This window comes from Mycobacterium sp. H4Y (assembly GCF_000364405.1).
Taxonomy (GTDB): Bacteria; Actinomycetota; Actinomycetes; order Mycobacteriales; family Mycobacteriaceae; genus Mycobacterium; species Mycobacterium intracellulare.
Map to the genome: position 1 here is coordinate 171985 of NZ_AKIG01000003.1, position 56403 is coordinate 228387.

Annotated in this window: 58 protein-coding genes and 1 pseudogene (2 of these 59 cut by a window edge); 32 read left to right on the forward strand and 27 right to left on the reverse strand. The window is 66.3% G+C overall.

The features are described from left to right. The 5 genes from W7U_RS21680 to W7U_RS21700 all read right to left on the reverse strand — a co-directional run. Positions 1-388: the 5' portion of an amino acid ABC transporter ATP-binding protein gene (locus W7U_RS21680; RefSeq protein ID WP_008262634.1), read on the reverse strand. It extends 362 nt beyond the left edge of the window; only the first 388 of its 750 coding nucleotides appear in the window; the start codon lies at positions 386-388; the stop codon falls past the left edge of the window. Then, positions 385-2202, reverse strand: coding sequence for an ABC transporter substrate-binding protein/permease (locus tag W7U_RS21685; protein WP_008262636.1), 1818 nt, complete (start codon positions 2200-2202; stop codon positions 385-387). Before W7U_RS21685 ends, W7U_RS21680 begins: the two co-directional genes overlap by 4 nt. 50 nt (positions 2203-2252) lie before the next feature. Continuing rightward, positions 2253-2993 carry a GntR family transcriptional regulator gene (locus tag W7U_RS21690; RefSeq protein WP_008262639.1) on the reverse strand — a complete coding sequence of 247 codons (741 nt, stop codon included), beginning with the start codon at positions 2991-2993 and terminating at the stop codon, positions 2253-2255. A 120-nt stretch (positions 2994-3113) separates the two neighbouring features. After that, a complete protein-coding gene (locus tag W7U_RS21695) occupies positions 3114-3899 on the reverse strand; it encodes an LLM class F420-dependent oxidoreductase (protein WP_014378767.1) in 786 nt (261 codons plus the stop codon). A gap of 19 nt (positions 3900-3918) precedes the next feature. Then, positions 3919-5109 carry an NADH:flavin oxidoreductase gene (locus W7U_RS21700; RefSeq protein WP_008262643.1) on the reverse strand — a complete coding sequence of 397 codons (1191 nt, stop codon included), beginning with the start codon at positions 5107-5109 and terminating at the stop codon, positions 3919-3921. A gap of 50 nt (positions 5110-5159) precedes the next feature. Between W7U_RS21700 and W7U_RS21705 the strand changes: the two genes are divergently transcribed. Further along, positions 5160-6173, forward strand: coding sequence for an NAD-dependent epimerase/dehydratase family protein (locus W7U_RS21705; RefSeq protein ID WP_008262645.1), 1014 nt, complete (start codon positions 5160-5162; stop codon positions 6171-6173). Here W7U_RS21705 and W7U_RS21710 read toward each other — a convergent pair. The 9 genes from W7U_RS21710 to W7U_RS21750 all read right to left on the reverse strand — a co-directional run bounded on the left by W7U_RS21710 (position 6114) and on the right by W7U_RS21750 (position 14915). Beyond that, a complete protein-coding gene (locus W7U_RS21710) occupies positions 6114-6719 on the reverse strand; it encodes a helix-turn-helix domain-containing protein (RefSeq protein WP_008262648.1) in 606 nt (201 codons plus the stop codon). The genes W7U_RS21705 and W7U_RS21710 overlap by 60 nt on opposite strands. A 6-nt stretch (positions 6720-6725) precedes the next feature. Further along, positions 6726-7646, reverse strand: coding sequence for an alpha/beta hydrolase (locus W7U_RS21715; protein WP_081614510.1), 921 nt, complete (start codon positions 7644-7646; stop codon positions 6726-6728). 15 nt (positions 7647-7661) lie between these two features. Beyond that, the gene (locus W7U_RS21720) at positions 7662-8870 is read right to left on the reverse strand and encodes a DUF1214 domain-containing protein (RefSeq protein WP_008262652.1); all 1209 of its coding nucleotides are present in this window, start codon (positions 8868-8870) and stop codon (positions 7662-7664) included. Positions 8871-8872: 2 nt separating this feature from the next. Beyond that, positions 8873-9676, reverse strand: a complete 804-nt coding sequence (locus tag W7U_RS21725) for a TIM barrel protein (RefSeq protein ID WP_008262655.1) — start codon at positions 9674-9676, stop codon at positions 8873-8875. Position 9677: 1 nt separating this feature from the next. Further along, on the reverse strand, positions 9678-10847 hold the full coding sequence (locus tag W7U_RS21730) for a sulfotransferase (protein WP_008262657.1): 1170 nt from the start codon (positions 10845-10847) through the stop codon (positions 9678-9680). After that, positions 10844-11971, reverse strand: a complete 1128-nt coding sequence (locus tag W7U_RS21735) for an LLM class flavin-dependent oxidoreductase (RefSeq protein ID WP_008262659.1) — start codon at positions 11969-11971, stop codon at positions 10844-10846. The genes W7U_RS21730 and W7U_RS21735 overlap by 4 nt, the downstream gene beginning before the upstream one ends. A 213-nt stretch (positions 11972-12184) precedes the next feature. After that, positions 12185-13279, reverse strand: coding sequence for an inositol-3-phosphate synthase (locus W7U_RS21740; RefSeq protein WP_008262662.1), 1095 nt, complete (start codon positions 13277-13279; stop codon positions 12185-12187). Positions 13280-13335: 56 nt separating this feature from the next. Beyond that, positions 13336-13878, reverse strand: coding sequence for a PadR family transcriptional regulator (locus tag W7U_RS21745; RefSeq protein WP_008262664.1), 543 nt, complete (start codon positions 13876-13878; stop codon positions 13336-13338). 158 nt (positions 13879-14036) lie between these two features. Next, complete coding sequence (locus W7U_RS21750) at positions 14037-14915, reverse strand: DUF1707 domain-containing protein (RefSeq protein WP_008262667.1); 879 nt, start codon at positions 14913-14915, stop codon at positions 14037-14039. Positions 14916-15035: 120 nt separating this feature from the next. On the opposite strand from W7U_RS21750, the gene W7U_RS21755 reads away from it, so the two are divergent. The 9 genes from W7U_RS21755 (at position 15036) to W7U_RS21795 (ending at position 25806) form a co-directional block, all read left to right on the forward strand. After that, complete coding sequence (locus W7U_RS21755; RefSeq protein ID WP_036389608.1) at positions 15036-15470, forward strand: DUF5318 family protein; 435 nt, start codon at positions 15036-15038, stop codon at positions 15468-15470. Continuing rightward, positions 15467-18064, forward strand: a complete 2598-nt coding sequence (locus W7U_RS21760; protein WP_136244689.1) for a transglycosylase domain-containing protein — start codon at positions 15467-15469, stop codon at positions 18062-18064. The genes W7U_RS21755 and W7U_RS21760 overlap by 4 nt, the downstream gene beginning before the upstream one ends. Then, the gene (locus tag W7U_RS21765) at positions 18061-19707 is read left to right on the forward strand and encodes a glycosyltransferase family 87 protein (protein WP_008262687.1); all 1647 of its coding nucleotides are present in this window, start codon (positions 18061-18063) and stop codon (positions 19705-19707) included. Before W7U_RS21760 ends, W7U_RS21765 begins: the two co-directional genes overlap by 4 nt. Before the next feature lies 1 nt (position 19708). Then, entirely contained in the window at positions 19709-20350 is a 642-nt protein-coding gene (locus W7U_RS21770) for a DJ-1/PfpI family protein (protein ID WP_008262689.1), read from the forward strand. Between the two features lie 133 nt (positions 20351-20483). Further along, positions 20484-20774: a 30S ribosomal protein S6 gene (gene rpsF / locus W7U_RS21775; protein ID WP_007771721.1), complete on the forward strand. Its 291-nt coding sequence runs from the start codon at positions 20484-20486 to the stop codon at positions 20772-20774. Between the two features lie 117 nt (positions 20775-20891). After that, positions 20892-21410 carry a single-stranded DNA-binding protein gene (locus tag W7U_RS21780; RefSeq protein ID WP_008262692.1) on the forward strand — a complete coding sequence of 173 codons (519 nt, stop codon included), beginning with the start codon at positions 20892-20894 and terminating at the stop codon, positions 21408-21410. Between the two features lie 36 nt (positions 21411-21446). Next, a complete protein-coding gene (gene rpsR, locus W7U_RS21785; RefSeq protein ID WP_003874730.1) occupies positions 21447-21701 on the forward strand; it encodes a 30S ribosomal protein S18 in 255 nt (84 codons plus the stop codon). Positions 21702-21731: 30 nt separating this feature from the next. Beyond that, positions 21732-22190 carry a 50S ribosomal protein L9 gene (gene rplI / locus W7U_RS21790; RefSeq protein ID WP_008262694.1) on the forward strand — a complete coding sequence of 153 codons (459 nt, stop codon included), beginning with the start codon at positions 21732-21734 and terminating at the stop codon, positions 22188-22190. 529 nt (positions 22191-22719) lie between these two features. Continuing rightward, positions 22720-25806 (forward strand): replicative DNA helicase, encoded by a 3087-nt coding sequence (locus W7U_RS21795; RefSeq protein ID WP_008262695.1) that lies wholly within the window; start codon positions 22720-22722, stop codon positions 25804-25806. Positions 25807-25833: 27 nt separating this feature from the next. Here W7U_RS21795 and W7U_RS21800 read toward each other — a convergent pair whose 3' ends face one another. The 3 genes from W7U_RS21800 to W7U_RS21810 are packed head-to-tail and all read right to left on the reverse strand — an operon-like array spanning position 25834 to position 29842. Then, the gene (locus tag W7U_RS21800; RefSeq protein ID WP_170320647.1) at positions 25834-26472 is read right to left on the reverse strand and encodes a TetR/AcrR family transcriptional regulator; all 639 of its coding nucleotides are present in this window, start codon (positions 26470-26472) and stop codon (positions 25834-25836) included. Positions 26473-26528: 56 nt separating this feature from the next. Next, a complete protein-coding gene (locus W7U_RS21805; protein WP_008262699.1) occupies positions 26529-29414 on the reverse strand; it encodes an RND family transporter in 2886 nt (961 codons plus the stop codon). After that, positions 29411-29842 carry an MmpS family transport accessory protein gene (locus tag W7U_RS21810; protein WP_008262705.1) on the reverse strand — a complete coding sequence of 144 codons (432 nt, stop codon included), beginning with the start codon at positions 29840-29842 and terminating at the stop codon, positions 29411-29413. The genes W7U_RS21805 and W7U_RS21810 overlap by 4 nt, the downstream gene beginning before the upstream one ends. A 441-nt stretch (positions 29843-30283) precedes the next feature. Here W7U_RS21810 and W7U_RS21815 point away from each other — a divergent pair, with 441 nt between their 5' ends. After that, positions 30284-30487 (forward strand): cold-shock protein, encoded by a 204-nt coding sequence (locus tag W7U_RS21815; RefSeq protein WP_008262707.1) that lies wholly within the window; start codon positions 30284-30286, stop codon positions 30485-30487. A gap of 411 nt (positions 30488-30898) precedes the next feature. Here W7U_RS21815 and W7U_RS21820 read toward each other — a convergent pair whose 3' ends face one another. Both W7U_RS21820 and W7U_RS21825 read right to left on the reverse strand, forming a co-directional pair. Further along, the gene (locus W7U_RS21820) at positions 30899-31528 is read right to left on the reverse strand and encodes a hypothetical protein (RefSeq protein ID WP_008262709.1); all 630 of its coding nucleotides are present in this window, start codon (positions 31526-31528) and stop codon (positions 30899-30901) included. 84 nt (positions 31529-31612) lie between these two features. After that, the gene (locus W7U_RS21825; protein WP_008262710.1) at positions 31613-32527 is read right to left on the reverse strand and encodes an MBL fold metallo-hydrolase; all 915 of its coding nucleotides are present in this window, start codon (positions 32525-32527) and stop codon (positions 31613-31615) included. Positions 32528-32818: 291 nt separating this feature from the next. Between W7U_RS21825 and W7U_RS21830 the strand changes: the two genes are divergently transcribed. Together W7U_RS21830 and W7U_RS21835 are read left to right on the forward strand one after the other, a co-directional pair. Then, positions 32819-33376: a nuclear transport factor 2 family protein gene (locus W7U_RS21830; protein ID WP_008262711.1), complete on the forward strand. Its 558-nt coding sequence runs from the start codon at positions 32819-32821 to the stop codon at positions 33374-33376. Beyond that, positions 33370-34155 carry an SDR family NAD(P)-dependent oxidoreductase gene (locus W7U_RS21835; protein WP_008262712.1) on the forward strand — a complete coding sequence of 262 codons (786 nt, stop codon included), beginning with the start codon at positions 33370-33372 and terminating at the stop codon, positions 34153-34155. Before W7U_RS21830 ends, W7U_RS21835 begins: the two co-directional genes overlap by 7 nt. A gap of 11 nt (positions 34156-34166) precedes the next feature. Here the strand turns inward: W7U_RS21835 and W7U_RS21840 are convergent, their stop codons facing one another. After that, positions 34167-35363: a cytochrome P450 gene (locus tag W7U_RS21840; RefSeq protein ID WP_008262713.1), complete on the reverse strand. Its 1197-nt coding sequence runs from the start codon at positions 35361-35363 to the stop codon at positions 34167-34169. 98 nt (positions 35364-35461) lie between these two features. Here W7U_RS21840 and W7U_RS21845 point away from each other — a divergent pair, with 98 nt between their 5' ends. Further along, positions 35462-36319 carry a TIGR03619 family F420-dependent LLM class oxidoreductase gene (locus tag W7U_RS21845; protein WP_008262716.1) on the forward strand — a complete coding sequence of 286 codons (858 nt, stop codon included), beginning with the start codon at positions 35462-35464 and terminating at the stop codon, positions 36317-36319. 7 nt (positions 36320-36326) lie between these two features. Here W7U_RS21845 and W7U_RS21850 read toward each other — a convergent pair whose 3' ends face one another. Next, positions 36327-36755 carry a VOC family protein gene (locus W7U_RS21850; protein ID WP_008262718.1) on the reverse strand — a complete coding sequence of 143 codons (429 nt, stop codon included), beginning with the start codon at positions 36753-36755 and terminating at the stop codon, positions 36327-36329. An 18-nt stretch (positions 36756-36773) separates the two neighbouring features. Then, positions 36774-37544: an SDR family NAD(P)-dependent oxidoreductase gene (locus W7U_RS21855; RefSeq protein WP_008262720.1), complete on the reverse strand. Its 771-nt coding sequence runs from the start codon at positions 37542-37544 to the stop codon at positions 36774-36776. 128 nt (positions 37545-37672) lie between these two features. Between W7U_RS21855 and W7U_RS21860 the strand changes: the two genes are divergently transcribed. The 7 genes from W7U_RS21860 to W7U_RS21890 all read left to right on the forward strand — a co-directional run bounded on the left by W7U_RS21860 (position 37673) and on the right by W7U_RS21890 (position 44411). After that, a complete protein-coding gene (locus W7U_RS21860) occupies positions 37673-38359 on the forward strand; it encodes a nitroreductase family protein (RefSeq protein ID WP_008262722.1) in 687 nt (228 codons plus the stop codon). Between the two features lie 106 nt (positions 38360-38465). Further along, positions 38466-39209, forward strand: coding sequence for an SDR family NAD(P)-dependent oxidoreductase (locus W7U_RS21865; RefSeq protein ID WP_008262724.1), 744 nt, complete (start codon positions 38466-38468; stop codon positions 39207-39209). 36 nt (positions 39210-39245) lie between these two features. Next, positions 39246-39479, forward strand: coding sequence for a ferredoxin (locus W7U_RS21870; RefSeq protein ID WP_008262726.1), 234 nt, complete (start codon positions 39246-39248; stop codon positions 39477-39479). Continuing rightward, positions 39476-40834, forward strand: a complete 1359-nt coding sequence (locus tag W7U_RS21875) for a cytochrome P450 (protein ID WP_008262728.1) — start codon at positions 39476-39478, stop codon at positions 40832-40834. Before W7U_RS21870 ends, W7U_RS21875 begins: the two co-directional genes overlap by 4 nt. A gap of 39 nt (positions 40835-40873) precedes the next feature. Beyond that, positions 40874-42061 carry a cytochrome P450 gene (locus tag W7U_RS21880; protein WP_008262729.1) on the forward strand — a complete coding sequence of 396 codons (1188 nt, stop codon included), beginning with the start codon at positions 40874-40876 and terminating at the stop codon, positions 42059-42061. Between the two features lie 22 nt (positions 42062-42083). Continuing rightward, positions 42084-42947, forward strand: coding sequence for an SDR family NAD(P)-dependent oxidoreductase (locus W7U_RS21885; protein ID WP_008262731.1), 864 nt, complete (start codon positions 42084-42086; stop codon positions 42945-42947). 87 nt (positions 42948-43034) lie between these two features. Then, the gene (locus W7U_RS21890) at positions 43035-44411 is read left to right on the forward strand and encodes an LLM class flavin-dependent oxidoreductase (protein ID WP_008262739.1); all 1377 of its coding nucleotides are present in this window, start codon (positions 43035-43037) and stop codon (positions 44409-44411) included. A 94-nt stretch (positions 44412-44505) separates the two neighbouring features. Here the strand turns inward: W7U_RS21890 and W7U_RS21895 are convergent, their stop codons facing one another. The 4 genes from W7U_RS21895 to W7U_RS25835 all read right to left on the reverse strand — a co-directional run bounded on the left by W7U_RS21895 (position 44506) and on the right by W7U_RS25835 (position 47000). Beyond that, positions 44506-45348, reverse strand: coding sequence for a TauD/TfdA family dioxygenase (locus tag W7U_RS21895; RefSeq protein ID WP_008262740.1), 843 nt, complete (start codon positions 45346-45348; stop codon positions 44506-44508). 112 nt (positions 45349-45460) lie between these two features. Continuing rightward, a complete protein-coding gene (locus W7U_RS21900; RefSeq protein WP_008262742.1) occupies positions 45461-46042 on the reverse strand; it encodes a TetR/AcrR family transcriptional regulator in 582 nt (193 codons plus the stop codon). Positions 46043-46061: 19 nt separating this feature from the next. After that, entirely contained in the window at positions 46062-46691 is a 630-nt protein-coding gene (locus tag W7U_RS21905; protein ID WP_008262744.1) for a TetR/AcrR family transcriptional regulator, read from the reverse strand. A gap of 126 nt (positions 46692-46817) precedes the next feature. Beyond that, positions 46818-47000 (reverse strand): hypothetical protein, encoded by a 183-nt coding sequence (locus tag W7U_RS25835; protein ID WP_008262746.1) that lies wholly within the window; start codon positions 46998-47000, stop codon positions 46818-46820. On the opposite strand from W7U_RS25835, the gene W7U_RS21910 reads away from it, so the two are divergent. The 7 genes from W7U_RS21910 to W7U_RS21935 all read left to right on the forward strand — a co-directional run bounded on the left by W7U_RS21910 (position 46999) and on the right by W7U_RS21935 (position 51992). Then, positions 46999-47421 carry an Hsp20 family protein gene (locus W7U_RS21910; protein ID WP_008262748.1) on the forward strand — a complete coding sequence of 141 codons (423 nt, stop codon included), beginning with the start codon at positions 46999-47001 and terminating at the stop codon, positions 47419-47421. The genes W7U_RS25835 and W7U_RS21910 overlap by 2 nt on opposite strands. A 572-nt stretch (positions 47422-47993) precedes the next feature. Next, complete coding sequence (locus W7U_RS21915; RefSeq protein WP_008262749.1) at positions 47994-48191, forward strand: hypothetical protein; 198 nt, start codon at positions 47994-47996, stop codon at positions 48189-48191. A 132-nt stretch (positions 48192-48323) separates the two neighbouring features. Next, on the forward strand, positions 48324-48599 hold the full coding sequence (locus W7U_RS21920) for a hypothetical protein (protein ID WP_008262750.1): 276 nt from the start codon (positions 48324-48326) through the stop codon (positions 48597-48599). 57 nt (positions 48600-48656) lie between these two features. Next, positions 48657-49397 carry an SDR family oxidoreductase gene (locus W7U_RS21925; protein WP_008262751.1) on the forward strand — a complete coding sequence of 247 codons (741 nt, stop codon included), beginning with the start codon at positions 48657-48659 and terminating at the stop codon, positions 49395-49397. A 99-nt stretch (positions 49398-49496) separates the two neighbouring features. After that, complete coding sequence (locus W7U_RS21930) at positions 49497-50930, forward strand: FAD-binding oxidoreductase (RefSeq protein WP_008262753.1); 1434 nt, start codon at positions 49497-49499, stop codon at positions 50928-50930. Between the two features lie 127 nt (positions 50931-51057). After that, positions 51058-51186, forward strand: a complete 129-nt coding sequence (locus W7U_RS26945) for a hypothetical protein (RefSeq protein ID WP_008262754.1) — start codon at positions 51058-51060, stop codon at positions 51184-51186. A 128-nt stretch (positions 51187-51314) separates the two neighbouring features. Next, entirely contained in the window at positions 51315-51992 is a 678-nt protein-coding gene (locus W7U_RS21935) for a Crp/Fnr family transcriptional regulator (protein WP_008262755.1), read from the forward strand. Here the strand turns inward: W7U_RS21935 and W7U_RS21940 are convergent. Further along, entirely contained in the window at positions 51989-52744 is a 756-nt protein-coding gene (locus W7U_RS21940) for an alpha/beta hydrolase (RefSeq protein ID WP_008262756.1), read from the reverse strand. The genes W7U_RS21935 and W7U_RS21940 overlap by 4 nt on opposite strands. 509 nt (positions 52745-53253) lie before the next feature. On the opposite strand from W7U_RS21940, the gene W7U_RS21945 reads away from it, so the two are divergent. The 4 genes and pseudogenes from W7U_RS21945 to W7U_RS21960 form a co-directional block, all read left to right on the forward strand. Next, the gene (locus W7U_RS21945; protein WP_020821300.1) at positions 53254-54642 is read left to right on the forward strand and encodes a hypothetical protein; all 1389 of its coding nucleotides are present in this window, start codon (positions 53254-53256) and stop codon (positions 54640-54642) included. Further along, complete coding sequence (locus W7U_RS21950) at positions 54639-55070, forward strand: SgcJ/EcaC family oxidoreductase (RefSeq protein WP_008262765.1); 432 nt, start codon at positions 54639-54641, stop codon at positions 55068-55070. The genes W7U_RS21945 and W7U_RS21950 overlap by 4 nt, the downstream gene beginning before the upstream one ends. A 55-nt stretch (positions 55071-55125) precedes the next feature. Then, positions 55126-55710, forward strand: coding sequence for an arsinothricin resistance N-acetyltransferase ArsN1 family B (locus tag W7U_RS21955; RefSeq protein WP_036429872.1), 585 nt, complete (start codon positions 55126-55128; stop codon positions 55708-55710). Continuing rightward, positions 55707-56403: pseudogene (locus W7U_RS21960) on the forward strand (membrane dipeptidase) (it continues 258 nt past the right edge of the window). The gene W7U_RS21955 and the pseudogene W7U_RS21960 overlap by 4 nt, the downstream one beginning before the upstream one ends.

Below are 56403 nucleotides of genomic sequence, written 5' to 3' on the forward strand. Positions count from 1 at the left end.
GCTGCGTCAGCGCCAAGTCGCGCGCCCGGTCGGCGGGCAGACGCCGCAACTTGCGCGGTGCCAGGGCCACGTTGTCCAGTACGGTGCGGTGCGGGAAGAGATTGAAATGCTGGAACACCATGCCGATGCGCTGGCGTAGCTGGTCGGGATCGTCTTTCAACACCGACCTGCCGTCGAGCAGGATGTCGCCGCTGTCCGGCTCATGCAAGCGGTTGAGCGTGCGCAGCAGCGTCGACTTGCCCGAGCCGGACGGCCCGATGACCGCCACCGTGCTGCCGGCGGGGACGTCGATATCGACGCCGCGAAGCACCGCGGTGCCGTCCAGTGTTTTGTGAATACCGTTGCACGCCAAAGAGACTGGCGAACGGGCGACGACGCTGGAACTCACGTGATCTCCTGGCCGAACGTCGAGGTGAGCATGTCGGGCCGGTCCTCGGGGTCGACCGCGGCGCGACCGCGGCGCAGCCGAGCGTCGATGTAGTTCACCAAATGCGTTAACGGCACAGTCAATATCAGGTAGAAGGCGCCGGCGGCGACGAGCGGCGACAGGTTGCCGGTCTGCGCGTTGAGGTCGCGGCCCACCTGGAACAGCTCCCGCTGGTCGGCGACCAGGCCCAGGAAGTACACCAGCGCAGAGGCTTTCAGCAACGCGATGAATTGATTGACCAGCGCCGGCAGCACCCGTCGCACGCCCTGGGGCACCACCACCAACCGCATCGCCACCGGATAGCTGAACCCCAGCGCGCGGGACGCTTCCAACTGGCCGGGATCGACGCTCTGGATCCCCGAGCGCAGGATTTCGCCGATGTAGGCGGCGGCCATCATCCCCAACGCGGCAACGCCGATCGGATACGGGTTGTTGTTGGTCAGCCCGCCCACTATCGGCCCGACACCGAGCCCGATGATCAGGATGATCACCACTTCCGGGAGCCCCCGGAAAACGTCGGTGTACACGCGCGCCGGCCAGCGCAGCCACCGCGACTGTGATATCCCGGCGATGGCCAGCAGCATGCCCAGCGTCAGCCCGATCGCGCTGGCGCTGCTGGTCAGGATCAACGTGTTGGGCAGCCCCGTGCTGAACAGAGCGGGAATGGCCTGCCGGTACATCTCCCAGTCGAAGAACGAGTCACGCAACTGCGCAAGCGTCGACTTGGGCGCGGCCGGGCCCACGTTCTTGTGGTGTTGACTCGCCGCGATGGCGGCGAAATCCGGCAGGACCGGCGGGGGCGCGGCCAGCGATCCGGGCTTCCAGCCCGGCGGCAGGGTGCGGGGAACCCACTGCGAGTACAGGTTTGACCAGGTGCCGTCGGCGATCACGGCGTCGAGCCCGGAATTCAGTGCGTCCACCAAAGGCTTGTTGTCCTTGGCCACCGCGTACGCCACGAAGCCCTCGTTGCTGAAGGCGTGCGCCACGATCACCGCCGGATCGCCCCGCTGGATCGTGCTGGCCGCCTCCCCGGCCGGCGCCACCCACGCGTCGATCTGGCGCGTCTTGAGGCTGGCATACACCGTGGCGAAGTCGGGGTACTTCACCGGCTGCAAATGCAGATTGTCGACGACGTAGGACTCTTCGACGGTGCCCTGCACGACGCCGATGCGCTGCCGCGCGGTCAGATTGCTGAAGTCTTTTATGGCGGAGCCGGGGGGCACCACCAGCGAGTAGTAGCCGAAGTCGTAGCCGTTGGTGAAGGCGACGGTCCGGCGGCGCTCCTCGGTGGCCTTGATCGACGAGGACCCGACGTCGAAGCGGTGCGTCGCCACCTGTGCGAGCAGCCCGGCGAAATCCGTGCCGACGAAACGGACTTGAAGACCGAGCTTGCGGGCGATCGCCCGCAGCAGCTGGTTGTCGAACCCGCTGTACTGGCCGGTGGGGGTGATGCAGATGTGGGGCGGAGCGCCCGAGAGGGTGCCGACGGTCAACACCCCCGGCGTGCCCAAACCCAGGGTGTCGACGTTCACCGAACTCAACGGCTCGACGCCGGGCGTGGTGTGCTCGTCGGGCCGGCCCATGGCGCCACTATGGGCCAGTTCCTCCGGCAACACGGCCGCGCTCTTCGGGCCGGCGGGCGCGCATTGGTTCCGGTCGGCCGCCGCGGGACCGGCCAGCGTGATCGACGTCGACCCCCACACCACCAGCAATGTCGAGGCCAGTGCGAACAGCTTGGCAAGGCGCGTGGCGCGCCGGCGCACGGGCAAACTCATCACTGCCACCGTATCGACCCGGCGGCGGCACGGCCCGGACAGCGCCGGTTCTACAGCGCCAACGACGCTTCGGCCGAGATCGCCTCGCCGCCGGTAATCACTTGAAGGGGGCCGGCAGCCACGCGTCCGATGTCGTCGGACGGCGTGAAGACCCTGCGCCGAACCAGCTCGGCAAGCATGGTCTGGGCCATCAGGTAGGAGCGGTCGACGCAGGCCGCCCGCGCGGCGTCGGGATCGCGGCGGTGTATCGCGGAGTTCTCGTCCTCGTAGAACGGCAGTATTTCCTCGCGTCCGCCCTGATAGGTCGTCCAGAACAGGCGGGGGATGAGGTTTTGCGAGGCGCGGATCGTCGCGTGCAGCCGCGGCCCGGCGTACTCGTCGTTGACGGTGCGCCGATATTCGGCGGCGATATCGCTGAACGCGCGCGCATCCTTGGCGGCGCGCAGCGAGCGCATGAGGGTGTCGAGCTGCCCCAGGATCCGCGGGGTGGGGTTGGTCGCCGCGCGTGCGGACGCGATCCCGTTGAGCAGCCCGTCCAGTTCGTGGTGCTCGAGGACGGTGGCTTCATCGAAACGCTCGACAAAGGCGCCGCGGTGGTACCGGGTGGACACAATGCCGTCGTGCTCGAGTTGGACCAGTGCCTCCTGAATGGGGACCCGGCTGACTCCCAAGCCCAGCGCAATTTCGTTGCGGTCGACGCGGTCCCCGCTGCGCAGCTTGCCGGTCAACAACAGGTGGAGGATGTGCGAAACAACCAGGTCCTTTTCTTTGACCCCGTATTTCTTCGGCATCTTTTTGTCGAATCTCTTTCGCGCCGGTTCGGCCATCTGGCGCTGAGAGTTTCTCACGAATTGACGCGCGCGTTCACGAGTTTGGCGAATGAACCCGGAGCAAAGCCGGCGGCCGCCCATTCAGCGGTTATTGCGCCACTTGCATAACGCTTCGGCGTCGCTCAGGTCGTAACCCGGGCCGTCGCATCCCACGGTCAGCAGTGTGACGCCGAGGCCGACCAGCGTTTCGGCGTTCGCCAGCAGTTCGCCGCCGTTTTTCACGGCCGCCGAGCGTTCGATGCCGGCCGGATCGCGACCGACGTCGGCGCAGTGGCGCGCCAGGACCTCCGACTTGGCCGGGAACTCGTCGGCGGCGGTGAAGCTGTGCCAGATGTGCGCGTGTTCGGCGACCAGTCGCAGCGTCTTACGTTCGCCCCCGCCGCCGATCAGGATCGGGATCTCCCGGGTGGGCGCCGGGTTCAGCTTGGCCAGCCGGCTTTTGATCCGGGGGAGCGCGGTCGCCAGGTCGTCGAGGCGACTGCCGGCGGTGCCGAATTCGTAGCCGTACTCGTCGTAGTCCTTTTGCTTCCACCCCGAACCGATGCCCAGGATCAGTCGCCCGTCGGAGATGTGGTCGACGGTGCGGGCCATATCGGCGAGCAGTTCCGGGTTGCGGTACGAGTTACATGTCACCAGCGCACCAATCTGAATGCGCGACGTCTGCTCGGCCCAAGCCCCGAGCATCGTCCAGCATTCGAAATGCGCGCCGTCCGGATCGCCGTAGAGCGGGAAGAAATGGTCCCAGTTGAAGGCGATGTCCACGCCGATGTCCTCGCACCGGCGCACGGCGTCGCGGATCTGACCGTACTGCGGAGCGTGTTGGGGTTGTAGCTGCACACCGATACGAACAGGAAGCTCAGAAGTCATGGCTCCACCGTAAGCCCCGTCAGGCCACCGGCGCCGCCTCGATCCGTTCGCGCACCACGCAATGCGTTCCGCTGTACACGGTGGGCATGCATTTCATGCAGTGGATGCACAACCCTTCGGTGGCGGAACCCTCTCGAAAACGGTTGACCAGGAAGGGATCTCGTAGCAGCGCGCGGGCCATGGCGACGAACTCGAACCCCTCGGCCAGGGCGCCTTCGACCGTGTCGAGCCGGTTGATGCCGCCGAGAAGGATCAAGGGCATCGACATCGCCGCGCGGAACTGGCGCGCGAGTGCTGAAAAGAACGCCTCTTCGAACGGATAGGCCCGGAACAGCCGCCAGCCCATCACGCGCAGACCCACGCCGACCGGCCGGGGTTGGGAGGCGATGAATTCGTCCATGGGGACATCGCCGCGGAAGTAGTACATCGGGTTGAGTAGCGAGCTGCCGCCGGTCAACTGCAACGCGTCGAGGTGCCCGTCGGACTCCAGCAGCCGCGCCGTGGGGATGCTGTCGTCGAGCCAGAAGCCACCCCGCACCCCGTCGTCCATGTTGAACTTGGCGGTGACGGCAACGGAGTCGCCGACGGTGGCCCGGACCCGTTCGGCGACGCGACGGGCCAGTTCGGCGCGGCGCACGGTGTCGCCGCCGTAGCGGTCGGTGCGCCTGTTCAGATTCGGGCTGAAGAACGAACTGAGCAAATAGCCATGGCCCATGTGGATTTCGAGGGCGTCGAATCCGGCGTCGACCGCGTTTTGGGCCGCTGTCCCGAAGCCGTCGACGACCGCGTCGAGTTGTTCGGCGGTGGCCGCGCGAACCAGTCCCATGGCCGGCGCGCTCACCCGGGTGGACGGCGCCAGGGTCGGCGTCCGGTTCGACAGCGTGTTGGCGACCAGCCCGGCGTGGCCGATCTGGGCGCACACGAGCGCACCCGCGGCATGCACGGCCTCGGTCAGTCGGCGCAGCTGGGGCACGCGGTCGCGGTCCAGCACGACGGTGTCGCGGTGAACGCGGCCGCCCGGGGAGATCGCGCAGTAGGCCACGGTCGTCATCGCGGCCCCGCCGCGCGCGACCTCGGTGTGGAAGTCGATCAGCGCGTCGCTGACCGTGCCGCGCGGCATCACGCCCTCGAACGTCGCCGCCTTGATGAAGCGGTTCTTCAGGGTGAGGGGACCCAGCCGCAGCGGGCTGAATGCCAGTTTCGATACCATTGGCGCCGAAATATAGCACGACGGGCTGATCACAGATCGGAGAACCACGCATGCTCGTAGCCGTGACGGGCGGAACCGGATATCTCGGCGCGCATACGGTGCGCGCATTGATCCAGGCCGGTCACGAGGTGAAGCTGTTGGCCGCCCCCACCGACCCCACCGCCGTCCTCGACCGGCTACGAACGCTCGGTCCCGTGACGGTATTGACCGGTGACGTGAGGTCCGCCGCGACCGTCGAGGAACTCCTCGCCGGAGCCGACGCCCTATTGCACGCCGCCGGCGTCGTGGGCACCGACGAACGCCGCGCGCAGTTGATGTGGGACGTCAATGCCTATGCGACGGAGGCGATCCTGACCCGCGCGGTCGCCCTCGCGCTCGACCCGGTGGTGTTGGTCAGCAGCTACAGCGCGCTGTTCCCGCCGCCCGACGGCGTCATTTCGCCCGACTCGCCCACGGCGCGCGGCCGCAGCGCGTACGCGAAGACCAAGGGGTATGCCGACCGGGTCGCGCGGCGGTTCCAGGAGACCGGCGCGCCCGTGGTGGTGACGTACCCCTCGAGCGTCGTGGGACCGGCCTTCGGCACCGCCCCCGGCGTCACCGAACAAGGGTGGGCGCCGATCGTGCGGTGGGCGGTGGCACCGAAGGTGCGCGGCGGCATGCAGATGGTCGACGTCCGTGACGTCGCCGACGTGCATGCGCGGATCATGCGGGCCGGCCGCGGCCCGCGCCGCTATGTGTGCGGTGGGCAGCTGCTCACCTTCGACGAGATGATCGACGCGCTCGAAGAGGGGCTGGGCCGGCGGGTGCGGCGCGTGCGGCTATCGCCGGGCGCGTTGCGCGGTATCGGCCGCCTGGCCGACGTCGCCGGCCGATACATCGCGCTCGGCGACGGCCTCAGTTACGAAGCGGCGCTGCTGCTGACCGCCGCCACCCCCACCGACGACAGCAAGACCCTGGGCGACCTCGGAATCGCGTGGCGATCCCCGAAAGCCGCGATCGTCGAGTCACTGCGGGTGGGACGTGGCGACGGCCGTGATCAACAGCTGCGCGATCCGGTTTCGTAGGGTCTCGGAGTCGTCCTCGACGGCGACCGTCGTGACGAACAGCGCGGCCCCTGCCGCCATCGCCAGGGTTGCCCGGGCGTCGACGTCGGCTCGGCGGCGCTTGGCGGGCGTCGTCGCCTGCACGTCGTCGGCGAAAAGCTGCACGGCCGGCCCGCTGAACCTTGCCCACAGGTCCCGGCGTAAGTCGTCGTTTTCGCCGAGGGCCAGCAGCAGACCCGGGACCGCGGCCCGCACGTCGGGCCTGGCGAACAGCTCGTGACTTCCGCGCACCACCCAGTCGATCCAGCCGGTCAGATCGGTACCGGAAAACGGTGCCAGATCAGGGGTTTCACCGAGGATGGCGTGCAGCACCAGTTCCGCCTTGGACGACCAGCGACGGTTCAGGCTGGATCGCCCGACGCCGGTCCGCGCCGCGACGAGGCGCATGCTCAACCCGTCCCACCCGACCTCGACCAGCAGGTCACGGGTCACCGACAGCACGCGCTCGTCGATCGAGGTGTCACGCGGCCGCCCGGAGGCCCTGGCGCTGCGGTCGTGGTCGGTCATGACGGCTCAGGGTGCGTCGAGCACCCCGCGCAGCAGGTCGATCAGCGCGAGGGGTTGGTCGCTCTGCACGGAGTGCCCCGAGTTCTCGACCACGTGGGCGGCGCGGAAATGCCTTGCGCGACGGGCGAGTTCGGCCGCGTCGTCGTCGCTGACGAAGCCCGAACTGCCACCGCACACGAGCGTCACGGGTGCGGACAACGCGTCGACGTCGTCCCACAGGCCGGAGCAGTCGGGGAAGGTGCGGATGGCGTCGTAGCGCCACGTCCAGCTACCGTTGTCGAGCTTGCGGGAGTTGTGGAACACCCCGCGGCGCAGCGCCTTCACCTCGCGGTGCGGCGCGGCGGCGATCGTCAGGTCCAGCATGGCCTGGAAGCTGGGGAACTCCCGTTCGCCGTGCATCAGCGCGACCGTGCCCTGCTGCTCCTTGGTCATCTCGGAATGGCGTTGCAGCGCCGAGGGGGTGACGTCGATCAGCACGAGTTCCTTGACCAGCTCGGGTGCCACCGCGCCCAGCCGGATCGCGGTCAGCCCGCCGAGCGACATGCCCACGACGAGGTCGGCCGACGGTGCGTGCTGGCGCAGGAGCGGCAGCAAGGTGTCGGCGTTGAGCCGCGGCGAATAGTCGCCGTCCTCGCGCCAGGCGGAGTGGCCGTGGCCGGGAAGGTCGACCGCCAGCGCGGGCTCACCGAGGCCGACGATGACCGTGTCCCAGGTGTGCGCGTTCTGTCCGCCGCCGTGGATGAACACGATGCGCGGCGGAGCGCCGCCCCAGCGCAGCGAGCTGATCTTGCCCTCACCGGTGCCCGATTCGACGCGCTCGACGTCGGGCAGCGGGCCGGACACCCCGGCCTGCTCGGCGTTTTCATGCAACAGCGCGAATTCAGGTAGCTGCGCCAGTTCGTCCTCAGATACGTCGGTCACGATCATTGACCCTAGACCGCTCTAGAGGACATAGCGGCGGCGAATGCCGCGGAAGCGTTCCCACATCGCGGCGGCGCGTTCTTCGGCGCTCACCATGGCGGTTCCTTCGGGGAGCGCGCCGCGCAGCGCGTCATACTTGACCACCCGGGTGTCCAGCGCGGCGGGTTCGCCCTCGAGCATGTGCCGATAGGTCAGGTTGCCGCGTTCGAAGCCCTGGGTGTCCAGCCAGTTGTGCACGCCGGGATCACGGTGAGCCATCACCAGCCGGATGCGTCCGTCGCGGTCGATCTTGGTGCGGCTCGGCGTGTAGCTCACCGGGCGGTACAGGTAGTCCATGCTGTTGAAGAAGACGCCCATGTTGGTGAACATCCACAACCCGTCGTGAGCGTCGAATTCGACGATCAGCGCCTCGTCGGCGGCCAGCTCCCAATACATGTTGGTGGCGGCTCGGCCGCGCTTGGTGTCGGCGTCGGTCGCCCCGGCGCCGGGAAACCTGTTCGGGTGGTCGGCGTCGACGCCGCCGTATTGGAATGGGAACTCGGGCCAATCCGACATCAGGCCGGTGACGAAATCGCCGGCCCACCGCATCGCCTCGACCATGTCGGCGGGCGTGGGCAGCGGTTTGGGGCCGGCCATGTCGACACGCTCGATGCGTAGCTGCGCGGGGAGCTCGTCCCAGCGGTCAAACCCTTGGCGGATGAACAGCTTTCGTGAGTCGGGTGTGGTGGGCAGCCAGTTCGGCCCGCGCTCCGGACCGCCGATGTAGAGCTCGAACGCCCCGTCTGCGCCGGTGCGGAGCTGATGGCCGAGCAGGTTGGCTTCCGGTGTGTCACCGAAGGGTTCGTGCAGCACGCCGGGTCCGGGGGTGCGTCGGCCCTGCACGGTGACGTTGAAGAATCGCGCGGTGCCGCGGGTGCCGGTGAGCCGGTAGGTCGAGTGCCCGTCGATCCAGGCCTGTTGATAGGTGAAGTCGGCGCAGTCACCGCCCAGCTTGCGGGTGGGGCCGCTGAAGGTGTGCAGCGCGGGGTATCCGGTGTCGCGAGTTTCGAGGGCCAGGTCGAAGGCCTGGCCAAGGTTTTGGGTGAGGAACCGGTAGGCGTCGACGCGATGACTGCCCGACGTGGGGTTGGGGTCCTTGAAGACGCGCTCGCCAGCACGCCGCAGCCGCTCACAGAATTCGGTCCACGCCGCCTGCAGGGCCGCGTCGTCCGGACCGTCACCGAAGGCCATGCTCACGCCCCCAGCCTGGCCAGCATCGCGCCGACGACATCGCATGCGCGCCGGGACGATTCGAGCCTGCCCTCGCGGTCGATGCGCGGCCCGATGAGCTCCAGGTCGAAGCCGTGCTTGTAACCGCCGGCGAGCACCCGGGCCACGAACGTTTCGATGGGGATGGCGCCGTCGCCGGGGACCGCCCGGTTCGGCAGCGCCCGGTCGCCGAGCACGTAGTCGCTCAGCTGGATGAGCGCCGTGCGCGGTAGCGCCCGCTGCACCTGGGCATCGAAATCGCCTTCGGCCCAGCAGTGAAACACGTCGATGCACACCTGTAAATCGCACATCTCCGCCAGGGCGACGGTGTCCCGCAGGGTGTGGGCGAGGTGGATGTCGGCGTACAGGCTGGACGCGTTCTCGATCGCCAGCGCCACTCCGGCGGCCTTCGCGCGCGCGGCGCACGGCGCGACCATCTCGCAGAAGCGCTCGGCGCCCTGGTTCCAGGTCAGCTCGCCGCGTCCGCCGGTGAGCATGTAGACCGTGTGCGCGCCCACCTCGGCCGCCGCGTCGATGACGGCGGACAGCGCATCCCGGGCGGCGCGGGCGTCGGAGGTCAAGCAGCCCTCGGCGAAGAGGTGGTACACCGCCTCCACGGTATAGTCGTTGTGCCGCACCGGGTTTGACAACTCCGGGTCGAGCAGCTGGCCGTCCAGGATGCTCAACCGGGATACGCCGAGCGCCGCCCAGTGCGCGTGCAGCTCGGCCAGCGAAGCGCCGTAGAAGGTGACGTTGTGGACGGACAGACGGTGGTGTGCGCCCGTCATGTCAGCCCCGGTTTTCGATCGCGACGCCGAACCGGTCGCGGAAGGGCTTGAATTCGGCGTGCAGGGCGTCGAGGTCTTCTCCGATGTCGGTGAGCAGTTGCGTGGAGTAGTGGAACTTGCCGTAGCGGTCGCCGCGATTGTCGGCCAGGTACGCGCGCATCGCCGCCTCCGCCTCGGCGGTCAGTTCGCGACCGCAGAACGTGTAGTAACGCCGCACGGCGCCAACGTGATCGGCGATGAAGTCGGCGTAGCGGAGGTGCAGGATGCGGGGATCATCGACCAGCGGGTTGCTCATGGTGTTGGCGACGCCGGCCCGCGTCAACTCCAGATGCATCTTGGCCAAGGCGTGCAGGTCGACGGTGCCGACCATGCCTTCGGCGATGTCGGCCATCATCATGGTGCGTGAGGCGGCGACCTGCACGGGGTCGCGGTGCAACCAGACCATCCGCGCGTCGGGATAGGTGTCGAACAGCTCCTTGAGCCGGAATCCGTGAAAGCCCTTCAGCACCCAATACTTTCGCGGCCTACGGTATTGCAGCTGTTGCAGCATGGCCTTGTGTAGCCGGTACTGTGCGGCCGAGTCGGTGGCCAGGCCGCCGACCAGTGACTGCATGGGCACCCGCCACCACGCGGTGGGTGTCATGACGCGGAAGTCGAATGCCCAGGTGCGTTCGTCCTCGGGCAGGCCGTCGCCCAGCATGTCGTTGTAGGGATGGCTGCGCAGCCATTTGGGCATCTTCGCGTTGATCTCGCGCCAGTCGGCGTCGGCGCGTGCCCGGCGCTCGTCGCTGGGTCCCGCAAGTCCCGGCGGCGGGGACGGATACATCACCTCCCAGAACCGTAGCGCCCGAGCGTCCGGGTCGACCGACATCAGGGCGTGCATCAGCGTTGTCCCCGAGCGGGGTTCGCCCGTGACGAACATCGGCGAATCGATCACTTCCTCGGCGATCGGGTATCGGTTGCGGTCTTCGATGAGTTCGAGCCGCGAGGTCAGCAGCCATCGACATACCTGCGCGGCTTCGAATCTGCCGTCGGCGTCCAGGCCGAGGCCGTTGAGATGGTCGACGGCGACGGCGAAGCGCTCCGGCAATGTCGGGTCGCCGTAGTCGTGCAGTCCGGTTTCGGCCTCGGCGGCGGCGAGCAACTCCGTGGCGTCCAAAAGCGTTGTCACGACGGGTCTCCGCAGAGCCGCATGAGTTCGTCCTCGGCGGCACGGACGTTCGCCGCCGAGGTCTGCGCGTAGGCCAATCCGGCCATGGCGCCGTAGTCGAGGATCTTGGGTACGCGCAGGCCGGCGTCCACATAGGTCTTGACGATTGTGGCGACCCCTTTCGGTGTCCCGTGGGGCACGACGGACAGCACCATCTCGGGCCGCACCTTGCCCAGGAACTCGACGATGCGGTCCCGGGTGAGGATCGCGGGGTCGATGTCCTGAAAGCCACGCCAACCGTCGCCCATGGGGTGTTCGAAACCGAAGTCGCGCAACGTCTTCGCGGACACCTGCAGCAGAAACGCCTTGACCAGGGGAGCCTGCAGGATCTCGGCGAGGGCCGCGTCGTCCTCGCCGATCAGGCACACCTGGATGAACGACGGTGTGATCGCCATCGGGTCCCGGCCGGAGCGTTCCGCTGATGTCCTCACCGCGGAGAGCATCTCGGCGTAGTGCTCGGGAGTCCAGGCGCCCGCCGGCCACCACCCGTCGGCGTGCCTGCCGGCGATGTCGAGCATCCGCGGGCCGCTGGCGCCGATCCAGATCTGCGGAGGCCGGCCCTCGTAGGGTTCAGTGTCCAGTCGGGCGTGGTGCAGCGAGTAGAACTGGCCGTCGAAATCGACCGGGCCGTCGCTGCGCCAGAGCAGCCGGATCACCGTCAATGCCTCCTCGAATCGGCTGACCGGACGGGAGAAGTCGAAGCCGTAGGGCAGCGTGTTTTCGCTCTCGCCGCTGCCCAGGCCGAGGATGAAGCGCCCCTTGGCGAGGTGATCGATGGTCAGCGCCGTCTGCGCGAGCATCACGGGATGGCGGCGCACGGTGTCGACCACGGCGCTCACGATCGGCACCCGCTCGGTCAGCACGGCCGCCGCGGCCGCGACCGCGAGCCCGTCGAGGTGACGGTGCGGCGATGGGGACGCGGTGGCCAGGTCGGTGAACTCGGGAGTCCAGATCGAGTCGGGCCAGAAGCTGACCATATGGTCGGGCAGCCAAATCGAGTGGTAGCGGCCGCTGTCGAGTTCGCCGAGCCGCGACAGGTCGAGGGGCAGCGTTGTGCGGAGGAACGCCGCGGGTTGAACGGTCATCGAGAGATGATGCTAAGCACCCGCACAGCGTTGTGTCGATGAATCGGCTATTGCGCCCTCAACCCCGGCCGAGGTACGCCCTCAACCCCGGCCGAAGTGCGCCCTCAACCCCCGCCGAGGTACGCCCTCACCCCCGGCCGAACGTCGAGTTGTTGGGCGCCTGCACGGCGTGTCGCCGCAACAACTCGACGTTCGCGGAGCAAGAAAGGAGCGTTAGCCCGAAATGAACTCTTCGAGCTGGGTGCGCGCGATGTCGTCGGGCAGCTGCTGCGGCGGGCTCTTCATCAGGTAGGCCGACGCCGGGATCACCGGGCCGCCGATGCCGCGGTCCTTGGCGATCTTGGCGGCGCGCACCGCGTCGATGATGACGCCGGCGGAGTTCGGCGAGTCCCAGACCTCGAGCTTGTACTCCAGGTTCAGCGGCACGTCACCGAAGGCCCGGCCCTCGAGCCGGACGTAGGCCCACTTGCGGTCGTCGAGCCAGCCGACGTGATCGGACGGGCCGATGTGCACGTCTTTGGTCTTGAACTCGCGCTGCAGGTTGGAGGTCACGGCCTGCGTCTTGGAGATCTTCTTGGACTCCAGCCGCTCGCGCTCGAGCATGTTGAGGAAGTCCATGTTGCCGCCGACGTTGAGCTGCATGGTGCGGTCCAGCTGCACGCCGCGGTCCTCGAACAGCTTGGCCATCACGCGGTGGGTGATGGTCGCGCCGACCTGGCTCTTGATGTCGTCGCCCACGATCGGCACACCGGCGTCGGCGAACTTCTTGGCCCACACCGGGTCCGAGGCGATGAACACCGGCAGCGCGTTGACGAACGCCACGCCGGCGTCGATGGCGCACTGGGCGTAGAACTTGTCGGCCTCCTCCGAGCCCACCGGCAGGTAGGACACCAGCACGTCGACGTTGGCCTCGCGCAGCGCTTTGACCACGTCGACGGGGTCGGCGTCGGACACCTCGATGGTGTCGGCGTAGTACTTGCCGATGCCGTCCAGCGTCGGGCCGCGCTGCACCGTCACGTTGGTGGGGGGCACGTCGGCGATCTTGATGGTGTTGTTCTCCGAGGCGAAGATGGCCTCGGACAGGTCGAACCCGACCTTCTTGGCGTCCACGTCGAACGCGGCGACGAACTTCACGTCGCGCACGTGGTACTGGCCGAACTTCACGTGCATCAAGCCGGGCACGGTGCTGTTCTCGTCGGCGTCGTAGTAGTACTGCACGCCCTGAACCAGCGAAGACGCGCAGTTACCGACGCCGACAATGGCGACTCGTACCTCCGTCGACGCAAGCGGCGCGTTCTGCTCACTCATATGGGCGTTCTCCTAACCTCTGACCTCTGACTGGGATGCTGGGTTCGTGCGGGGGATTATGTTTGCTCGGAGAGGCCGGGCATAGCCCGCTCCGCAGCAATGAGCTCGTTGAGCCACTTGACTTCGCGCTCACTGGACTCGAGCCCCAATTGATGAAGCTGGCGGGTGTAGCGGTCGAACGAGCTACTGGCCCGCGCCACGGCTTCACGCAGGCCCTCCCGCCGTTCCTCGACCTGACGGCGGCGGCCTTCCAGAATGCGCATCCGCGCCTCTGCCGGAGTCCGGTTGAAGAAGGCCAGGTGTACCCCGAAGCCGTCGTCGGTGTAGTTGTGCGGACCGGTGTCGGCCACCAGCTCACCGAAACGCCGACGGCCCTCGTCGGTCAACTGGTAAACGCGCCGGGCCCGCCGGACAGGCGTCCCGGCCGGCGCGGCGTCCTCGGCGATCAACCCTTCGCCCTGCATGCGACGCAGGGCCGGGTAGAGCGAACCGTACGAAAACGCCCGGAACGCGCCGAGTAAACCGGTCAGCCGTTTGCGCAACTCGTAGCCGTGCATGGGCGACTCGATGAGGAGACCCAGGATGGCAAGCTCCAGCACGATTCACCCCCTCACAAGACGGTTTGCATGGCTAGTTACGACGGTCCGACGCCTCGCGCAATCGTATCGTCCCGATATATTAGCCACAACACCACTCGGTGTTGGTTTGCAATTCGTCACAGCCCACGAGGGGGTCGAGTTACGCCGGGGGACAGGCGTTACGTGGGCAAACTCATCTGTTTGACGGTGCCGTCACCGCCGAATGCGATGTAGCCGCCGCCGTAGTCACTGGAGACATAGAGCGACAGCGTCAGCGCCCCGGGTGTGGTCGGGTCTTTTGCCGGCTCGACGATCAGGTACGTCGATTTCACGTCGGACGGCTTCATGCGCAGGGTCTGCGGGGCGCCGCGCATGATGCCCACCGCCGCGTTGACGTCGAATTTGCTCAGGTCGACCGGCGCCGGACCGTCCGAGGAACTCTTGGCCGAGCTGGTCGGATCGCCCCATCCGCCCCGGTAGGTGTAGGCGAGGATCCGCCGGTCGTCGGAGGGGTCCGGGCGGTCCAACGCCGCATACGTCGGGTAGATCACCAGCCGGTAGCCCATGGTGTCGCCGAACCGTTTGCGCATCTGCTCGAGCAATCCCGTGAGCCCGCCGACCGAGTGCAGTTGCGTCGGCGGCGTCAGGACCACGGCGGCGACGCCGTCGGGCTTCGCTCCCGGGTCCGTGGTGAAGTCCAGCGGCGAGCGGGTGTTGCCGTAGAGGCCCCATCCGATGCCCATGCCCAGCAGGACCGAGACGACGAAGGCGGCGGCCGGTGTGGCCCACCCGCCCAGCCGCGATCGCCGGGGCCGCGAGTCGAGGGCGGGCAGTTCCCGCCCGGTGTTGGATTGCAGATCGCGCACCAGAGCCTGCAGGTCGCCCAGCGTCACCGCCTTGGTGGCCGCGCTGACCCTTTCCCGATGCTCCTCGGCGGAGACCTCGCCGTCGCTCAGCGCGTTGTCGAGGATCGTGCAGGTGTCCTGACGGTCGCTGTCCCTGGCGCGGGTGGACGCCGTCAACCCGCCGGCCAGCGGTGTCCCGAGCCATTTCGCCACGGGATGATCGTAGAAGTCCGGCTCGGGTTGGGCGCAGAAATCGACACCGAGCACCGCGGCAGGCCCGCCACAGTTTTGGTTGCGTATCACTGGTCGGGATGGCGTCGTACTCTGGTGGGCGTGCGACTGCAGCGACAAGTGGTGGATTACGCGCTTCGGCGGCGCTCACTGCTGGCCCAGGTGTATTCGGGCCGGACGGGCGTGTCCGAGGTGTGTGACGCGAACCCGTATCTGCTGCGCGCCGCCAAGTTTCACGGGAAACCGAGCCAGGTCATGTGCCCGATCTGCCGCAAGGAGCAGCTGACCCTGGTCTCGTGGGTGTTCGGCGAACACCTGGGCCCGGTCTCGGGCTCGGCGCGGACCGCCGAGGAGTTGGTGATGCTGGCCACCCGCTTCGAGGAGTTCGCGGTCCACGTGGTGGAGGTGTGCCGCACGTGCAGCTGGAACCACCTCGTCAAGTCATACGTGCTCGGCGCGGCGCGCCCGGCATCTCCTCCCAGGGGCAGCGGGCGCTCGCGGGCGGCGCGCAACGGCGCCCGCACGGCCACTGAATGAGCTCGAATGACGAAGGACGGCACAGCCAGTCGTCCGGTGACGAACGTGGGCCAGGGGCCGAGCGGGTGGGCAACCGCGACAACGACGACCGTCCGCAGGATCCCGGACAGCGCAATGCGCCGCGACCGTCCAACCGCCGCCGGCAGGGGCCGCCCGACGATCGCCTGACCACGATCCTGCCGGCGGTCAGAGACGACCGGGCGCCGCGGCGCTCCGACCCGATCGACGAAGTCAAAGCCGCCTTGGCCGGCCCGCCGTCGGCGCCCTTGCGCCGTGACGCGATCGACGAGGTCAAGGCCGCCTTGGACAGCCGCGGGCCGGCGTCGGGCCGGCAGCAGCGCGCCGGCTCCGGAGGTCGCCCACCCGGCGGACCTCCTCCGCCGCCGCGGCCTGGGCGGCCCGGCGGATCCGACGGGCCGGGCAGGCGGGCGGCCGGGCCGTGGCGCGACTGGGCCTGGACCCAGCAGATCAACTGGCTGTGGGTGCGCCGCGCCGCCTACCTGTGTGCGGCCGTGCTGGTGCTGTTACCGATCGTCACCTTCGCGATGGCGTACTTCATCGTCGACATTCCCAAGCCGGGGGACCTTCGCACCAACCAGGTGTCGACCATCCTGGCCAGCGACGGCTCGGAGATCGCCAAAATCATTCCGCCGGAAGGTAATCGGGTCGACGTCAACCTCAACCAAGTGCCCGTGCACGTCCGCCAGGCGGTGATCGCCGCCGAAGACCGCAACTTTTATTCCAACCCCGGCTTCGACTTCAGCGGCTTCGCACGGGCGGTGAACAACAACCTCTTCGGCAGCGGGGACCTGCAGGGTGGATCGACGATCACCCAGCAATACGTGAAGAACGCCCTCGTCGGGTCGGCGCAGCACGGCATCAGCGGCCTGATGCGCAAGGCCAAGGAGTTGGTCATCGCCACCAAGATGTCGGGGGAGTGGTCGAAAGACGAAGTGCTGCAGTCCTATCTGAACATCATCTACTTCGGGCGCGGCGCGTACGGCATCTCCGCGGCATCGAAGGCCTACTTCGACAAGCCGGTCGAGCAGCTCACCGTATCGGAGGGGGCACTGCTGGCGGCCCTCATTCGGCGGCCCTCCACCCTGGACCCGGCCGTCGACCCCAAGGGCGCCCTGGCGCGGTGGAACTGGGTGCTCGACGGCATGGTGGAGACCAAGGCGCTGTCGTCGAACGACCGTGCCGCGCAGGTGTTCCCGCAGACCGTGCCGCCCGATCAGGCGCGCGCACAGAACCAGACGACCGGGCCCAACGGGCTCATCGAGCGCCAGGTGACCCGAGAACTGATGGATCTGTTCAACATCGACGAACGGACGCTGAACACCCAGGGGCTTCAGGTCACCACCACCATCGACCCCAAGGCCCAGCAGGCCGCCGAGAAGGCCGTGTCGAAATACCTCGACGGCCAAGACCCCGACATGCGCACGGCGGTGGTGTCGGTCGATCCGCACGACGGCTCGATCCGCGCCTACTACGGCGGCAGCGACGCCAACGGCTTCGACTTCGCTCAGGCCGGATTGCAGACTGGGTCCTCGTTCAAGGTGTTCTGCCTGATCGCCGCGCTCGAGCAGGGGATCGGCCTGGGTTATCAGGTGGACAGTTCGCCGTTGACCGTCGACGGCATCAAGATCACGAACGTCGAGGGCGAAAGCTGCGGGACGTGCAACATCGCCCAGGCGCTCAAGCAATCGTTGAACACCTCGTATTACCGGCTGATGCTCAAGCTCAAGGGCGGACCGCAGGCCGTGGCCGACGCCGCGCACCGGGCCGGCGTCGCGACCAGCTTCCCCGGCGTCCCCCACACCCTGTCCGAGGACGGCAAGGGCGGACCACCGAACAACGGAATCGTGCTGGGCCAGTATCAAACCCGGGTGATCGACATGGCCTCGGCGTATGCCACGCTAGCCGCCTCCGGCGTCTATCATCGGCCGCATTTCGTGCAGAAGGTGGTCAATTCCGACGGCCAGGTGCTGTTCGATGCGAGCAAGTCCGAGGACAACGGCGAGCAGCGCATCCCCAAGGCCGTCGCCGACAACGTCACCGCCGCCATGGCACCGATCGCCAGCTACTCGCGCGGCCACGCGCTGGCCGGCGGCAGGCCATCGGCGGCCAAGACCGGCACCACGCAGCTGGGTGACACCAACTCGGACAAGGACGCCTGGATGGTCGGCTACACGCCGTCGCTGTCGACGGCCGTGTGGCTGGGCACCGCCAAAGGTGACGAACCGCTCGTAACGGCTTCGGGCGCACCGGTTTACGGCTCGGGGCTGCCATCCGATATCTGGAAGGCCACCATGGACGGCGCGCTCAAGGGCACGTCCAATGAATCCTTCCCCAAGCCGACCGAGATCGGCGGCTACGCGGGCGTGCCGGCGCCGCCGCCCCCGCCGAAGCCGCCGGCCGAAACCGTCATTCAGCCGACCATCGAAGTGGCGCCGGGCATCACCATCCCGGTCGGACCGCCCACGACGATCACGCTCGCGCCACCGCCGCCCGGCGGCGGCCCGCCGGGTGCTCCGGAGCCGGGCGGCGGTGTCCCGCCGGGTGGGCCCCAAGCGCCGCCCCCGCCGCCGTGACCGGGGACGCGGAACACGGCGCCACCATTTCACCGCGGCCGTTGGCCGCGGACCTGCGCAGCGCCGACAACCGAGACTGCCCGAGCCGCACCGACTTTCTGGGCGCCGCGCTCGCCGATGTCGTCGGGGGTCCCGTCGGCCGCCACGCGCTGATCGGCCGCGCTCGGTTGATGACGCCGCTGCGGGTGATGTTCCTGATCGGGCTGGTCTTCTTGGCGCTCGGCTGGTCGACCAAGGCGGCCTGCCTGCAAAGCACCGGCACCGGCACCGGCGATCAGCGCGTGGCCAATTGGGACAACCAGCGCGCCTACTACGAGCTGTGCTATTCCGACACGGTGCCGCTCTACGGCGCGGAGCTGTTGAGCCAGGGCAAATTTCCGTACAAGTCGAGCTGGATCGAGACCGACTCCACCGGCGCCCAGCAGATCCGCTACGACGGCAGGCCCGCGGTGCGGTACATGGAGTATCCCGTGCTGACGGGGATGTACCAGTACGTGTCGATGGCGCTGGCCAAGACCTACACGGCGCTGAGCAAGCTGGCCCCGCTTCCGGTGGTCGCCGAGGTCGTGATGTTCTTCAACGTCTCGGCGTTCGGACTCGCGCTGGCCTGGCTGGCCACCGTCTGGGCGTCCGCGGGCCTGGCCGGGCGGCGGGTCTGGGATGCGGCCCTGGTGGCGGCGTCGCCGGTGCTGATCTTTCAGATCTTCACGAACTTCGACGCGCTGGCAACGGGTTTCGCGATGGCCGGATTGCTGGCCTGGGCGCGGCGCAGGCCGATGCTGGCCGGTGTGCTGATCGGGTTGGGGGCGGCGGCAAAGCTGTACCCGTTGCTGTTCTTGGGTCCCATGCTGCTGCTGGGAATCCGGACCGGGCGGCTGCGGGCGTGGGGCCGCACCGCGGCGGCGGCCGTGGTGACCTGGCTGCTGGTGAACCTGCCCGTGCTGGTGTTCTTTCCGCGCGGATGGTCGGAGTTCTTCCGGCTCAATACGCGACGCGGCGACGACATGGACTCGTTGTACAACGTCGTGAAGTCGTTCACCGGCTGGCGGGGTTTCGATCCCAAGCTGGGTTTCTGGCAACCGCCGACGGTGTTGAACACGGTCGTCGCTGTGCTGTTCGTGACGTGTTGTGCGGCAATCGCATTCATCATCCTGACCGCTCCGCGGCGACCGCGCGTGGCGCAGGTCGTGTTCTTGGTGGTGGCGGCTTTCCTGCTGACCAACAAGGTGTGGAGTCCGCAGTTCTCGCTGTGGCTGGTGCCCCTGGCGGTGCTGGCTCTGCCGCATCGCCGGGTGCTCTTGGCGTGGATGACCATCGACGCGCTGGTGTGGGTGCCGCGGATGTATTACCTGTACGGCAATCCCAATCGTTCGCTGCCCGAGCAGTTCTTCACCACCACGGTGCTGTTGCGTGACGTCGCCGTCATCGCGTTGTGCGCGCTGGTGATCCGCCAGATCTACCGGCCCGACGAGGATTTGGTGCGCTGGGGCGGACGGGTGGACGACCCGGCGGGCGGGCCGTTCGACCGCGCACCCGACGCCCCGCCGGGCTGGCTTCCGGACTGGCTGCGGCCGGTGGGCTCACGCCGCGCGAGCGCCCCCGTGCCCGAGGACGCCGACGAACAACCGGCACTGGCGCCATGACATGACCCAGGTCGCCATCCCGATCTTTCCGCGCTTCACCGCTCTGGACGCGGTGGGGCCCTACGAGGTGCTGCAACGCATTCCGTCGATCGAGGTCGCATTCGTCGGGCACCGCCGCGGTGAGGTGCGGACCGACAACGGAATGCTCGGCGTCACCTGCGACGCCACTTTCGATGAGGTGAGCGCCCCGGAGGTGGTGGTGTTTCCCGGCGGCATCGGTACCCGCCAACTGATCCACGACGAGGCCATCCGGGACTGGCTGCGGGCGGTGCATCCGAACACCAGGTTCACCACCTCGGTCTGCACCGGCTCATTGCTGTTGGCTGCGGCCGGACTGCTCGAGGGGTTGACCGCCACCACCCACTGGGGCGCCGCCGACCTGCTCAACAATTTGGGCGCGCGCTACGTGCCCGAGCGGGTCGTCGAGCACCTGCCGCAGCGGATCATCACCGCGGCCGGGGTGTCCAGCGGCATCGACATGGCGTTGCGGCTGGTGGAGTTGCTCGTCGACCGCCAGGGGGCGCAGGCCGCCCAGCTGCTCATCGAATACGACCCGCAGCCGCCCTTCGATTCCGGTGCGCTCGCCAAGGCCGATCCGGCGACGCTGGCCAGGGTCAAGGAATACATGGCCGCCCGGCGGTAGCGGGGTTGTCCCGTCGCGCGGATTTTCTGGTCAGCCCGGTATCCGGTAGCCTGGGGCGGTTGCCGACGCAGGCGACCCTCCTGCCACGGATCGACCGTGGCCGCTTGAGACCAGAGGAGGTGGTGAGGTTTCCATGCGTCCATACGAAATCATGGTCATTCTTGACCCCACGCTCGACGAGCGCACCGTTGCCCCGTCCTTGGAGACGTTCCTGAACGTCGTCCGCAAGGATGGCGGATCCGTCGACAAGGTCGACATCTGGGGCCGGCGCCGGCTGGCCTACGAGATCGCCAAGCACGCCGAAGGCATCTACGTTGTCGTCGACCTGAAAGCCGAGCCCGCGACGGTGTCCGAGCTCGACCGCCAGCTCAGCCTCAACGAGTCGGTATTGCGCACCAAGGTGATGCGCACCGACAAGCACTAACAATCGTGGCCGCGCCGTGGACCCACGGCGGGGTGCACCTGCGTAGGCTCAGCGAGGACACGCTCATGACATCCACTACCGGAGCGGCGAGCAACAGCGTGGAACGAGGAGGAAACTGTGGCTGGTGACACCACTATCACCGTCGTCGGAAACCTGACCGCAGACCCTGAACTGCGGTTCACTCCGTCGGGTGCCGCCGTCGCGAATTTCACGGTGGCGTCGACGCCTCGGATCTATGACCGCCAGAGCGGGGAGTGGAAGGACGGCGAGGCGCTGTTCCTGCGATGCAACATCTGGCGGGAAGCCGCAGAGAACGTCGCCGAAAGCCTCACCCGCGGCTCCCGTGTGATCGTCACGGGCCGGCTCAAGCAGCGTTCGTTCGAGACCCGCGAAGGTGAGAAGCGCACCGTCGTCGAGGTCGAGGTCGACGAGATCGGCCCCTCGCTGCGCTATGCCACGGCCAAGGTCAACAAGGCCTCGCGCAGTGGCGGTGGCGGCGGCGGCTTCGGCGGTGGTGGCGGCGGCGGATCCCGCCAGCAGGCGGCGCCCGCGACCAGCGCACCGGCCGACGACCCGTGGGGCAGCGCGCCGGCATCGGGCTCGTTCGGCGGCGGCGACGACGAACCGCCCTTCTAAGAACTTCAGCAGTAGAAAAGGGAAAGAAAGACAGACATGGCCAAGTCCAACAAGCGGCGCCCGGCTCCGGAAAAGCCGGTCAAGGCGCGGAAGTGTGTCTTCTGCGCCAAGAAGGATCAAGCGATCGACTACAAGGACACCGCGCTGCTGCGCACCTACATCAGTGAGCGCGGCAAGATCCGTGCGCGTCGCGTCACCGGCAACTGTGTGCAGCACCAACGCGACATCGCCATCGCGGTGAAGAATGCCCGCGAAGTGGCGCTGCTGCCCTTCACCTCCTCGGCGCGGTAGGCGCCGAAGGCCAACTGAAAGTTACAAACGATGAAGCTGATTCTGACGGCTGACGTCGACCACCTCGGTACCGTCGGCGACACTGTCGAGGTCAAGGATGGCTACGGCCGCAACTACCTGCTCCCGCGCGGACTGGCGATCGTGGCCTCGCGGGGCGCGCAGAAGCAGGCCGACGACATCCGCCGGGCCCGCGAAACCAAGGCGGTGCGCGACCTCGGCCACGCCAACGAACTCAAGACGGCGATCGAGGCGCTGGGACCGGTCTCGCTGCCGGTGAAGACCGCGGCCGATTCCGGGAAGCTGTTCGGCTCGGTGACCGCCGGCGACGTCGTCGCCGCGATCAAGAAGGCCGGCGGTCCCAACCTGGACAAACGGATCGTCCGGCTGCCGAAGTCGCACATCAAAGCCCTCGGTACGCACCCGGTGGCGGTGCACCTGCACCCCGAGGTCGACGTCGAGGTCGCGCTCGAAGTGGTCGCGCAGAGCTAAGCGCCCGACATTTGCTCATTCCCGGCGGTGGCCCTGATCGGCCGCCGCCGGGCTTCGTTGCACTGCGTGCTTGCGGCCGCCGTTTGCCCCGGGCGGTCGCGGACGTGCTCCCTAGCGAACTATTTCTGGGGTCCAGCCGAACGGCCCGCGTTACCGGCCCGTAACGCTGGGAAAATGTGGCGGAAAGCCAACACGCCCGGGACGGTAACCGGGCCCGACACGCCGTAGAGATTCTTGTCCACATGGTTTTCATGGCGTTGTATGGCCGGTATCTGCACCGATGTCCTGGCCCTTTGCTTTAATCCACAGGTTCTCCACACCCCGCTCAACACAGGTGTCGATGTATATGCACACACGATGCACAGCTTCATGAACAGCACCCCTTTTACCTAGTAGCCAGCAACGTCTAACGTCGTCCCGGCGCCGAGCGTGAGGCGCTCTGAGGCGGAGGTGTCAGGACCTCGACCTACCCTCAATGTCGGCTATCGAATGTATGTTCGGATGAGTGGAGCACGGGAGAAGGGGATCCATGGCGGTCGTCGATGATCTGACGTCGGGCATGGATGCGTCGTCGCCCAGCGAGGACTTCGGACGTCAGCCACCGCAGGACCTCGCGGCCGAACAGGCCGTGCTCGGCGGCATGCTGCTGAGCAAGGACGCCATCGCCGACGTGCTCGAGCGGCTGCGGCCCGGGGACTTCTACCGCCCCGCGCACCAGAACGTCTACGACGCGATCCTGGACCTGTACGGGCGCGGTGAGCCGGCCGACGCCGTCACGGTCGCCGCGGAATTGGACCGCCGCAACCTGCTGCGCCGGATCGGCGGCGCGCCGTATCTGCACACACTGATCTCGACGGTGCCCACCGCCGCGAACGCGGGCTACTACGCGACCATCGTCGCCGAGAAGGCGCTACTGCGGCGCCTGGTCGAGGCCGGCACCCGCGTGGTGCAGTACGGCTACGCGGGCGCCGAGGGTGCCGATGTGGCCGAGGTGGTCGACCGCGCGCAGGCCGAGATTTACGAGGTGGCCGACCGGCGGACGACGGAGGATTTCGTTCCGCTCGAGGATCTGCTGCAGCCGACGATGGACGAGATCGACGCGATCGCGTCGAACGGCGGTGTGGCGCGCGGCGTGCCGACGGGTTTCACCGAACTCGACGAGGTGACCAACGGTCTGCACGCCGGGCAGATGATCATCGTGGCGGCGAGGCCTGGCGTGGGGAAGGCCCTGGCATTGGGTACGCCGCTGCCCACGCCGACCGGGTGGACGACGATGGGTGATGTCGCGGTCGGTGATGAGCTGCTTGGCGCCGACGGGACGCCGACGCGGGTGGTGGCCGCCACCGAGGTGATGCTGGGACGGCCGTGCTACGAGGTGGAATTCTCCGACGGGACGGTGATCGTCGCCGACGCCGCGCATCAGTGGCCGACCTCTGGTGGCATTCGCACGTCGGCACAATTGCGCTCCGGTGCGGACAGAATCGTCGTAGCGGGGTCCGCCGGTGGGTACGCCGAACAGCGGTCCGCCACCGGGCTGCTCGTTCCGGTAGTACAGATCGAGTCGGCACGCCGAGTGGCCAGCGTGCCGGTCCGCTGCGTCGAGGTGGACAATCCCGCGCACCTGTACCTGGCGGGTCGCGGGATGGTGCCGACGCACAATTCGACGCTAGGGCTGGACTTTTTGCGGTCGTGTTCGATCAAGCACCGGATGGCCAGCGTCATCTTCTCCCTGGAGATGAGCAAGTCCGAGATCGTCATGCGATTGCTGTCGGCGGAGGCGAAAATCAAGCTCGCGGATATGCGTTCGGGCCGGATGAGCGACGAGGACTGGACGCGTCTGGCGCGGCGGATGAGCGAAATCAGTGAGGCCCCACTGTATATCGACGACTCGCCGAACCTGACCATGATGGAGATCCGCGCCAAAGCGCGCCGGCTGCGGCAGAAAGCTGACCTGCGCCTGGTCGTGGTCGACTATCTGCAGCTGATGTCGTCGGGAAAGAAGGTCGAGTCGCGACAGCTCGAGGTGTCCGAATTCTCGCGCCACCTCAAGCTCTTGGCCAAGGAGCTCGAGGTTCCCGTCGTCGCCATCAGCCAGCTCAACCGTGGTCCCGAGCAGCGCACCGACAAGAAGCCGATGCTGTCCGATCTCCGTGAGTCGGGGTGTCTGACCGCCTCGACGCGAGTCTTGCGCGCCGACACCGGTGTCGAGGTCACATTCGGTGAGCTCATGCGGACCGGCGAGCGCCCCATGGTGTGGTCTCTGGACGAGCGGCTGCGCATGGTTGCCCGCCCGATGATCAACGTGTTCCCAAGCGGCCGGAAAGAGGTATTTCGGCTGCGGCTGGCCTCCGGACGTGAAGTGGAGGCCACGGGGAACCACCCCTTCATGAAACTTGATGGCTGGACTCCATTGGAGCGATTGCAGATTGGTGATCGTATCGCCGCGCCCCGGCGGGTTCCGGAGCCCATCGATACCCAGCGAATGGATGACGCGGAAGTAATTTTGCTCGCGCACATGATCGGCGATGGTTCATGTGTGAAAAGGCAACCTATCCGGTATGCGTCCGTCGACGAGGCGAACCTGGTCGCGGTGACCTGCTCGGCCGCGCATTTTGGTGTGAAGGCGGTTCGAGACGAGTATCCCGCGGCGCGAGTCACAACGTTGCGGTTGCCGGCGCCGGATCGCTTAGCGCGTGGTAGGCGCAACCCCATCGCGGCGTGGCTCGACGGATTAGGCCTGTTCGGAAAGCGCAGTCACGAGAAGCATGTGCCGGAAGCTGTTTTCCGTGCACCCAACGACCAGGTGGCGTTGTTCCTGCGTCACCTGTGGGCGACCGATGGCTCGGTCAGGTGGGACGCCAAGGTTGGTCAAGGGCGGATCTTCTATGCGTCAACCAGCCGACGGCTCATTGACGATGTAGCGCAATTGCTGTTGCGGGTGGGTGTATTCGCGCGGATCAAGCGTGCACAAAAGGTTGGTTACCGGGACTCATGGCACCTGCACATCTACGGGGCGCAGAATCAAGCCAAGTTCCTTCGGCATGTCGGAGTGCACGGTGCGAAAGCGGTGGCCGCGCAGCAGGTCCTGGCTCACCTGGACGGCTTGGTGCGGAATCCAAACCTGGACACTGTGCCCCGAGAGGTCTGGAAGCGCGTGCGGAATGTTCTGGCTGACAGGGAGATAACCCATCGCCAGTTCGCCTCGGCGATGGCAATCCAGTTCTGCGGATCGACGATGTGGAAGCACTCGCCGAGCCGGTCCAGGCTGCATCGTGCTGCGGCATTAATCGACGACCGTGAAATTCATGCGTTGGCAACAAGCGACGTGTATTGGGACACACTTGTAGAGATTACGAGTCTTGGAGAACAAGACGTCTACGACGGGACCGTCAGCGGCACACATAATTTCGTCGCCAACAGCATCAGCGTGCATAACTCGTTGGAGCAGGATGCGGACATGGTGATCCTGCTGAACCGGCCGGACGCGTTCGAGCGCGACGACCCGCGCGGGGGAGAGGCGGATTTCATTCTCGCCAAACACCGCAACGGCCCGACCAAGACGGTGACCGTCGCCCACCAGTTGCATCTCTCGCGCTTCGCCAACATGGCGCGGTGACGTCCGACGTCGTCTGTCGAACAGGCGCTACTTTGCGCTCCCGCCACCATCTTTGGTGTTCGCCGCGCAGACAGCAGGCAGGATGAGCGTGTCGATGACTTTCCGGACGAACTTCGCGTCGACGGTTTGACCGCTGATGACCCGCATCAGCCCCATCCCCGTCAAGGTGTCGGCGATAAGGGTCCAGTCCCCGTCGGGTGCGACCTCGCCGCGAGCCGCGGCCTGTCGGAGGATGGCCGTCACCACGCGCCTGCCCTTCAGCAGCATCAACTCGTCGAGGGCCGATGCGAGCTGCTGATCGTGCATCGCCTCCATCGCCACTCGCAGCACCAGATCGCTGGAGATCAGGTCATCATCGGCGCGCGCCACACGTTCAACCACCGCGTCGAAGTCACCGGCAAGGCTGCCGGTGTCCGGGGCATCGTCGTCGATGAGGTCGGGCCGCCAATACACAAGCGCATCGGTCATCAACGCGGCCTTCGACGCCCAGCGGCGGTATATCGCCGCTTTACCAACACCCGCTCGCGCGGCGATGTCGTTCATATTGGTGTCGTTGTAACCGTTTTCGGCCAATGCGGCCAGCGCGGCGTCGAGGATCGCGGGATCGCGGGATCGATCGAGCCGGCCTTGGGTGCGTTGGCGCAGTTTTGATTGTGTGTCTGACAAGCATTCCGCGGCGGCGACCAACCCCGCCGCCAGCTTGCCAGACTCGGTCACGGCTCTCACGCCCTCGCTGTCGCAAGGGGCGCGGTGTTGTCGTCGTCGACCGGAGTTGGTTCGGGTCCGCCACGGCGATGCCTGGTGATCTCAAAGGTGTTGAGCGGCCACCAGAACCAGCGGCCCAGCGCGGCGGCGATAGAGGGGGTCATAAACGCCCGCACGATCAACGTATCGACCACCAGGCCGATGCCGATGGTCATGCCGAGCTGACCGACCACGCGCAGATCGCTGACGATCATCGCCATCATCGTGAAGGCGAACACCAGGCCGGCCGCCGTGACGACGCGTCCGGTCGCCCCGATGCCACGGATGATGCCCGTGTTGAGCCCGGCGTGTATCTCTTCCCTGAAGCGCGAGACCACCAGGAGATTGTAGTCCGAACCCACTGCCAGCAGGATCACCATCGACAACGGGATCACGATCCACTGCACGCCCAGCCCCAGGATGTCCTGCCAGAGCAGCACCGACAAACCACACGCGGTACCCAAGGATGCGGCGACGGTGCAGACGATCACGAGGGCGGCCACCACACTGCGCGTGATCAACAGCATGATCGCGAAAATCAGGATCATCGCTGCGATGATCGCAATCATGAGGTCGGTGACGACGCCGTCCTGCATGTCGGCATACAGCGATGCCGTGCCGGCCAGTGAGACCTTGGCATTGCTCAGCGGGGTGCCCTTGAGGGCGTCTGCGACAACACCTTTGAGGCCCCGCACGTGTTCGATACCCTCCACCGAGGCCGGGTCGCCCTGGTGGGTGATGATCATCCGGACTGCCTTGCCATCGGGCGACATGAACATCTTCATGCCACGTTTGAAGTCGGGATTGTCGAACACGTCTGGTGGCAGGTAGAACAAGTCGTCATTCTTGGCCTGGTCGAAGTACAGGCCTATCTCCGTCGCGCCTTTGGCCAGTTCCTGCTGCTGGGCCTGGGTGCCGGCCTGGGTGCTATGGGTCGCGATCATGAAGTCGCGCATTTTCGTCATCGAGGTGATGGTGTTCTGCAGCACCGGCAACATCTGCGGCAGCAAATGATCCAACCGATCCAAATCGGTAGTGAGGCCTTGTATTTGGTCGGCGAGGGCGTCGATTCCGTCCAGGGTGTCGAAGCCTGACCGCAGTGAAAAGCAGATCGGGATGTCGTAGCAGTGCTTTTCCCAGTAGAAGTAGCTGCGAATGGGTCTGAAGAAATCCTCGAAATCGGCGAGGCTTTGCCGCAATTCGTTGGTGGTGTCCACCATCTCGTGGGTCCTGCCAACCATGCTGTGCGTGGTTTCGGTCATCTCCTTGGTGATGGTGTACATGCGTTGCATGTTGGCGATGGTCCGGCTCATCTCGTCGGCCTGTTCGAGCATCTGCGCCGAGTTGTCGTTGTTGAACTTCGCGGCCTGCAGAGTGCCGGCGTTTTGCGCACCGAGCAGGAAGGGGATCGAGCTGTGCTCGATCGGTGCGCCCAGCGGGCGGGTGATGGTCTGCACCCGATCGATGCCCCGCATGCGAAAGACATTCTTGGCGACCTTTTCGATCACGAGCATGTCGGCGGGGGTACGCAGATCGTGATCGGCCTCGAGCATCAACAGCTCGGGGTTCATGCGGGCCTGGGAGAAATGCCGGTCCGCGACGCCCATGGCCTGGTTGGCGGGCATATCGGCGGGGGTGAACTTCTGGTCGTTGTACTGCGGCACATACGTCATCAAGGCGACGAAACCCACGACGGCGATCACGCAGGTCACCAAGACGATCGGAATGGGCCAGCGCACCACGGAGGTACCGACCTTACGCCAACCCGGCGAGGAAACCACGTTGTGCTTGGGGTCGAGCAAACCGAACTTCGAGGCCACCGTCAGGATCGCAGGCGCCAGCGTCAGGGCTGCGGCGATGATCACCCCAACCGCGATCGCGCAGGGCAGACCCATGGTCTGGAAGTAGGGCAGCGTGGTCATGGTGAGGCACAAGCAGGCACCGACGATGGTCAGCCCGGAACCCAGGATGACGTGCGAGACACCGCTATAGGCGACATAGAACGCCTCTTCGGAATCGAGGCCTTTCGATCTCTCCTCGTGATATCGCCCGAGTAGGAAGATCACGTAGTCCGTCCCGGCGGCCAAGGCCAGCATGGTCACCATGCTCACCGCGTACGGGGTCAAGCCGATGATGTTCAGGTTGCCCGCTGTGGCCGTAATGCCCTGTGCGGCAAATAGTTCCAGCCCGATGATGACCATAGACACCAGCATCGTCACGACAGAGCGGTAGACGATGAGCAGCATCACGATGATGACGCCGACCGACACCAGCTCCATGATCGCCATGCTTTGATGCCCGGCCACGCTGGTGTCGGCGTTCAGCACGGTATTGCCAGCGACATGGGCCTTGATACCCGGCGGCGCTGGTACCGACGCAACGATGTCACGCACCGCTGCCACCGACTCGTGGCTGGGTGTCGTGCCCTGGGGGCCATTGAGGAAGATCTGCACGTAGGCGGATTTGCCGTCCACGCTCTGAGAGCCCGCCGCGGTGAGCGGATCACTCCAGAAGTCCTGGACGTTCTGCACGTGCTCGTGATCGGCTTCCAGCTTGGCGACGATCTTGTCGTAGAACTTGTGCGCGGCATCGCCGAGCTTGTCCTTGCCCTCCAGCACGACCATCGCTGTGGAGTCGGAATCGTACTGCTGAAACACCTTGCCGATGTGCAGCATCGCCCGATACGAATCCGAATTGGTGGGGCTGATCGGCACTGAACGCGTCGCCGCGACGGCATCGAGCGACGGGGTCAAGATGCCCAGGCCCACCGCGACGAGCACCCAGAACACGATGATCGGTAACGAGAAGATCCGCACCATCCGACCTATGAACGGGCGGTGCGGCTGCGTGTGCATGTTGCTCATACGGATTTCACCAAGCAGTAGATGAACGGTTTGATGGCGTCGGTGCTCGCCCTGCTGTCACGCACCTGACCGTCGACGGTCACCTGACACCGAAGATCGTGGGTGCCCCGATCGCCCTGGGCCAAGATGTTGGCCGACATCGACGGCAGCGTCGTCACGATCGTGAAAGACCAGGGCAGCGGGGCATTTTCGATGAGATGGGGTTGCCCGTTCTCGTCGAGGTAGTTGAGATTCGCGGTCCCGCCCGCGCCGGTGACCTCGTACCTGATGTGCTTCGGATTGAAGTTCGCGGTAATTCCGGATCCCTCCGCAAGATTCGGGCCGTGATGCCCGGTGGACTCCCGGATGCGGGTGATCGCGTATGCGCCTAGTGCCACGACCACCACCAGTAGCAGCGGGATCCAGAACCGTCTCAACACTCGAAACACCGCGTGCGTTCCCCCAGCTTTCGTTGCGTTCAGTCAGACGCCGGACAGCCCGGTTGACGCGAGAAGATGGCTGCCAACCGATGCGAAACTCGGGTTCCGAGTCAGCGACGGTGGCTACGCTAACACCGTCGCGTCAACCACGCCAACCGACCCGGGGGGCCTTGACGGGGTGGCGAGCTGTGTGTGCAACGGAGCCGTGATCGCATGGCCTCCACGTCGGAGCCGGTCGATTGGCATCGCGTCGAGTGGCGCGTAAGGGAGTCGCCCACCGCCACGCCGTTTGGCAACCTACGGTGATGATCGCCGCGGAAATCTCGTCCGGCGGGTGCCCCCGGCGCGGCTCCAGCGTCGAAGACGGATTTAGGGACCCCCATTGTGGGGTAGGCTGAACGGCGAATGCGTTCTGCATTCGCGAAAGTAAACGAAAGAAGTACAAGAAATATGACGCAAGGAACCGTGAAATGGTTCAACGGCGAAAAGGGCTTCGGCTTCATCGCCCCCGATGACGGCAGTGCGGACGTCTTCGTCCACTACTCCGAGATCCAGGGCGGTGGCTACCGCACGCTGGAGGAGAATCAGCGGGTTCAGTTCGAGGTAGGACAGGGCGCCAAGGGCCCCCAGGCCACCGGAGTGACCGCGGTCTGATCTTTACGTAATCTGTGGGCCGGCAAGGGATTACTCTTGTCGGCCCACAGATCGTTTACGGCCGGGGCCGGCGGCCCCGCGGCTCGGTCGAGAAGCTGCGCGACGTATTTGCGACCCATGCCGCGGTGGGCTTCGGTCGGCAGCTTCGTCGACCTCAATCACCGGACGGGATCCTCGAACTCTCCTGGCGCGCCGACCAATTGCACCCCATAGGTGCCGGCCCCAATCCTGGCCTCAATCGCGAACAGCCGGGTCGTATCACACTCGAAGTACTAATGTCCATCAAATTCTATTGGCAGAACGATGTTTTCGGCGACGCACTGGTTGAGCGGTGGAAGTTCGTCGAGGGTAGGACCATCCCTGATTCCGAAACCCGAGCAGCGGGATAGCGACGGAAGCTGTGCGACTGGTTCACTCTGGAGGCGGTGGTGCCTCGCCGCAATCGGTAAGCCTCGGCTGGGAAAACGTCACCGAGCCGACACCGCCGAGGGTCATACCGTTGTCCGCGAGCGTCATGGTGGTCGTGTACGGGCAGGTCTGAATTCCCGTCAGCCCGGTCAAGAACTCGACTTCGTAGGCGTACAGGAACGAACGCACGAGCTGGTCGGCATTCCACGGCACATCCAGCGCGAAGCCGAGGGATGACGCCGAGCGTGCTCCGAGGACCCGTGGTCCCACCTCGCCGATCCCTGGTGTCAGGCGGAACGGGGTTCCGTCCTGCTTCGTGCCCGACACACTGCCGCTGCGGATGCGGTAACCGGTGGCGCCCGAAGGTACGAGCGGGCCTCTCGGGATCTTGGTGCTGAACAGAATCGAGTAGTTCGTACCTCCGGCGATGGCCGTTGTGCTGAAACTCGTCGAGGTGAATTCCTGGGGTAGCTGCACCGCGCAGTTGCCGACCATGCCGGATGGATCGCTGCACTCCGAAGGCTCGGCCAACGCGGCGGGTACGACGAGCGCGGCGCCCACGACCGGCACCGATAACGCGGCGCCCCGCATGAACACGCGGCGGGAGAAAGCGTCGTTGATGATGTCGGTCAATGCGACCGCCTCCTTCGTGTGTCGGCCGACGCTACCGCGATAGCCTAGTCCGGCAGCGACGATGGCGCGACCACCCGGGAGCGGTCAGTAATCCCAGACGGTCGGTACGCACCGAAAGACGTTGCCGGCGACCGCGACCCGGCACACTGACGGGAACGGCAAGTGGGTGGCCACCAGCGACTCGCCTGTCGAGGCCAACTCCCGCAGGAGACGCACCCGAACGCGGGCCGCCTCCTCGGGGTCGTGCTCGAATCCGTTGTGCCACTCGGGGTTTTCGAATCCGACCTGGAACACGGCGTCACCGGCGAATGTCAGCCGGTCGCCGCCCGAAGCCAGGCGGACCACACTGTGCCCGGGGGTGTGACCGCCGGTGCGGGTGACGAACACGCCCGCCGCCACCTCGTAGTCCGTCTCGAACGTCCGGAGCCGGTCGCGGTACTCGTCCAGGAATCGCGAGGCGACCGAGCGAAGCACGTCCGGTATCGGCTCCGGCATGGTGGTGTGGGAGAAGTCGGGCGCCTCCCAGAAATCGGCTTCTGCGGCCGCCACGTGGATCCGCAGGTCCGGACGCAGCCGGTCCTTCAGCCCTTCGGTGAGCAGCCCGCCCACGTGATCCATGTGCAGGTGGGTGAGCACCACGTCGGTCACGGATTCCAGATCGACCCCGGCGGCCTCCAGTCGCTTCGCCGTTTGCCCCGCCCGCGGGAAGTCCGGGAACTCCAGGCCCAGCCCGGCGTCGACCAGGATGGTCCGGTCACCACTACGCACCACGACCACGTTCAGCGGCCAGTCGACCACCTCAGGCGGCAGGAAGTTATCGCCCAGCCAGCCTGCCAGCTCGGCGGGGTCGGCGTTGGTGGCCAACGTCGAGGTGGTTATCGGTAGCACCCCATCGCTGATCACCAGCACGTCAATCTCGCCGACCCGCACCGCGTAGCGCGACGGCACCAGCTCGTCGGCCGGGGCCATCCGGGCGTGTGAGGCGTGCGCCAGGCTCATTCTCGTCTCCTCGATAGTTGAAATGGCGGACCCGAACGGGCCGGCGAGGAATGGTGGAAAATTCATGCCGGTCCGGGTCGCACGGCATGAGATTCGCGTGTCCAGGCAGTCCTTCGCGCCCTTGAAAGTGCGTAGTCCGTGTCCCGGCGTGCGTAGTCGAACACGCGCCCTCGCAGGTTGATCACAACGAGGCCAGCCGTCCTGAACGAACACGCCCGGCTTGGTGAGGTCGACGGCGCGGTGTGCTATACAGATGTACAGCGCAGCCACTACTTCAGCGGAAGGACCGTCATGACCAACGGCGACGAGCTCAAGCAACTGCGGCAGCGGGTGCAGTACCTCGAGGATCGCACCGCCATCCTCGACTGCGTGATGAACCAGTCCCGTGGGCATGACCGCCACGACACGGAACTGATGGGCAGCGTCTATTTCGAGGACGGCGTGGACGAACACGGCCCGACCGTGAAACTCGGCCCCGAATACGGGGATTGGGCCAACAACGCGCACAGCATGGTCTTCGAGGACCACCTGCACAACATCACCACCCACACCTGCGAGATCAGCGGCGACGAAGCCCATGCGGAGAGCTATGTCATCGGGGCGATGCGGGCCAAGGGCGGCAAGGTCGTGTCGCTGATGGGCGGCCGTTACCTCGATCGCCTCGAGCGCCGCGACGGGGTCTGGAAGATCGCGCTGCGCCGCTGCACCCTCGAGTGGATGATGAGCGGCGATTCCTCGGTGATGGCATCCGGCGCCGTCAAGGGCTTCATCAAGGGCAAGTGGGACCGGACCGATCCCTCCTACGCCCGTCCGCTGACGATCGAAGACGTCCCCGCCGACCGGTGGTGATCGACGGGCGCGTGGCGCTGGTGACCGGCGGTGGCTCGGGCATCGGTCGCGCCACGGCGCAGCTGTTGGCCCGCCACGGCATGCGGGTGTGTGTGGTCGACATCGACGAAGCCTCCGCAGGTGCGGTCGCCGACGAAATCGGTGGCCTCGGCGTGGGTTGCGACGTCTCGAACCCCCAGGAGGTCGATGCCGCGTTTGCGTCCTGCGTCGATGAGCTCGGCAGCCTGGAACTGGCGTTCCTTAACGCGGGCATCAGCGTTCGCTGGTCCGGGGACATCGCCGCCCTGGAGGACGCCGACTACCGCCGCTCCCTCGGAGTGAACCTCGACGGCGTTGTCTTCGGCGCCAGGGCCGCCGTCCGCACGATGCGGGCCTGTCCCGCCACCGGTGGACGCGCGATCGTGGCGGCCGCGTCGCTGGCCGGCATCCTGCCCTGGCATCCCGACCCGGTCTACTCGTTGGGCAAGCACGCCGTCGTCGGTTTCATGCGGGCCATCGCTCCCAACCTGTCGCCGGAAGGCATTGCGGTGCATACCATCTGCCCGGGAATCACCGAAACCGGTGTGCTCGGAAGCCGCCGCCGACTGGTCGAGGGAGCAGGGGTGCCGGTGATGGAGCCGCAGGCGATCGCCGATGCGGTCCTCGGCGCAGTGACGGCGCCCCTCGATGCCACCGGCTCGACGTGGATCGTGCAGCACGGGAAACCCGCCTGGGCAATGCAATTCGCCGATGTCCCCGGGCCCGACAGTCTGCTGAACGTCCCGGTCAACACCCGCTGACGGGGCCTCGGTCAGCCGAGTATTGTCGGCATGCTGTCCCAGCCCCGGACGGTCGCGGTGGGCGCGCGCACCGCGCTGTCCATGTCGACGGTCCAGTCCGGCCAGCGTTTCAGAATCTCCTCGAGGGCGACCCGGCCTTCCAGCCGGGCCAGCGAGGCGCCGAGGCAGAAATGTGTACCTCGCCCGAACGCCAGGTGATTGACGCTGCGCTGGATGTCGAAGCGGTCGGGGTTCTCGATGCGCCGCTCGTCGCGGTTGGCGGCGCCGGTCATCAGCAGCAGGGAGCTCCCGGCCGGAACGGTATGACCATGGTATTCAACGTCTTTTGCGACGTAACGGGCAATGTTGTGGACGGGCGGCTCGAACCGCAGCACCTCCTCAACGGCGCTCGCAATCAGGTCGGGATTCTCGACGAGTTGACGGCGTTGGTCGGGATACTCACCGAGCAGCTTGCCGAGCCAGCCGAACAGCCGGCCGACCGTCTCGGTGCCGGCGTTGGCGATGACGCCGAGGAGAACCAGCAGTTCTTCGGTCGACAACCGGCGCACCTCGTCGTTGACGTCCCGGAACTCGGCCGCCAACAGTTCGGTGACCAGATCGTCGGATGGGTTCTGCTCGCGCCACTGCACATAGTCGCGGAACATGTTGCCGTTGAAGTAATTGTCCTTGCTCACCGGTAGCGGCTCTCCGGGCTTGTTACGCAGCCGCTGCCCGGCCACCTTGCGGACGCTGCGCTGCAGGGAGTCGGGCATGCCGACCAGCATCCCGATCACCCGCATCGGCATCTGGGCACCCAGATCGACAGTGAAGTCGAGACGGTCCCCGGACGACAGCGGGTCCAGGCACGCCGCGCAGAATGCCCGCACCTGGTCCTCGATCGCCTTCATCTTCCGGGGTGTGAATGCGCGCGACACCAATAACCGGTGCATGGTGTGCAGTGGCGGATCCTCGTTGATGAAGACGCCGGCCGGCATCACCGGTTCCGCTTTGACCACTTCGAGGATGTCACCCTTGGCGGAGCTGAGGTTGTCGATATCGCGCAGGGCGTCGTCGACGTCGGTGAAGCGACTCAGTGCCCAGAAGTCGAACCGTTCGTTGTAGTAGAGCGGCGACTCGTCACGAAGCCGTCGGTAGGTGGGGTACGGGTCGGCGTCGATTTCGACGTTGTACGGATCGTAGGAGATCTGACCCTCAGTCAGCGCGTGCATTCCACTCCCTCGCCATGGCGGGACCTATGCTATCCGTCTGCTATACGATCGTATAGCAGACGGCGGCGCGCCGTGCGAGTTGGCCCGAAGGAGATTCGATGGAGCTGGGATACGTCTCGCTGAACACGCCGGGGGACGTCGCCGCCGCCGCGCTGGGTCCGGCGCTCGAATCGCGTGGGTTCGAATCGCTGTGGGTCGGGGAGCACCCGCAGATCCCGGTTTCCGCTGCCGGCGGGTTCCATCCCGCGTTGCTGGAGGCCCAAAGGCGCGTCTTGGATCCGTTCCTGTCGCTGGCCACCGCGGCCGCGACCACGTCGACGCTGCGCTTGGGCACCGCGGTCGTCCTTCCGTTGGAACGCGAGTTGTTCACCCTGGCCAAGGAGGTCGCGACGCTCGACCAGGTCAGCGCCGGGCGGTTGATGTTGGGTGTGGGGGTGGGGTTTCGCGCCGAACTCGAGGTCGCTCGGCCCGCCATTGCGTGGACCGACCGCTACCGGTTGCTCGGCGAGACCGTAGGCGCGCTTCGGAAGCTGTGGAGCGACGACGAGGCCGAATACCACGGGGATTTCATCGATTTCGAACCCGTCTGGTCGAACCCAAAGCCGATGCAGCGACCCCATCCGCCGCTGTTGGCCGCCGCGACCGGCGCCAAGGCCATCCGCAGCTGCCTGCCGTGGGCCGACGGCTGGCTGCCCGGTGACGCGGCCTTTCGCGATCTGCCGACCGCGCTGGCCGAGTTCCGTCGCACGGCCCACGACCTCGCCCGCGACGCGGGCGACCTCGATCTGACGATCATGGCCTGGGGCGACCCCTCGCTCAAGCGGCTGGCGAGCTACCGGGACCTGGGTTTCACCCGAGCGGTCCTGGGCGGTGGCCGCCGCGATGCGCTCGACCCGTCGACGACGTTGTCGTTCCTTGACCGGTACGCCGAAATGGCCGAGGAGCTCCGTACCTGAGCGGGACTCAGTTCTTCGGCACCGGCCGGACGCTGGAGTGGACCAGCTCGAGCAGCTGTCCTTCGGGGTCGCGCACCATGCATGCGAAACCGCCGCCCGGATCGGCGATCACGCTGCCACCGGCCGCCTTCACCGCCGCCTGCGCCGCCGGGAAATCATCGACCGCAATGGACAGATGCGTCAGCCCCGCTCCGACCATCGTCCGTTCCGGCTCCTCCGGTGCCGGATGCCCGGAGAACGTGAGCAGTTGCAGCACGAAGCCGTCGTTGTCCAGATAGACGGCCTCGAATCCGATCGGCGGCTCTAATCCCAGCAGGGCGCCGGCGAGCTTGTCCGGCACGGTCAGGCGGTTCATCTCCCGAAATCCGAGCGCCTCGTAGAACCGCTGCACCTTCGGCAGATCGCGGACTCGCAGTCCCAGGTGACTGACATTCATGGGCATCTCCCGTGTGTCTCAGACGCCGGCGGGGCCCGGCCCGCCGTGCATGTACAGCGTCTGGCCCGAGCAGTAGCTCGACGCATCGGAGGCGAAAAACAGTACGCCGTAACCAATCTCATCCGGCTCCGCGATGCGCCCTGAGGCGTTGGTCTGTCCGATCATGTTGATGTCGAAGCCCTGACGTTCGGCGTCGGCTTCCAGGCCAGGCGTGCGGATGGCGCCGCAGGCGATGCAGTTGACCCGCACGCCCTTGCGGGTCCAGTCCGCGGCCATCGAGCCGGTGAGGTTGTTCAGCCCGGCCTTCGCGGCGGCATACACCGGCGCCTGGGGCATTGCCAACAGGCTGGCGCCGGACGAGATGTTGACGATGGCGCCCTTGCCCGCGGCGATCATCGGCTTGGCGGCCGCGCGCGACAGATACCACGCGCTGGACAGGTTCAGGTCCAGCACCTGGTGCCACTCGTCGTCGGTCCACTTCATCAGGGATTTGGTCTCACCGCCACCGGCATTGTTCAAAAGCACGTCCAGACGGCCGAATTCGGCCAACGTGGTATCGACAAGGGACTGGCACGCCGCGGCATCGGTCACGTCGGTCGACACGGCCAGCGCCCGCCGTCCCAGTGCCTCGATCTCGCCGGCCGTCGCCTTCAGCGGCTCCTCTCGCCGTCCGGCGAGCACGACGTCGGCGCCGTGTTCGGCGAGCACCAGTGCCGATGCCCGGCCGATCCCAGTGCCACCGCCGGTGATGACGGCAACCCGTCCTTGCATCGAGAACCTGTCGTCCACAACACCACTTCCCATCGTTGCCACCCGGAACAAACGCAATACGACTGTACAGCATCAGCGAAAACCGGCCATGCGATTCGCGACCGACCCCCCTCGACACGCCCGTTCGGGTCGAGTACACCTGGGGCATGCCGGATTCCACCGATGACGTCTGGGAAGTGCTCTCGACCGCGCGATCGATGCGCAGGTTCACCGACGACCCCGTCGACGACGAGACGCTGAACCGCTGCCTAGAGGCCGCCACATGGGCCCCCAACGGCGCCAACGCGCAATTGTGGCGGTTCGTCGTCCTGTCCGCGCCGCAACAGCGTGCCGCCGTCGCCGACGCCGCGCAGTCAGCGTTGCGCACGATCGAAAAGATTTACGGGATGACCCGACCATCGGCCGACGATCACGGCCGCGCCGCCCGCAACAACCGCGCCACCTACGAGTTGCACGACCGCGCCGGGGAGTACACCTCGGTGCTGTTCACCGCCTACAAGAACGAATTCGCCTCCGAATTCCTGCAGGGCGGCTCCATCTACCCGGCGATGCAGAATTTCTACTTGGCCGCCCGCGCACAGGGTTTGGGAGCATGCTTGACGAGCTGGGCTTCCTACGACGGCGAACGGATCCTGCGCGAGGCCATCGGCGTGCCCGACGAATGGTTCCTGGCCGGGCACATCGTCGTCGGCTGGCCACGCGGTCACCATGGCCCGGTGCGCCGACGGCCCATCGGCGACGTGGTCTTCCGGGATCGGTGGGACCCCGAGCGTGCCGACATCGTGTACGGGGGAGGCGCACGCCCCAAGCGCGCCAAGAGGCCTGCCGACTGACCGATCTATCCAGGGGCGCAGCGGTCGCGCTTGCCGCCTTGTGCGCGGCGCCACCATCGGCTATACAGTCGTATAGCATTTGTGGTTGGCGAGGAGCGTGTCTGACATGAACCGCGTGGCGGTGGTGACCGGTGGTGGATCGGGCCTGGGTCAGTCGATCTGCACGACGCTCGCCGCCGACGGGCACCGGGTGGCTGTCCTCGACCTGAACGAGGAGGCAGCCGCCAAGGTCGTCGCCGAAGTCCACGCGGCGGGAGGCAAAGCCGTCGCGGTCGGTGTCGACGTATCGAAGGAAGCTTCGGTTCACGCCGCTTTCGACACGGTGCGAGCACAGTTCGGCCCTGTCGAGATCCTGGTGACCAGCGCGGCCATCGGCGGCTTCACGCGGTTCGACCAGATCACCCTGGCGGAGTGGAATCGGTTCCTCGCGGTGAATTTGACCGGCACCTTCCTGAGCCTGCAGGCCGGCCTTGCGGACATGGTGCCCGCCGGGTGGGGGCGCATCGTCACCATCTCCTCGGCGGCCGGCCAGCAGGGCGCGCCGCGTCAGGGTCATTACTCGGCCACCAAGGGCGGGGTGATCGCGTTGACGAAGACCGTCGCGCGGGACTATGCCGGAAAAGGCATTACCGCCAACACCATTCCGCCGTTCGCGATCGACACCCCGATGCTGCGCGAACAACAGCGGCTGGAAAAGCTGCCTCCGACCGAGTACCTCACGCGGGCGATTCCCGCCGGCCACCTTGGCTCGCCCGAGGACGTCGCCGGGCTGTGCTCCTACCTGTGCACCGATGGCGCGGGGTACATCACCGGTCAGGTGATCGGGGTCAACGGCGGCGCGGTCATCTAGGCCGGACGTCAAAATCTCTGACAGACAAGGAACATCGTGAAGGTACGCGTCGAATCGGCCCGCTGCCAAGGCCACACCCTGTGCGCGATGATCGCTCCTGGGGTCTTCGAGCTCGACGACATCGACGGCCATGCCCAACCGATCAACGAACGGGTCCCCGGCGAACTGCGCCAGCAGGTACGTGACGCGGCCCGCTCGTGCCCCGAGCAGGCGATCACCTTCGAGGTGGACCGCACCGCCGCACCCGCTTCGAACGCGGCGCGCCTATGAGCGCGCTCAACGAGCGCGCCCATGTCGAGGATGTTCCGCGCTACCACTTCGACCGGCACCACCCGCAATATCGCGAGAAGTTCCTCGATATCACCCATGAGATGCAGCAAAAGTGCCCGATGGCATGGACGGAGACGTACGACGGCCATTGGGTGGCGGCCGGCAGCGCCGAGGTATTCGAATTGGCGCGTTGTCCCCACGTCTCCAACGACCACGACATCAACAACGAACGCCGGGGCTACAAGGGCATTTCCATCCCCACCATGATCGGGGCGGAGAACTTCCGCGGCGGCATGCTCGAGATGGACGACCCGGAACACCGCTACTACCGCACCGCGCTGAACCCCTACCTGTCTCCGGCGGCGGTCAAGCGATGGGAACCGTTCGTTGGGGAGATCGTGCGCGCCTGCCTCGACGAGCGCATCGAAACCGGCCAGATCGATTTCGTCGACGACCTGGCCAACGTGGTACCCGCGGTGCTGACGCTGGCGATGCTCGGGGTGCGGCTGGACAAGTGGACCATCTACAACGAGCCCGCACACGCCTTGGTCTACACCCCGCCGGACTCCCCGGACGCCGAACGGGTCCGCGAACTGTACATGGCGATGGGCATGGATCTATTCGCCAACCTCGTCGAGATCCGGGAGAACCCGCGGCCCGGGGTCATCGACGCGCTGGCAAAACTGCGCATCGACGGCGAGGCGCCACCGGACATCGAATTGGTCGGCATGCTCAACCTGCTGATCGGTGGCGGGTTCGACACGACGACCGCGCTGACCGCGCATGCCCTGGAATGGCTCGCACAGAATCCGAACGAACGCACCCGGCTCAGCGAGCAGCGCGACACGCTGCTGAACCCCGCCACCGAGGAGTTCCTGCGGTACTTCACCCCCGCCCCCGGCGATGCCCGAACCATCTCCGAGGACATGAACCTCAACGGGACCGCGCTCAAAGAAGGCGACCGGCTGTGGCTGTCCTGGGCGATGGCCAACCGTGACCCCGCGGTGTTTTCCGAGCCCGACCGGGTGGTGATGGATCGAAAAGGCAATCGCCACTTCAGCTTCGGGCTGGGCGTGCACCGCTGCATCGGTTCGAACGTGGCACGCACCGTGTTCAAGGCCATGCTCACCGCCGTGCTGGACCGGATGCCCGATTACGAGTGCGTCGCGGAGGGCACCGTCCACTACGACAGCATCGGCGTGATCCAGGGCATGCGCCACCTGCCCGCGACCTTCACCCCGGGCCCACGCCTGGGCCCCGGCCTGGCCGAGACGTTGGACGCCCTGCAGCGCGCCTGCGACGAGCAGGGTCTGGCGCGACCGATCACCGAACGTAAAGAGTCCGCCGACATTTGATCGGATCGGCTTGACCCGCAATAACTTTGGAGGCAACAGATGGACGACCTGTACTACGATCCCTGGGATGTCGAGATCGACCTCGACCCCTACCCGACGTATCGCCGGCTTCGCGACGAATCCCCGCTCTATTACAACGAGCGGCACAACTTCTGGGGCATCAGCCGCTACGCCGACGTCGACGCAGCACTCAAGGACACCACTCGCCTGAGCTCGGCCAAGGGCGACATCCTCGAAGTCGTGCTCACCGATCCGGTGATCCCGGCAGGCGTCTTCATCAATGAAGATCCCCCGGTGCACACCATCCACCGCGCCATCGTGTCCCGCGCATTCACACCGAAGAAGATGCGCGCCATCGAGGACAAGGTGCGCGCGTTCTGCACCGCCTGCCTCGATCCGCTGGTTGGCGGTGAACGCTTCGACTTCGTCCAGGACCTCGGGGCCGAACTCCCGATGAAAACGATCGGGATGCTCGCCGGCATCCCGGATTCCGAGCAGCCCGCGGTGCGCGCCCACGCCAACGCGGTGCTGCGCAACGAAGCCGGCAAGCCTATGCACGTCGACAAGGAGCACTACTTCACCGGCGAGATGTTCGGCGAATACGTCGAGTGGCGCGAGAAGCACCCGTCCGACGACCTGATCACCGAGCTGCTGAACGTCGAATTCGACGACGAAACCGGAACTACGCGCAAGTTGACCAAGCAAGAGCTGGTCATCTTCCTCGCCGTCGTCGCCGGCGCCGGCGTCGAGACCACCGGTCGGCTGTTCGGGTGGATGGGCAAGGTCCTGGCCGAACACCCCGACCAACGCAAGGAACTCGCCGAAGACCACTCCTTGATCCCGACGGCGATCGAGGAACTGCTGCGCTTCGAGCCGCCCGGGCCGCACGTCGCGCGCTACGTCGCGGCCGAGGATGTCGCGTTCCAGGAGCAGATCGTGCCGGCCGGCAGCGCGATACTGCTGATGCTCGCCTCGGCCAATCGCGACGAACGCCACTTCGAGGACCCCGACCGGTTCGACATCCGCCGTAAGCCCGGCGGACACCTCACCTTCGGTCGCGGCGCCCACTTCTGCGTCGGCTCACCACTGGCCCGCCTCGAGGGCCGCGTCGCGCTCGAGGAGGTGCTCAAGCGATTTCCCGAGTGGACCATCGACATGGACAACGCGCGTCGTTCGCGCACTTCGACCGTCCGGGGCTGGGACTCCATGCCCGCGATCGTCGGCTGACCCGACAGACAGGAGAACTCTCATGTCGTCCGCACCGTGCGTGGCCGTCGTGACCGGAGCCAGCCGCGGCGCCGGAGCCGGCATCGCCCACGCCCTCGGACAGCACGGCGCCACCGTGTACGTCACCGGCCGCAGCGAGAACGCCGGCGACGCCGCCCTGCCCGGCACGATCCACCGGACGGCCGAAATGGTCAGCGCCGCAGGGGGACAGGGCATCGCCGTGCGTGTCGATCACGGCGACGACGAACAGGTCAAGGCGCTGTTCACCCGGATCGAGCAGGAACAGGGCCGCATCGACATCCTGGTGAACAACGCCGCCCTCATCCGCGACGAAATGATGGGGCGCACCAAGTTCTGGGAAGAGCCGCTCAATGTCATCGACACCCTGGATGTCGGCGTGCGCAGCAGCTACGTCGCCACCGTCTATGCCGCACCCCTGATGCTCCCGCAGCGACGCGGCCTGGTGGCCTTCACCTCCTCGTCGGGCTCGGTGCACTATGCCTTCGGACCCGCCTACGGAGTGCCGAAGGCCGCCGTCGACAAGATGGCCGCCGACATGGCCGTCGACTTCAAAGACACTGGGATCACGGCGGTATCGATCTGGATGGGATCGCTGCTCACCGACCGCGTCCGCGCCATCATCGCCAGCAACCCCGAGAAATTCGGGCACATCCTCGACAGCGCCGAAACACCCGAGCTCACCGGACATGTGATCTGGGCGCTCTACAACGACCCCCAATGCGTCGAACTCAGCGGCCAGACGCTCATCGGCGCGGAACTGGCCGTCAAGTACGGCATCCACGATGAAGACGGCCGGCAACCACCCTCCTACCGCGACCTGTTCGACGTCCATCCGCACACCCAGTGTGCGCACGTGATGCGCTAGCCCAGGCGGTTGACCACGGTGCCCAGGCATTGCTATACAGTCGTACAGCAATTCGAGTGATTCGGTCCTTCGAAAAGAGCGCGCTTTATGTCCAAACGCATGATCTTCACCTTGCTCGTGATGGATGCGATCGGCCACAACTTCCACGGCAGCTGGCGACACCCGCGAGCCGGAAACCGCGAATTCAAGTCCGCCGACATGTGGGTCGACCTCGCCAAGAAGGCCGAGCAGGCTAAGGTCGACGCGTTCTTCTTCACCGACGTCGTCGGCGTGCAGGGCGAGTACCGCGGTTCGCGCGACATCGTCTTCGAGATGGCGATGAACGTGCCGATCGGCGATTGCACGATGCTCATCCCGGCGATGGCCTACGAAACCCAGAACATCGGATTCCTCTACACAAGCTCCGTCATCTCGCATCACCCGTTCGTCTTCTCCCGCGCGGTGTCGACCCTGGACCATCTTTCCGGTGGCCGCATCGGTTGGAACATCGTTACCTCGGCCAACGAGAGCGCATTCCGCAACCTCGGGCTACCGGGCAATCTCTCGCACGAGGAGCGCTACGCCTGGGCCGACGAATACGTCGATGTCACCTACAAACTGTGGGAAGGATCCTGGGACGTCGACGCCATCGTCAACGATCCCGCCAAGGGGATCTACGCCGATCCGGCCAAGGTGCACAACATCAACCATGCGGGCAAGCGGTACAGCGTCGAAGGTTTCAACCTCATGGAGCCCTCGCCACAACGCACCCCGGTGCTGGCCCAGGCGGGCGGATCGCCGGCTGGCCTCGAATTCGCCAGCGGCCACGCTGAGCTGATGTTCCTTTCGGCGATGTCGTTGGAGACGATCGCCCAGCAGATCGCCACCGTGCGCGACCTGGCGGGCCAACGCGGCCGCCGCGACGCCGACATCCTGTTCTTGCAGGGCATGATGTTCGTCATCGGCTCCACCGACGAGGAGGCCTACCGCAAGTGGGCCGAACTCGAGGAGTACCGCAGCCCGGAGGCTCAAACGGCGTACTTCTCCAGCCTCAGCGGTATGGACCTCGGACGGTTTGACCCGTCGGCCCCGCTGCGCGACATCCTCGATGAAATTCCCGGCATCCGAGGAGCGTTCCTGGCGATGATCAACGCTTGGCCGGAGGGGTCGACCCCCACGGTGAAGGATTTCCTAAGCTCGCTGTCACTGCCGCAGATGGTCGTCGGATCCCCCGAAACCATCGCCGCTCGCCTGCTGGAATACCAGGGCGCCGGTGTGGACGGGGTTCAGGTCATGAATGCCCTGCTGCCGCAGAGCTACGATGAGTTCTTCGAATATCTCGTGCCCGTGCTCCAGGGCATTGGACTGATGCAGAAGCAGTACCGGCCAGGAACCCTGCGCGAGAAGCTTTTCGACACCACGTCTCCGCATGTCAACGAACGCCATCCGGCACACAGCTACCGAGGCATGTTCTGCGATCAATGAGCCGAACGTGCTCCGCCACTAGGATTCTCGTTCTCGTCGGTAGCCTGCGCGCGGTCGTCGCCGGTTTGGCCGACGAGGTACGGGCGTCCGAAGGTTAGGCGGCGGCGACGGGTTCCTCGCCGGCCAGCGTCGTGCGGTGCATCAGGCGCACCGACGTCGGTTCGAAAGGCAATGCGCGGTGCAGCATTCCGGTGTTGTCCCACATCACGAGATCTCCGACGCGCCACTGGTGGCGGATGCTGAACTGCGGCTGAGTCGACCAGTCCAGCAGGCGGTCCAGCATCTCGCGGCTTCGGGCCGGCGGCCACCCGACCACCTCGTCGGCGGTCGCCCCCAACAGCATCGACTTGCGGCCGTCGCGGTGCGTCCACACCAGCGGGTGAATGCGGGCGGGAACCCGGTTCCATTGCGCGCGCTGCTCTTCGGTGGCATCCGGGTTGGCCAGCGACTGGGCATGGGCGAAGGTATGCACGACCTGCAGCCCGCAGATCTGCGCCTTTTGCTCCTCGGGCAACGCCTCGTAGGCGGCGTAGGTGCTGGAGAATTCGGTGTCCCCGCCGGCGGGATCGACGGCACGGGCGGTCAACAGGGTGCCCTTCTGCGGCGTTTCGTCGGTGGCGCCGTCGATGTGCCAGTGGAAGTTGCCCTGACGGTAGGAGGCCAGCAGCGCGTTGGTCTTCGCCGGATCCAGTGTGATGGTCTGGATCTCCGGATAGCGGTGTTCGCCGGTCGGCTGCACCACGAGCGTCCCCAGCATCCGGCTCAACTCCAGCAGGCCCTCGTCGTTGATGTTGACCTCGCGGTACACCACCACACCGTGTCGATCCAGCGCCGCCTGTGCCGCATCGGCGCCAGCCCGAGTCACCAGGTCATTGCTGGTCATGCCGGTGATTTCGAGCCCCAGGGCCGCAGAGATGGGGTGGGAATGGACCGCCATAACGCCTCCAATGGACTTTGGTGATTTGTACAAGAATAGCGTGTTCGGCCGCGGAACGTCCATTCTCTCGCGCGCGGATCGTGGGGTGCGCGGCCGCGAATGGGGCCGAGCGTCAGGCGGTGGGAGGTTCGACCTGGTCGAGGAATCGTTCGACCAGAGCGGTGGCTTCGGCATGGCCGGTGACGGTGCCGAGGCTCTCTTCGAGGTAGATCATCCGCGGGATGCACGAGAGCAGGAACAGCACGGCGGCGGGCGGCAAAGCGTTTTCGTCGAGACCGTAGGCGGCCCAGCGGGATCGGATCGTCGTCAGCAAGGCCTGGCGGACGCGCTCACCGCCCTCGCCGATGACGGCACGCACCGCGCTGCGGTGATTGGCCAGTGCCATGAATTCCATCAGCAGCGCGGTGCCGGCGGCGTTGTTGGCGTATGCCCATGCGCCGCGTAGTGGTTGGTCGGATTCGGAGGCGCGCTGTAGGTCGGCGATGAGGCGATCGGTTGCCGAACGCAGCACCGCCACGAATAGGTCGTCCAGGGACGGAAAGTAGTACTGCACAAGGCCCGCGGCCACGCCCGCAGCGTTGGCCACGCTGCGAAAGGTCACCGCGCCGTAGCCCTGATCGAGCATCAGTGCTTCGGTGGCGGCCAGGATGCCCTGCAGCTTGGCTGACTGGCGAGCGCCGCTACGGGATGCCATGAACAGTCCGCCCTGAACGCTACGGTGAACGCCGTTGGGCGGTCTTACGTTTCGGCGCTGGTGCCGGTTCGATCGAGTCCAGGTACTTCTCGAAGGCGTTGGTGACTTCCTTGTGGGCGGTCTTGACGCCGATGCCCTCTTCGAGGTTGAGGAACTTGGGCAGCCCGGAGATCAGCAGTTGCAGGGCGGGTAGCGAGAAGTGTCCACCCGGGCGTGCGCTCTTGCCGAATTTGGCGACGAGCGCATCGACCTGACGTTTGCGGTTGGCCTGGGTCACCGCGGCGATCTCGGCCTGGATGGATTTGCGGTGGTTGCCCAGCGCCATGAATTCCGTCATCAACGCGCCCGATGCCTCGGTACGGCTGAACTCCCACAATGCGCGGAGTGGATCATCGGGGCGCGATTCGAGCACTTTGTCGAGGAGCCGTCGGCTGCGTTCGGAATAGCGGCGGATCGCCGAGAGAAAAATGTCGTCGAGTGTCGGGAAGTAGTATTGGACCAGGCTGGGCGTGACCCCGGCGGCCGAGGCCAGGGCGCGGTAGGTCACGCTCGCGTATCCCTCGTCGAGCATCATTTTCTCGACATGGTCGAGCAGGGTGTCCCGGGTCTTGGACGTCTCGGCGCCCACACGCCGCGCGGATGCTGCCATGTTCTCCTCGTTCAGCCGGTTCGTTGTATTGTGACACCGGTGGCACGCTGTACAGACGTACAGTGCCGGGCGATTCTGCGATTGCGGCGCGGGGGTCTTGCGCCGAATGGGGGCGCCGTCGCCCGGTCACGTCAACCCGATCTCCCGCTGCATGCGGTGGCCGGCAACATCTCTCGGCAACTGGCCGCCGAAAACCTTCGCCAGACCCTTGCCAAGATCGCCGACCCGAGCTATATAAAAACTATGCCGCAAGGCATAGATAACCGATGCGAACAGACACCAGATGGGAGTGTTGGAGGTGACGACCATGTTGGTTCGTAGCGATCCGTTTCGTGACCTCGACCGCTTCACTCAGCAGCTATCGGGCACCGCGGCACGTCCGGCCGCGATGCCGATGGATGCCTGGCGCGACGGCGAGCAATTCGTGGTCGAATTCGATCTGCCGGGAATCGATGAGCAGTCGCTGGACCTCGACATCGAGCGCAATGTGGTGACGGTGCGCGCCGAGCGCCCCGACGTCGATCCAAGCCGGGAGATGCTGGCAACCGAACGGGCGCGTGGGGTGTTCAGTCGGCAACTGGTGCTCGGCGACAATCTCGACACCGAACATATCGACGCGTGTTACGACGCCGGGGTACTGCGGTTGCGTATCCCTGTGGCCGAGAAGGCCAAGCCACGCAAGATCGCGGTCAACCGCGGGGATAGGCAGCAGACCGCAATCAGCGCCTGATGGGCCGGTGCCATGCTGACAGAACGTGAGTTGGTGATGACGCACTGCGGCACCGGGACAGCGGCGCCCGGCACCGACGCCGAGGGATCACCAGGCCGGCAGACGGGGCTCTTGCTGGCCGATGATCCGGAGGTGGCGGTCCTGATTGCCGAGGTCGACGCCATCTTGTGCGCGGCGTCAGTCACCCTGCTTCGTCGGCCACCGGCGCCACCAGTGGCCGGGTGCGCCCTGCTTGGGCCCCGGTCACCTGGTCGGTCCTGGGAGGTATGCGCACCGCCATGGCGCGCGCCCACGCCCAATGTGCGCGCCGTGCAGCGCAGCCCTCCGCGGCGACCGTCGGCCAAGCCCGGTAACACCAGGATGGAGAAAGGCAGGTGATGAGATCACAACGAGGATGAATGGGCCAGTCCGCCGGCCCGGGCAATTCCGTGGGCACTACCTCGATCCTGCACGGATGAGGTTCGGCCACTGCCATAGCCAGGCGACTCGTCCGGGGGCGGGCGGCCCACCCTCACAAAGCCAAACATATTGACAGTCGGGGCTATTCATCAGTCGCGAAGGAGAGGGTAACCGTGATCGAACAAGCCATGCTCAACAGCCGTGCGCGCAGATACTTCGGTGCGTGGGATAGCTTTTTGCCGGTGGAGGCCGACCCCGCCGACTGGGCAGAACAGCAACTGTCGGTGTCCCTGCCAGACGACGAATATCCCCATCTCGGTGGTGACCGCCGCGTCCTGGTCTCGATGTCGGGCGGCGCCGACATCGACTGATATCGCATTGCGTTGAGGTCCAGCTTGTTTGAATCGGCAGGTTCCGTGCCTCACGACCTGGCCTGAGACTTGTTGGCCGGAGTGTGGCCGGCGTGTGACCCTCCCGCGACCGTGACGAAGGACGCTCATCACGTGACGGTAATCGCGGCGATCTGCGCGCTCGCGACAGCGACGTGCATCGGCTACTACGTCGGCCGCCGTGCGCGTCCCGCGCGGCCAAGCTGGAAGAAGCGCACCGGCAGGATCGCGCTGGGCAAGCTGGCGATCAACCTGGTCGCGGTGGTCACGGCCCGCCGACTTCAGCAGAGCCTGCAGCTCGAGCGGATGTTCGCGAGTAGGCGAAGATCGAGACCGGTTGCCCCACTTGACCTTCTGCGGGGTAGCGTCGTGCGGATGCGGTCCTACTAGCCTGCCCGAAGCATGCACGCCGCATCGAACTCGCCGCGACGAAGGAAGAGAGCTGGCATGGCTGCGCTGCAGGACAAGGTGGCATTGGTGACGGGCGCGTCGTCGGGACTGGGCGCGGAAACCGCCAAACTGTTCTCGCGGCAGGGCGCAACGGTTTTCGGCATCGGTCGCGACGCCGGACGCCTGGCCGGCGTCTTCGCCGACGTGGAACGCGGCCGCCACGCATCGGTGGACATCGCTTCGCCCCGGGCCTGCAGGGACGCGGTCGAGCAGTGCGTCAGCGAATTCGGCGGCTTAGACATTCTCGTCAACGTCGCCGGCAAACACCAGATGCGCCGCACGGAGTCGATGTCCGACGCCGACTGGGAGCAGGATGTCGCCGTCAACCTGAACGGCCCCTTCTTTCTCTGCCGGGCCGCGCTGCCCCACCTGCTGGAGCGAGGCGGAAACATCGTCAACGTCAGCTCGATCGCCGGTGTCGAGGGCCAGGCGTACTCGGCCGGCTACTGCGCCGCCAAGCATGGGCTGATTGGCCTTACCCGCGCGCTGGCCGTCGAATACACGGCGGATCGCCTGCGGGTCAACGCGGTGTGCCCGGGCGGGATGCTCACACCCCAAATCGAACAGTTCAGCGCCCCGAACAATCCGAACTACGACCTGATCATGCGCACGGCCTCCCCACGCGGCATGATGCAGCCGCTCGACGTCGCCAACGTGATCGCCTTCCTTGCCAGCGACGCCGCCGCGGCCATCCACGGCGCCGTCTATCGCGTCGACAACGGCAAGGGCGCCGGATAACGGTTGGGGCACGTTTCGGTCAACCGTCGACATGTCATGCGCCGCCACGGTTCTCGTGGCCGACAATTCGGGACATGAGGCAGTCGCGGGAGCCCGACGTTGGCGCGTGAGATCTCACGGCAGACGTTTCTGCGGGGCGCCGTCGGGGCGCTAGCCGCGGGGGCGGTGCTCGGCTCACCCCGCGCTTTCGCCGATCCCAGGCCGTCCGGGTGGGAAGGCCTTTCCACCGCGCTCGGCGGCAAGGTGCTGCTCCCGGACAGCCCCCAATTCGCCAGTGCCAAACAGGTTTTCAACACCAACTACAACGGCTCCACGCCGGCGGCCGTCGTCACCCCCACGTCGGCGGCCGACGTGCAGAAGGCGATGGCGTTCGCCGCCGCCCACAACCTCAAGGTCGCTCCGCGCAGTGGCGGGCACTCCTACATAGGAGCGTCGACCGCCAACGGGACCATGGTGCTCGATCTGCGCCAACTGCCCGGGGACGCCAACTACGACGCGGCCACGGGGCAGGTCACGGTGACGCCGGCCACCAGCCTCTACACGATGCACCGGACGCTTGCCGCGGCCGGCCGGGGCGTCCCGACGGGTACCTGCCCATCGGTCGGCGCCGCGGGGCACGCGCTGGGCGGCGGCCTGGGCGCCCAGTCCCGGCATGCGGGTCTGCTCTGCGACCAGCTGACATCGGCGTCGGTGGTGCTGCCCAACGGCCAGGCGGTCACCGCATCCGCGGCCAGCAACCCCGACCTGTTCTGGGCGCTGCGCGGCGGCGGTGGCGGCAACTTCGGTGTGACGACCTCGCTGACCTTCGCGACGTTCCCCACCAAGGACGTCGACGTCGTCAACCTCAACTTCCCGCCGGAGTCGTTCGCCCAGGTCCTCGTCGGATGGCAGAACTGGCTGCGCACCGCGGACCGAAACAGCTGGGCGCTGGCCGACGCCACCGTCGACACGACGGGCACGCATTGCCGAATCATGGCGACCTCCCCGGCCGGATCCGGCAACAGCACGGCGGCGGCCATCACCCAGGCGGTCGGAATGCAGCCCTCCGGCACCGAGAACCACACCTTCAACTACATGGACCTGGTGAACTACCTGGCGGTCGGGAACCTCAACCCGTCACCGCTCGGCTACGTCGGCGGATCCGACGTCTTCGCCACCGTCAACGCGGGCGTCGCGCAGGGGATCGCCGCGGCGGTCAACGCCTTTCCCCGCGGAGCCGGGCGCATGTTGGCGATCATGCACGCGCTCGACGGCGCCCTTGCCACCGTGGCGCCGGGGGCGACGGCCTTTCCCTGGCGCCGACAGTCGGCGCTGGTGCAGTGGTACGTCGAGACCGGCGATCCCGCGGCCGCGACGAACTGGCTCGGCACGGCACACCAAGCGGTGCAACAGTATTCGGTCGGTGGCTACGTGAACTACATCGAGGCCGGCCAGTCGCCGGCGCGCTACTTCGGCCCGAACCTGTCTCGGCTGAGCGCGGTGCGGCAAAAGTATGATCCCGGTCGGGTGATGTTCTCCGGGCTGAATTACTAGGCGGCGGGCAGGGGCTCGCAAGTCGGTGATTAGACCAGCTTTGCACGGGGTACTTCCACTGCATCTGTGCGAATGAGGGGTTTGGTGAATGGCAGTGGAACACGGTCGCGCACGGTGCCCGCGATGCATGGCATGGGCGCAGTACAGCTTTCTAGAGCGCGACGACAAGCTCGAGTATCAGGTCCGTTGCGATGCGTGCGGCAACGTCTACTCCGAAGTCACCACCGCGTCGACCGCCACGACGCCGGCCGCCTAGCCGCCCGACCTGCTGCGTTACGGAATTTAACCCTCGTGTAAAGTCGAGGACGCGAGCCAAGACGCCCCCAACCCGGAGTAGCGCCTAGTGCGCGCAAACGCCGTGCGGAACGCGTTGAAAGGGGCGGCGTGGACGACATTTTGGCGCGAGCCGGTATCTTCCAGGGAATTGCACCCGACGCGGTCGCCGCGTTGGCCCGCCACCTGCAGCACGTCTCCTTCCCGCGCAGGCGCACGGTCTTCGTCGAGGGCGAGGCGGGCGACGACCTCTTCGTGATCTTGGCGGGTTCGGTGAAGATCCGTCATCAGACCGGCGACGGCCGTGAAACCGTCTTCGCGGTGCTGGGCCCCGGCGACGTGTTCGGCGAGCTCGCACTGTTCGATCCGGGCCCGCGAACCTCGACGGTGATCACGCTGACCGAGGTGGAGACCGTCAGGATGGACCGCCACGCCCTGCGAACATGGATGGCCGAACGCCCCGAAATCTCCGAGCAGCTCCTACGGGTGCTGGCGCGTCGGCTCCGGCACACCAACAACACGCTGTGCGACTTGATCTTCACCGATGTGCCCGCCCGGGTCGCCAAGCAAATCCTCGATCTGGCAATGCGTTTCGGTACCAACAGCGGGGGACCGGTGCGCGTCGAGCATCACCTCACGCAAAAGGAGCTCGCTCAACTCGTCGGTTCCTCGCGCGAAACGGTCAACAAGGCGCTATCGGATTTCACCCAGCGCGGCTGGATCCGGCAGCAGGGCAAGGCCCTCATTATCGACCAGCCCGCGAAGCTGGCCCGCCGCGCACGGGCCTAGGTGATCGACCAGAATTCCAGCAGCGTCCGTAGCGTCGCAACCAGGGGAAGCGGCTGATCCAGCATCGGGTGATGACCGGCTTCGGCCAGCTCGACAAACGGGCCCCTCAGCTGCAGGAGGGAGCGGATCCGTTCGGCCATGGCGGGCGGCACCAATCCGGCCTCGCAACGCAAATACCCTACGCGGCAGCGCATTGCGGCGAGCATGCTCTCTAACGATTCCTCGTCGGCGGGCGTCGGATCGAGATACTCACCGCCGTAAATCGCCGGATCGAATTTCCAAACCCAGCCCCCGTCGGACTTGCGTACCGACTCCGCCGCGATATGCCGGCGGACATAGGGGAGGATCAACTCCTGCGACGGCACGGCCGTAAACCGGGCCAGGATCTCGTCTTTCGTCCGATATTGGGTGTGTTTGTGCCGGCGTAGGCGTTCTTCCTCCGGCGCACGCTCCCACAGCGGCGAATCGATCACCAACATGCTGTTGATCTGCCGGCTATGGTGCATCGCCGTTGTGGATGCGACCCAACCGCCCATGCTGTGGCCGACGATGGTCGGCCTCCCGGCGGGGCCCGCGGCGGACGCGGCGGCCATCACTTCGCTCGCCCAGATCCGCAGGTCATAGTTGGCGCGCGACCCGCTGTCGCCATGGCCGGACAGATCCAGCGCAATCACCCGGTGGGTACGGGAAATGAACGGCGCGATGTGGTCCCACCAACCGGAGTGGGCTCCGCCGCCGTGGATCAGCACCACCGGCGGCTGGTCGGCGGCACCCCAAATGCGTAGGTGGATACGGCAGCCGTCGACATCGACCTCGCCGTGCTCGGGCTGTTGATCGAGTGCGGCAGTGAACCACGCCGGTGTAACGGGTAGCTGGCGCGAACGGGAGAACAGTTTGACCCTCCCTATTCGCGATGCAGGTCAGCCGCGCCGACGCCCCACTTTAACTGCAGCGGAACCATTTCGGAAGCATGCTCGAGCATCCACGGCGGCCCTGTGGGTGGCAGCGAATCATCGGAATGGACGCCAGGAGGGCCAACCGCGTCCCAAAAGCTGTACATAGATCCAACTTTCACCGTGTTGAGGTGCGTGCCGTTGTCCGGGAGGGACTGCGATCTCCACGGATCCCGCCGGTCGGCCGTGGCGGAAGCCGTATTATCATCGCCTTAATATTCTTACCATAACCTTAGATTTGCGGTATGCTGCTGCGGCATGGGTCACACCACAAACCGTGTGGGCTCCTCTGTTCACAGGCCTGTGCCGTGAACGCCTCGCGTGAGCACGCCGTTGTGTTAGGTGCGGGGATCGCGGGTCTGCTTGCCGCGCGGGTACTTTCGGATGTCTACGACTCGGTGTGCGTCATCGAGCGTGACAAGACTCTCGGCCTTCCCATTCACCGGAAGGGTGTGCCACAAGGGCGTCACATCCACAATTTCCTGAGCCGCGGCACGCAGGTGCTCGCCGAACTGTTTCCCGGGCTGATTGACGAGCTGGGCGCCGCCGGTGCGGTTGTCATCGACGACGGCGACTTGTCGCGGCTTTATGTGCGGGCGGGCCGCTACGAGCTCCAACGTGCGGGCACGTTGACCGATCCCACGGCGGTGACGTTGTGCCTGGCGACTCGACCTTTTGTGGAGTCCCATGTGCATCGACGCGTCGCGAATCTGCCCAACGTGCGGTTTCTCGAGGGCCATGAGGTGATCGAGCCGCTCACCGAGGCAAATGCCATTGCCGGCGTGCGAATAGTGCAGCACGACAACGGCACGCCGGGGGACCTGGCCGCCGATCTGGTCGTCGACGCGATGGGCCGGTCCGCCCGCACCCCGGCGTTTTTAGACGGGATGGGCTACGGACGCCCGCCCGAGACACGCTCCACTGCCATGCTGGGCTATTCCAGCCAACTGCTGAGCATCCCTAACGGATGCATCAACGAGCAGATGGTCGTGTTCAACCTCGGGCTTCGTGGCAAGCCCGGCGGGCTGCTGCTGGCCTGCGAGAACGACACCTGGATGTTCGCGGTCGCCCGCACCATCGACACGGGCGGGGCGCCACCCGATTTCGCCACCATGCTTGCGCTGGCCGAGGGTGCATTGCCCCCGGAAATCATGGACGGGCTACGCCGCGCGCACCCGCTCGCGGAGATTGCCACCTTCCGCAATCCCGCGGCGGTTTGGCGGCGCTACGACCACATGCCGAGACTCCCCCGCGGACTGCTCGTCATCGGCGATGCGCTCTGCAGCCCTAACCCGGTGTACGGGCAAGGCATGACAATGGCGGCGCAGCAAGCGCTGGCACTGCGTGACTGCCTACGCGGCGGCGACGCCGACTTGGCCCAGCGCTTCTTCCTCATGGCGGCACGCGGCATCCGGCCGACATGGGCGATGAATCAGGCCAACGACCGCAACCGGTCGTCGAACCGCAAGCCTTCCCTGCAACGGCGGCTGCGGGGCCGTCTGGTCGGGGCGATGCTGAACGCCGCCGGCGACGACACCGCGGTCACCGAACGCCTGCTGCGGGTCACTCACCTCGTCGACCCACCGGTGCGGCTGCAGGACCCCTCGTTGTTGCTTCGCGTCCTTCGAGCCAACTTGCGGCAACGATTCCGACGGGCGCAGCAGCATCGACACCATCGATTGCGGGAGGCATTGTGACGACCGGTGAGCGGCGGGCCGACGAAGACGCGATCCGCGGGCTGATCGATCAGCAGGTAAGGGGTTGGGCGGCAGGCGATCCCGACGCCTATGCCAGTGTCTTCACCGCGGATGCGGACTACGTCACCTTTCTGGGCGCCCACCATACGGGCCGCGACGCGATTGCGGCGTCGTACGCCACGCTGTTCCGCAAGCTCCTCAAGGGCACCCGGCTACACATCGACGTCGCCCAGCTCCGGTTTCTCACACCCGACGTGGCGCTGATTCACGCGAACGCGACGGTGGTGAGGCGGCGACGCAATCGGCGCAATGCTCGGGTGAACACGAGTGTCGCCGTGCGCAGCGACGGGCGCTGGTTGCTTGCCGCTTCGCAAAACACGACGCATCGTCCGTTCGCAGAAGCCCTTATGGCCAGGTTCTTTTCCTGAAGGCCGCGACCATCCGGAGCCGTGCGGCTAGCCTTCTGTGGTCGTGAGGCTAAGAATCGCCACGCCTGAGGACGCGGGCGCCATCGCTGACATCTATCTGCCGTATGTGCGGGACACGGCCGTGTCCTTCGAGACCGTCGCCCCCAGCGTCCAGGAGATGCGGTCGAGGATGACCACCACGCTGGCAACGCTGCCCTGGCTGGTCGTCGCGGACAGTCGAGGCCCCAAGGGTTACGCCTACGCAAGCCCACACCGGTCACGGGACGCCTACCGTTGGTGCGTCGATGTGTCGGTGTACCTCGACACATCCGTTCAGGGCCGGGGGCATGGCCGCCGAATTTACACGGCGCTGCTGAATGTGCTTGTCGCACAGGGGTACATCCATGCCTATGCCGGCATCACGCTTCCCAACGCTGCCAGTGTCGGTCTGCACGAAGCCTTGGGCTTCACCCCGGTCGGCGTCTTTCGCGACGTGGGCTTCAAGCGACAAAGATGGTGGGATGTCGGCTGGTGGCATCGTCGCTTGGCCGACCCCCCCGCGTCCCCGCGCGAACCGAGGCCCTGGCCCGAACTTGCCGATCGGGCCGTCGACTCCGCGCTCGAGGGTAACGGCTCGCCTCGGGAGAGTTCACCACCATGACAGCCCTGTTGTGGGACCAGCACACGTGCCTGCCGCTCGACACCGACGCCGACATCGGGCCGTTGACTCGTTACCAATACGCCGGCGGCACTGTGCTTTCGGTCAACGGGATATTCACCACACGGCTTCAGCGACGCCGTGGCCCTCCTGCACCACTTTCGTGCCGCAATCGACGCTCACCCCGACCTGGAACTGGCGGCCACCCTCGGTGAGGTAGACGCGGCGACCCAAGCCGGGCGCATCGCGGTCGTCTTCGACCTGGAAGACTCACGCCCGCTTGACGACGACTTGGAGAATGTGCGCAAGCTGGCGAACCTGGGAGTGCGCACCCTGTTGCCGACCTATAACAACGCCAACCGCGCGGGCAGCGGCTGCCTCGACCGCACCGACGGCGGCCTCACCGCCTGGGGCCGTACGATCGTCGCGGAACTGAACACGGTCGGCATCGTTCCCGACGGGTCTCACTGCAGTGCGCGCACCGGTCTTGACATGTGCGAGGTATCGACCGGCCCGGTCATTTACAGCCACTCATGCATGCGCGCGTTGTGGGACCATCCCCGCAACATCACCGACGATCAGGCCCGGGCCTGCGCGCAGACGGGCGGTGTCATCGGCATCACCGGCGTCGGCATCTTCCTCGGGCCCAACACGCCCACGCTGGAAGCGATGACACGGCACCTCGAATACGCCGTC

Bases quoted from the DNA above. Each gene is read 5' to 3' on its own strand.
- W7U_RS21905 (WP_008262744.1), bottom strand. From the start codon at position 46,691: ATGGCAGCATCCGCGCGGCGTGTGGGCGCCGAGACGTCCAAGACCCGG.
- W7U_RS21885 (WP_008262731.1), top strand. From the start codon at position 42,084: ATGTCGTCCGCACCGTGCGTGGCCGTCGTGACCGGAGCCAGCCGCGGC.
- rpsR (WP_003874730.1), top strand. From the start codon at position 21,447: ATGGCCAAGTCCAACAAGCGGCGCCCGGCTCCGGAAAAGCCGGTCAAG.
- W7U_RS21735 (WP_008262659.1), bottom strand. From the start codon at position 11,971: ATGACCGTTCAACCCGCGGCGTTCCTCCGCACAACGCTGCCCCTCGAC.
- W7U_RS26945 (WP_008262754.1), top strand. From the start codon at position 51,058: ATGGCATGGGCGCAGTACAGCTTTCTAGAGCGCGACGACAAGCTCGAG.
- W7U_RS21690 (WP_008262639.1), bottom strand. From the start codon at position 2,993: ATGCCGAAGAAATACGGGGTCAAAGAAAAGGACCTGGTTGTTTCGCAC.
- W7U_RS21925 (WP_008262751.1), top strand. From the start codon at position 48,657: ATGGCTGCGCTGCAGGACAAGGTGGCATTGGTGACGGGCGCGTCGTCG.
- W7U_RS21740 (WP_008262662.1), bottom strand. From the start codon at position 13,279: ATGAGTGAGCAGAACGCGCCGCTTGCGTCGACGGAGGTACGAGTCGCC.
- W7U_RS21705 (WP_008262645.1), top strand. From the start codon at position 5,160: ATGCTCGTAGCCGTGACGGGCGGAACCGGATATCTCGGCGCGCATACG.
- W7U_RS21795 (WP_008262695.1), top strand. From the start codon at position 22,720: ATGGCGGTCGTCGATGATCTGACGTCGGGCATGGATGCGTCGTCGCCC.
- W7U_RS21845 (WP_008262716.1), top strand. From the start codon at position 35,462: ATGGAGCTGGGATACGTCTCGCTGAACACGCCGGGGGACGTCGCCGCC.
- W7U_RS21725 (WP_008262655.1), bottom strand. From the start codon at position 9,676: ATGACGGGCGCACACCACCGTCTGTCCGTCCACAACGTCACCTTCTAC.
- W7U_RS21900 (WP_008262742.1), bottom strand. From the start codon at position 46,042: ATGGCATCCCGTAGCGGCGCTCGCCAGTCAGCCAAGCTGCAGGGCATC.
- rpsF (WP_007771721.1), top strand. From the start codon at position 20,484: ATGCGTCCATACGAAATCATGGTCATTCTTGACCCCACGCTCGACGAG.
- W7U_RS21805 (WP_008262699.1), bottom strand. From the start codon at position 29,414: ATGAGCAACATGCACACGCAGCCGCACCGCCCGTTCATAGGTCGGATG.
- W7U_RS21830 (WP_008262711.1), top strand. From the start codon at position 32,819: ATGACCAACGGCGACGAGCTCAAGCAACTGCGGCAGCGGGTGCAGTAC.
- W7U_RS21770 (WP_008262689.1), top strand. From the start codon at position 19,709: ATGACCCAGGTCGCCATCCCGATCTTTCCGCGCTTCACCGCTCTGGAC.
- W7U_RS21760 (WP_136244689.1), top strand. From the start codon at position 15,467: ATGAGCTCGAATGACGAAGGACGGCACAGCCAGTCGTCCGGTGACGAA.
- rplI (WP_008262694.1), top strand. From the start codon at position 21,732: ATGAAGCTGATTCTGACGGCTGACGTCGACCACCTCGGTACCGTCGGC.
- W7U_RS21840 (WP_008262713.1), bottom strand. From the start codon at position 35,363: ATGCACGCGCTGACTGAGGGTCAGATCTCCTACGATCCGTACAACGTC.
- W7U_RS25835 (WP_008262746.1), bottom strand. From the start codon at position 47,000: ATGGTCGTCACCTCCAACACTCCCATCTGGTGTCTGTTCGCATCGGTT.
- W7U_RS21720 (WP_008262652.1), bottom strand. From the start codon at position 8,870: ATGGCCTTCGGTGACGGTCCGGACGACGCGGCCCTGCAGGCGGCGTGG.
- W7U_RS21865 (WP_008262724.1), top strand. From the start codon at position 38,466: ATGAACCGCGTGGCGGTGGTGACCGGTGGTGGATCGGGCCTGGGTCAG.
- W7U_RS21715 (WP_081614510.1), bottom strand. From the start codon at position 7,646: ATGATCGTGACCGACGTATCTGAGGACGAACTGGCGCAGCTACCTGAA.
- W7U_RS21815 (WP_008262707.1), top strand. From the start codon at position 30,284: ATGACGCAAGGAACCGTGAAATGGTTCAACGGCGAAAAGGGCTTCGGC.
- W7U_RS21695 (WP_014378767.1), bottom strand. From the start codon at position 3,899: ATGACTTCTGAGCTTCCTGTTCGTATCGGTGTGCAGCTACAACCCCAA.
- W7U_RS21685 (WP_008262636.1), bottom strand. From the start codon at position 2,202: ATGAGTTTGCCCGTGCGCCGGCGCGCCACGCGCCTTGCCAAGCTGTTC.
- W7U_RS21850 (WP_008262718.1), bottom strand. From the start codon at position 36,755: ATGAATGTCAGTCACCTGGGACTGCGAGTCCGCGATCTGCCGAAGGTG.
- W7U_RS21825 (WP_008262710.1), bottom strand. From the start codon at position 32,527: ATGAGCCTGGCGCACGCCTCACACGCCCGGATGGCCCCGGCCGACGAG.
- W7U_RS21910 (WP_008262748.1), top strand. From the start codon at position 46,999: ATGTTGGTTCGTAGCGATCCGTTTCGTGACCTCGACCGCTTCACTCAG.
- W7U_RS21890 (WP_008262739.1), top strand. From the start codon at position 43,035: ATGTCCAAACGCATGATCTTCACCTTGCTCGTGATGGATGCGATCGGC.
- W7U_RS21710 (WP_008262648.1), bottom strand. From the start codon at position 6,719: ATGACCGACCACGACCGCAGCGCCAGGGCCTCCGGGCGGCCGCGTGAC.
- W7U_RS21860 (WP_008262722.1), top strand. From the start codon at position 37,673: ATGCCGGATTCCACCGATGACGTCTGGGAAGTGCTCTCGACCGCGCGA.
- W7U_RS21700 (WP_008262643.1), bottom strand. From the start codon at position 5,109: ATGGTATCGAAACTGGCATTCAGCCCGCTGCGGCTGGGTCCCCTCACC.
- W7U_RS21880 (WP_008262729.1), top strand. From the start codon at position 40,874: ATGGACGACCTGTACTACGATCCCTGGGATGTCGAGATCGACCTCGAC.
- W7U_RS21895 (WP_008262740.1), bottom strand. From the start codon at position 45,348: ATGGCGGTCCATTCCCACCCCATCTCTGCGGCCCTGGGGCTCGAAATC.
- W7U_RS21875 (WP_008262728.1), top strand. From the start codon at position 39,476: ATGAGCGCGCTCAACGAGCGCGCCCATGTCGAGGATGTTCCGCGCTAC.